64 protein-coding genes and 2 riboswitches (1 of these 66 only partly in view) are annotated in these 57671 nt (G+C 29.0%); of the genes, 10 read left to right on the top strand and 54 right to left on the bottom strand.

The features are described 5' to 3' along the window. Positions 1-1007 carry the 5' portion of an acetate kinase gene (locus T514_RS0103040; RefSeq protein WP_027623430.1) on the bottom strand. Its footprint begins 190 nt before the window's first position, so only the first 1007 of its 1197 coding nucleotides appear in the window; the start codon lies at positions 1005-1007; its stop codon lies off the left edge, out of view. Positions 1008-1055: 48 nt separating this feature from the next. Further along, positions 1056-2054 carry a phosphate acetyltransferase gene (gene pta / locus T514_RS0103035; protein WP_027623429.1) on the bottom strand — a complete coding sequence of 333 codons (999 nt, stop codon included), beginning with the start codon at positions 2052-2054 and terminating at the stop codon, positions 1056-1058. Positions 2055-2335: 281 nt separating this feature from the next. On the opposite strand from pta, the gene T514_RS0103030 reads away from it, so the two are divergent. Both T514_RS0103030 and ylbJ read left to right on the top strand, forming a co-directional pair. Next, positions 2336-3550, top strand: coding sequence for a nucleotidyltransferase (locus T514_RS0103030; protein ID WP_027623428.1), 1215 nt, complete (start codon positions 2336-2338; stop codon positions 3548-3550). 61 nt (positions 3551-3611) lie between these two features. After that, the gene (ylbJ, locus tag T514_RS0103025) at positions 3612-4766 is read left to right on the top strand and encodes a sporulation integral membrane protein YlbJ (RefSeq protein WP_027623427.1); all 1155 of its coding nucleotides are present in this window, start codon (positions 3612-3614) and stop codon (positions 4764-4766) included. 1 nt (position 4767) lies between these two features. Here the strand turns inward: ylbJ and T514_RS0103020 are convergent, their stop codons facing one another. The 6 genes from T514_RS0103020 to T514_RS0102995 all read right to left on the bottom strand — a co-directional run bounded on the left by T514_RS0103020 (position 4768) and on the right by T514_RS0102995 (position 10935). Then, a complete protein-coding gene (locus T514_RS0103020) occupies positions 4768-5295 on the bottom strand; it encodes a hypothetical protein (RefSeq protein ID WP_027623426.1) in 528 nt (175 codons plus the stop codon). A 12-nt stretch (positions 5296-5307) separates the two neighbouring features. Next, positions 5308-5790 carry a pantetheine-phosphate adenylyltransferase gene (gene coaD / locus T514_RS0103015; RefSeq protein WP_027623425.1) on the bottom strand — a complete coding sequence of 161 codons (483 nt, stop codon included), beginning with the start codon at positions 5788-5790 and terminating at the stop codon, positions 5308-5310. Position 5791: 1 nt separating this feature from the next. Continuing rightward, complete coding sequence (gene rsmD, locus T514_RS0103010) at positions 5792-6349, bottom strand: 16S rRNA (guanine(966)-N(2))-methyltransferase RsmD (protein WP_027623424.1); 558 nt, start codon at positions 6347-6349, stop codon at positions 5792-5794. Between the two features lie 469 nt (positions 6350-6818). Further along, a complete protein-coding gene (recG, locus tag T514_RS0103005; RefSeq protein WP_027623423.1) occupies positions 6819-8867 on the bottom strand; it encodes an ATP-dependent DNA helicase RecG in 2049 nt (682 codons plus the stop codon). 54 nt (positions 8868-8921) lie between these two features. Next, positions 8922-10571, bottom strand: a complete 1650-nt coding sequence (locus T514_RS0103000; RefSeq protein ID WP_027623422.1) for a DAK2 domain-containing protein — start codon at positions 10569-10571, stop codon at positions 8922-8924. A 13-nt stretch (positions 10572-10584) separates the two neighbouring features. Next, on the bottom strand, positions 10585-10935 hold the full coding sequence (locus T514_RS0102995) for an Asp23/Gls24 family envelope stress response protein (protein ID WP_027623421.1): 351 nt from the start codon (positions 10933-10935) through the stop codon (positions 10585-10587). A 209-nt stretch (positions 10936-11144) separates the two neighbouring features. Between T514_RS0102995 and rpmB the strand changes: the two genes are divergently transcribed. Beyond that, positions 11145-11336, top strand: a complete 192-nt coding sequence (gene rpmB / locus T514_RS0102990; protein ID WP_027623420.1) for a 50S ribosomal protein L28 — start codon at positions 11145-11147, stop codon at positions 11334-11336. A 184-nt stretch (positions 11337-11520) separates the two neighbouring features. On the opposite strand, the gene T514_RS26890 is transcribed toward rpmB, so the two are convergent. The 25 genes from T514_RS26890 to T514_RS0102855 all read right to left on the bottom strand — a co-directional run bounded on the left by T514_RS26890 (position 11521) and on the right by T514_RS0102855 (position 31207). Further along, complete coding sequence (locus tag T514_RS26890) at positions 11521-11682, bottom strand: hypothetical protein (protein WP_169735784.1); 162 nt, start codon at positions 11680-11682, stop codon at positions 11521-11523. A gap of 129 nt (positions 11683-11811) precedes the next feature. Then, the gene (locus T514_RS0102980) at positions 11812-12384 is read right to left on the bottom strand and encodes a hypothetical protein (RefSeq protein ID WP_027623419.1); all 573 of its coding nucleotides are present in this window, start codon (positions 12382-12384) and stop codon (positions 11812-11814) included. Positions 12385-12386: 2 nt separating this feature from the next. Next, positions 12387-13211 carry a hypothetical protein gene (locus T514_RS0102975; protein WP_027623418.1) on the bottom strand — a complete coding sequence of 275 codons (825 nt, stop codon included), beginning with the start codon at positions 13209-13211 and terminating at the stop codon, positions 12387-12389. Positions 13212-13433: 222 nt separating this feature from the next. Further along, positions 13434-14069 carry a thiamine diphosphokinase gene (locus tag T514_RS0102970; protein WP_027623417.1) on the bottom strand — a complete coding sequence of 212 codons (636 nt, stop codon included), beginning with the start codon at positions 14067-14069 and terminating at the stop codon, positions 13434-13436. Continuing rightward, positions 14066-14719 carry a ribulose-phosphate 3-epimerase gene (rpe, locus tag T514_RS0102965; RefSeq protein WP_027623416.1) on the bottom strand — a complete coding sequence of 218 codons (654 nt, stop codon included), beginning with the start codon at positions 14717-14719 and terminating at the stop codon, positions 14066-14068. Before rpe ends, T514_RS0102970 begins: the two co-directional genes overlap by 4 nt. After that, positions 14716-15582, bottom strand: coding sequence for a ribosome small subunit-dependent GTPase A (gene rsgA, locus T514_RS0102960; RefSeq protein WP_027623415.1), 867 nt, complete (start codon positions 15580-15582; stop codon positions 14716-14718). The genes rpe and rsgA overlap by 4 nt, the downstream gene beginning before the upstream one ends. Positions 15583-15614: 32 nt before the next feature. Next, entirely contained in the window at positions 15615-17468 is a 1854-nt protein-coding gene (gene pknB / locus T514_RS0102955) for a Stk1 family PASTA domain-containing Ser/Thr kinase (protein WP_027623414.1), read from the bottom strand. Continuing rightward, positions 17443-18189 carry a Stp1/IreP family PP2C-type Ser/Thr phosphatase gene (locus T514_RS0102950; protein ID WP_027623413.1) on the bottom strand — a complete coding sequence of 249 codons (747 nt, stop codon included), beginning with the start codon at positions 18187-18189 and terminating at the stop codon, positions 17443-17445. Before T514_RS0102950 ends, pknB begins: the two co-directional genes overlap by 26 nt. A 4-nt stretch (positions 18190-18193) precedes the next feature. Next, on the bottom strand, positions 18194-19240 hold the full coding sequence (gene rlmN / locus T514_RS0102945; protein WP_027623412.1) for a dual-specificity RNA methyltransferase RlmN: 1047 nt from the start codon (positions 19238-19240) through the stop codon (positions 18194-18196). Positions 19241-19248: 8 nt separating this feature from the next. Beyond that, on the bottom strand, positions 19249-20574 hold the full coding sequence (gene rsmB / locus T514_RS0102940; protein ID WP_027623411.1) for a 16S rRNA (cytosine(967)-C(5))-methyltransferase RsmB: 1326 nt from the start codon (positions 20572-20574) through the stop codon (positions 19249-19251). Between the two features lie 68 nt (positions 20575-20642). After that, positions 20643-21329 carry a zinc metallopeptidase gene (locus tag T514_RS0102930; protein WP_027623410.1) on the bottom strand — a complete coding sequence of 229 codons (687 nt, stop codon included), beginning with the start codon at positions 21327-21329 and terminating at the stop codon, positions 20643-20645. Positions 21330-21381: 52 nt separating this feature from the next. Further along, positions 21382-22314 (bottom strand): methionyl-tRNA formyltransferase, encoded by a 933-nt coding sequence (gene fmt, locus T514_RS0102925; RefSeq protein ID WP_027623409.1) that lies wholly within the window; start codon positions 22312-22314, stop codon positions 21382-21384. A gap of 5 nt (positions 22315-22319) precedes the next feature. Beyond that, on the bottom strand, positions 22320-22772 hold the full coding sequence (gene def, locus T514_RS0102920; protein WP_027623408.1) for a peptide deformylase: 453 nt from the start codon (positions 22770-22772) through the stop codon (positions 22320-22322). 23 nt (positions 22773-22795) lie between these two features. Continuing rightward, a complete protein-coding gene (priA, locus tag T514_RS0102915; RefSeq protein WP_027623407.1) occupies positions 22796-24997 on the bottom strand; it encodes a primosomal protein N' in 2202 nt (733 codons plus the stop codon). 89 nt (positions 24998-25086) lie between these two features. After that, entirely contained in the window at positions 25087-26286 is a 1200-nt protein-coding gene (gene coaBC, locus T514_RS0102910) for a bifunctional phosphopantothenoylcysteine decarboxylase/phosphopantothenate--cysteine ligase CoaBC (protein ID WP_027623406.1), read from the bottom strand. Positions 26287-26288: 2 nt separating this feature from the next. Next, positions 26289-26507 (bottom strand): DNA-directed RNA polymerase subunit omega, encoded by a 219-nt coding sequence (gene rpoZ / locus T514_RS0102905; protein ID WP_027623405.1) that lies wholly within the window; start codon positions 26505-26507, stop codon positions 26289-26291. Beyond that, positions 26488-27117 (bottom strand): guanylate kinase, encoded by a 630-nt coding sequence (gene gmk, locus T514_RS0102900; RefSeq protein WP_027623404.1) that lies wholly within the window; start codon positions 27115-27117, stop codon positions 26488-26490. Before gmk ends, rpoZ begins: the two co-directional genes overlap by 20 nt. After that, positions 27117-27389, bottom strand: coding sequence for an extracellular matrix/biofilm regulator RemA (remA, locus tag T514_RS0102895; protein WP_027623403.1), 273 nt, complete (start codon positions 27387-27389; stop codon positions 27117-27119). Before remA ends, gmk begins: the two co-directional genes overlap by 1 nt. A 15-nt stretch (positions 27390-27404) precedes the next feature. Beyond that, positions 27405-28283 (bottom strand): YicC/YloC family endoribonuclease, encoded by an 879-nt coding sequence (locus tag T514_RS0102890; protein ID WP_027623402.1) that lies wholly within the window; start codon positions 28281-28283, stop codon positions 27405-27407. 151 nt (positions 28284-28434) lie between these two features. Beyond that, positions 28435-29583, bottom strand: coding sequence for an aminotransferase class I/II-fold pyridoxal phosphate-dependent enzyme (locus T514_RS0102885; RefSeq protein WP_027623401.1), 1149 nt, complete (start codon positions 29581-29583; stop codon positions 28435-28437). A gap of 127 nt (positions 29584-29710) precedes the next feature. Continuing rightward, positions 29711-29974, bottom strand: coding sequence for a hypothetical protein (locus T514_RS0102880; RefSeq protein WP_242850549.1), 264 nt, complete (start codon positions 29972-29974; stop codon positions 29711-29713). 205 nt (positions 29975-30179) lie between these two features. Further along, complete coding sequence (locus T514_RS26435; protein WP_156939778.1) at positions 30180-30329, bottom strand: hypothetical protein; 150 nt, start codon at positions 30327-30329, stop codon at positions 30180-30182. A 31-nt stretch (positions 30330-30360) separates the two neighbouring features. Beyond that, positions 30361-30486, bottom strand: coding sequence for a hypothetical protein (locus tag T514_RS27500; protein ID WP_278246506.1), 126 nt, complete (start codon positions 30484-30486; stop codon positions 30361-30363). 70 nt (positions 30487-30556) lie between these two features. After that, positions 30557-30739: a hypothetical protein gene (locus T514_RS0102865; protein WP_027623399.1), complete on the bottom strand. Its 183-nt coding sequence runs from the start codon at positions 30737-30739 to the stop codon at positions 30557-30559. Positions 30740-31015: 276 nt separating this feature from the next. Next, entirely contained in the window at positions 31016-31207 is a 192-nt protein-coding gene (locus tag T514_RS0102855; RefSeq protein WP_207640905.1) for an asparagine synthase, read from the bottom strand. Positions 31208-31401: 194 nt separating this feature from the next. Between T514_RS0102855 and T514_RS23745 the strand changes: the two genes are divergently transcribed. Next, a complete protein-coding gene (locus tag T514_RS23745) occupies positions 31402-32004 on the top strand; it encodes a hypothetical protein (RefSeq protein WP_034867890.1) in 603 nt (200 codons plus the stop codon). A gap of 192 nt (positions 32005-32196) precedes the next feature. Here T514_RS23745 and T514_RS0102845 read toward each other — a convergent pair whose 3' ends face one another. From T514_RS0102845 to T514_RS0102755, 19 genes are all read right to left on the bottom strand, one after another. Further along, on the bottom strand, positions 32197-32388 hold the full coding sequence (locus T514_RS0102845) for a hypothetical protein (RefSeq protein ID WP_027623397.1): 192 nt from the start codon (positions 32386-32388) through the stop codon (positions 32197-32199). Positions 32389-32464: 76 nt separating this feature from the next. Then, positions 32465-32659: an alpha/beta-type small acid-soluble spore protein gene (locus T514_RS0102840; protein ID WP_027623396.1), complete on the bottom strand. Its 195-nt coding sequence runs from the start codon at positions 32657-32659 to the stop codon at positions 32465-32467. 212 nt (positions 32660-32871) lie between these two features. Beyond that, positions 32872-33054: a hypothetical protein gene (locus T514_RS0102835; RefSeq protein WP_027623395.1), complete on the bottom strand. Its 183-nt coding sequence runs from the start codon at positions 33052-33054 to the stop codon at positions 32872-32874. Positions 33055-33210: 156 nt separating this feature from the next. After that, entirely contained in the window at positions 33211-34683 is a 1473-nt protein-coding gene (locus T514_RS0102830) for a TrkH family potassium uptake protein (RefSeq protein WP_027623394.1), read from the bottom strand. After that, complete coding sequence (gene trkA / locus T514_RS0102825) at positions 34634-36040, bottom strand: Trk system potassium transporter TrkA (RefSeq protein WP_034867886.1); 1407 nt, start codon at positions 36038-36040, stop codon at positions 34634-34636. Before trkA ends, T514_RS0102830 begins: the two co-directional genes overlap by 50 nt. 206 nt (positions 36041-36246) lie before the next feature. Next, positions 36247-37485 carry a metal-dependent hydrolase family protein gene (locus tag T514_RS0102820; protein WP_027623392.1) on the bottom strand — a complete coding sequence of 413 codons (1239 nt, stop codon included), beginning with the start codon at positions 37483-37485 and terminating at the stop codon, positions 36247-36249. A 59-nt stretch (positions 37486-37544) separates the two neighbouring features. Beyond that, entirely contained in the window at positions 37545-38972 is a 1428-nt protein-coding gene (locus T514_RS23740; protein WP_034867884.1) for an APC family permease, read from the bottom strand. Between the two features lie 272 nt (positions 38973-39244). Continuing rightward, complete coding sequence (gene add, locus T514_RS0102810; RefSeq protein WP_027623391.1) at positions 39245-40237, bottom strand: adenosine deaminase; 993 nt, start codon at positions 40235-40237, stop codon at positions 39245-39247. A 180-nt stretch (positions 40238-40417) separates the two neighbouring features. Next, positions 40418-40517, bottom strand: a riboswitch (purine riboswitch). 44 nt (positions 40518-40561) lie between these two features. Further along, positions 40562-40978, bottom strand: a complete 417-nt coding sequence (locus tag T514_RS0102805; protein ID WP_027623390.1) for a YjdF family protein — start codon at positions 40976-40978, stop codon at positions 40562-40564. Positions 40979-41300: 322 nt separating this feature from the next. Continuing rightward, positions 41301-43319: a ferrous iron transport protein B gene (feoB, locus tag T514_RS0102800; RefSeq protein WP_027623389.1), complete on the bottom strand. Its 2019-nt coding sequence runs from the start codon at positions 43317-43319 to the stop codon at positions 41301-41303. 58 nt (positions 43320-43377) lie between these two features. After that, positions 43378-43602 (bottom strand): FeoA family protein, encoded by a 225-nt coding sequence (locus tag T514_RS0102795; RefSeq protein ID WP_034867881.1) that lies wholly within the window; start codon positions 43600-43602, stop codon positions 43378-43380. A gap of 18 nt (positions 43603-43620) precedes the next feature. Beyond that, a complete protein-coding gene (locus T514_RS0102790; RefSeq protein ID WP_027623387.1) occupies positions 43621-43842 on the bottom strand; it encodes a FeoA family protein in 222 nt (73 codons plus the stop codon). Positions 43843-43932: 90 nt separating this feature from the next. Beyond that, on the bottom strand, positions 43933-44190 hold the full coding sequence (locus tag T514_RS0102785; RefSeq protein ID WP_027623386.1) for a hypothetical protein: 258 nt from the start codon (positions 44188-44190) through the stop codon (positions 43933-43935). A gap of 282 nt (positions 44191-44472) precedes the next feature. Continuing rightward, a complete protein-coding gene (locus T514_RS0102780; protein WP_027623385.1) occupies positions 44473-44721 on the bottom strand; it encodes a hypothetical protein in 249 nt (82 codons plus the stop codon). Positions 44722-45024: 303 nt separating this feature from the next. Then, positions 45025-46242 carry a sensor histidine kinase gene (locus T514_RS23735; RefSeq protein WP_051541723.1) on the bottom strand — a complete coding sequence of 406 codons (1218 nt, stop codon included), beginning with the start codon at positions 46240-46242 and terminating at the stop codon, positions 45025-45027. A gap of 56 nt (positions 46243-46298) precedes the next feature. Continuing rightward, on the bottom strand, positions 46299-47192 hold the full coding sequence (locus T514_RS23730) for a glycosyltransferase (protein ID WP_084284247.1): 894 nt from the start codon (positions 47190-47192) through the stop codon (positions 46299-46301). 180 nt (positions 47193-47372) lie between these two features. Then, the gene (locus tag T514_RS0102765; protein WP_027623384.1) at positions 47373-48902 is read right to left on the bottom strand and encodes a zinc metalloprotease HtpX; all 1530 of its coding nucleotides are present in this window, start codon (positions 48900-48902) and stop codon (positions 47373-47375) included. Between the two features lie 80 nt (positions 48903-48982). Next, positions 48983-49519 (bottom strand): GNAT family N-acetyltransferase, encoded by a 537-nt coding sequence (locus T514_RS0102760; protein WP_027623383.1) that lies wholly within the window; start codon positions 49517-49519, stop codon positions 48983-48985. Between the two features lie 170 nt (positions 49520-49689). After that, entirely contained in the window at positions 49690-50880 is a 1191-nt protein-coding gene (locus tag T514_RS0102755) for an anti sigma factor C-terminal domain-containing protein (RefSeq protein ID WP_027623382.1), read from the bottom strand. A 227-nt stretch (positions 50881-51107) separates the two neighbouring features. Between T514_RS0102755 and T514_RS0102750 the strand changes: the two genes are divergently transcribed. Beyond that, positions 51108-51848, top strand: a complete 741-nt coding sequence (locus T514_RS0102750; RefSeq protein WP_027623381.1) for a class I SAM-dependent methyltransferase — start codon at positions 51108-51110, stop codon at positions 51846-51848. Positions 51849-51982: 134 nt separating this feature from the next. On the opposite strand, the gene T514_RS0102745 is transcribed toward T514_RS0102750, so the two are convergent. Further along, positions 51983-52567 carry an HAD family hydrolase gene (locus tag T514_RS0102745; protein ID WP_027623380.1) on the bottom strand — a complete coding sequence of 195 codons (585 nt, stop codon included), beginning with the start codon at positions 52565-52567 and terminating at the stop codon, positions 51983-51985. A gap of 201 nt (positions 52568-52768) precedes the next feature. Between T514_RS0102745 and T514_RS0102740 the strand changes: the two genes are divergently transcribed. Beyond that, on the top strand, positions 52769-54094 hold the full coding sequence (locus T514_RS0102740) for a glycosyl hydrolase family 18 protein (protein ID WP_027623379.1): 1326 nt from the start codon (positions 52769-52771) through the stop codon (positions 54092-54094). A 119-nt stretch (positions 54095-54213) separates the two neighbouring features. Here T514_RS0102740 and T514_RS0102735 read toward each other — a convergent pair whose 3' ends face one another. Continuing rightward, positions 54214-54612 carry a hypothetical protein gene (locus T514_RS0102735; protein ID WP_027623378.1) on the bottom strand — a complete coding sequence of 133 codons (399 nt, stop codon included), beginning with the start codon at positions 54610-54612 and terminating at the stop codon, positions 54214-54216. A gap of 309 nt (positions 54613-54921) precedes the next feature. After that, a riboswitch (TPP riboswitch) is annotated at positions 54922-55020 on the top strand. A 69-nt stretch (positions 55021-55089) separates the two neighbouring features. Here T514_RS0102735 and thiD point away from each other — a divergent pair. From thiD to T514_RS0102715, 4 genes are all read left to right on the top strand, one after another. Further along, positions 55090-55905, top strand: coding sequence for a bifunctional hydroxymethylpyrimidine kinase/phosphomethylpyrimidine kinase (thiD, locus tag T514_RS0102730; RefSeq protein ID WP_027623377.1), 816 nt, complete (start codon positions 55090-55092; stop codon positions 55903-55905). A 36-nt stretch (positions 55906-55941) separates the two neighbouring features. Then, complete coding sequence (locus T514_RS0102725) at positions 55942-56598, top strand: HAD family hydrolase (protein ID WP_479723125.1); 657 nt, start codon at positions 55942-55944, stop codon at positions 56596-56598. Between the two features lie 10 nt (positions 56599-56608). Next, positions 56609-57091 (top strand): NUDIX hydrolase, encoded by a 483-nt coding sequence (locus T514_RS0102720; protein WP_027623375.1) that lies wholly within the window; start codon positions 56609-56611, stop codon positions 57089-57091. A 201-nt stretch (positions 57092-57292) separates the two neighbouring features. Further along, the gene (locus tag T514_RS0102715) at positions 57293-57646 is read left to right on the top strand and encodes a YmaF family protein (RefSeq protein WP_051541721.1); all 354 of its coding nucleotides are present in this window, start codon (positions 57293-57295) and stop codon (positions 57644-57646) included. Positions 57647-57671 lie beyond the last annotated feature (25 nt).

Below are 57671 nucleotides of genomic sequence, written 5' to 3'. Positions count from 1 at the left end.
GGAGCATTTTCACCAAGACCTGCAGTAAACACAACACAGTCTACTCCACCCATAACTGCTGCATATGATCCAATAAATCTCTTTACTTTATAATGGAACACATCTAAAGCAAGTTGTGATCTATGTTTTCCTTCTTCTGCTGCCATTTCTATATCTCTAAAGTCACTACTTAATCCTGATATTCCATAAACACCTGACTTTTTATTTATAAGGTTATTTACTTCATCAATACTTAAATTTAATTCTTTCATTAAGAATGTGATTATAGCAGGGTCAATACTTCCTGATCTTGTACCCATAGCTATACCTTCAAGCGGAGTGAATCCCATACTTGTTTCTACAGATTTCCCTCCATCAACAGCACATATACTTGCTCCATTTCCAAGATGGCATGTTATTATTTTTAAATCTTTTATATCTTTTCCCATCATTTCTGCTGCTACTTGTGATACATATCTATGAGATGTACCGTGGAATCCATATTTTCTTATACCATGCTTTTTATATAGATCATATGGTATTGGGTAAATATATGCATATTCAGGAATAGTCTGATGGAATGCTGTATCAAATACTGCTACCATTGGTGTATTTGGCATTAATGACTTACATGCATTTATTCCAATTATATTTGGTGGGTTATGAAGTGGAGCTAATTTTATGCAATCTTCTAATGACTTCATAACTTCATCATCTATTAAAACAGATTTAGCATATTTTTCTCCGCCATGAACAACTCTATGTCCTACAGCTGATATTTCTGACATATCACTTATAACACCATGTTCTTTATCTACAAGAGCATCTAAAACTAATTTTATAGCATCTTTATGATCCTTCATAGGTTGTTCTATTATATATTTTTCTCCATTAACCTTTTGAGTTAATATAGATCCTTCAATTCCTATTCTTTCAACTAATCCTTTAGCTAGAGCATTTTCGTTTTTCATATCAATTAACTGATATTTTAATGATGAACTTCCACAATTTATTACTAGTATTTTCAATTTAAATTCTCCTTCCAAATTGTAAATATATTTTTAATTAATTTTCAACTAGATTGACTGAGCCTGAACTGCTGTAACAGCTACTACATTTACAATATCTTCAGCACTACATCCTCTTGATAAATCATTTATTGGTTTAGCAAAACCTTGAGTTATAGGTCCTATTGCTTCTGCATTAGCAAATCTTTGAACTAATTTATATCCAATATTTCCAGCTTGTAGGTCAGGGAATATTAAAACATTAGCTTTTCCAGCTACTGGGCTATTTGGAGCCTTTAAGTTAGCCACCTTTTCAACTATAGCTGCATCTAACTGTAATTCACCATCTATAGCTAACTCTGGTCTCATTTCCTTTGCTAATTTTGTTGCTGTAGTTACTTTATCTACTAATTCATGGCTTGCACTTCCCATAGTTGAGAAAGAAAGCATAGCAACTTTTGCATCCATATTACATAAATTTTTTGCTGTATCTGCTGTAGTTACAGCAATTGATGCTAACTGATCTGCATTCGGATTTGGATTTACTGCACAATCTGAGAATAATAATAATCCGTCTTCTCCATATTTTGATCCAGGAACTAACATAATAAAGAAACTTGAAACAACTGACACTCCTGGAGCATTCTTAACTATTTGAAGACCAGGTCTTAAAAGATCTCCTGTAGTATGTATAGCACCAGAAACCATTCCATCTGCATCATCCATTTTAACCATCATCGTTCCAAAATATAAAGGATCTAACATAATTTTAGCAGCTTTTTCTGGAGTCATTCCTTTTTTCTTTCTTAATTCATAAAGAGCATTAGCATATCCTGGAGTTTTATCTGAAGTTTCAGGATCAACTATTTCTGCTCCTTCTATATTTACACCTAGTTCTGAAGCCATTTTCTTAATTTTATCTTCATTTCCTACAAGAACTATATTTGCAAGTCCGTTTTTGATAATCATCTCGCAGGCTTTAATATTTCTTTCTTCTTCACCTTCAGCAAGAACAATCTTTTGTTTGTTCTCCTTTGCCTTTTTCCAAATTGTTTCCATTAATTTCATGTTGATTTCTCCCTTCGGTTATTTTTAGAATCACACACATATATAATATAAGTCTTTTTATATGACATTTTCAAGTCCATTATTAAATTTTTTTTCTAATTGTTGTAGCATTATATACATATTATTGACAAATATTTCGGAAAAAAGTATAGTATTTTTTAAAAAATATGTTAAATTATTATCAATGTTTGTTTAATACAAAAAATTGTATATAATATTCATAATAAAATCAAAAAAGATTATCCATTATATGCAAATAGGCAAATTAGGAGGTTTTACCATTGAATATATCAGGAATAGTAGTAGAATATAATCCCTTTCACAAAGGTCATTTATATCATTTAAATAAAACTAAAGAGGTTACAAGTTGTGATGCAGTAATAGCTGTAATGAGTGGAAATTTTGTACAAAGAGGTATTCCGTCCTTTATTGATAAGTGGACTAAAGCAAAAATGGCTCTATTAAATGGGGTAGATTTAGTATTAGAGCTACCACTGTTATACAGCTTATCTTCTGCCGAATTTTTCGGGTACGGAGCTATTACTCTACTTAACAACATAGGAGTAGTAAATAATATCTGTTTTGGAAGTGAATCAGGAGATATTAATGAAATAATGAATATTTCTAAAATTCTTTATGAAGAACCAGAAGAATTCAAAACTTCACTAAAATTACATCTAAACGAAGGCCTTACCTATCCTTTAGCTAGATCACAGGCATTGAAAGAATATTTAATAAATACGGACAATACCTGTTTGTCATTTAACAATTTTTTGGCATGTTCTAACAATATTTTAGCCATAGAATACTGCAAAAATTTATTAAAAATAAATAGTAAAATTATTCCCTTTACAATAAAAAGAGAAGGAAATAACTATAATTCAGTAGAATTTGGGGAAGAATTTTCCAGTGCTACCTCTATAAGAAACTATATAAAAAGGAACAATAACTATAATTCAATAAAAAAATATGTACCAAATAGCGTATTTCAAATAATAGAAGAGCTAAAAAGCTCTAATTATCCCTTTGTTTTTGAGGATAAATTATTACAATATATTAAATATAAGTATTTTATTGGAGAAAACACTTTAGAAAATCTTCCAGATATCTCTGAAGGATTGCACAATAGAATATATAAAGCCTTAGAAAAAAGCAATTCTTTTGAAGAAACTATAGAAAATATAAAGACAAAACGATATACCTATACAAGAATTAGTAGAATACTATGTCAATATTTCTTAGGATTTGATTCTCTAGATACTTATAATTTAAGAAAAACTCCATGTCCTTATGCTAGAATTTTAGGATTCAACAAAAAAGGAAGCCAAATATTAAAAGAAATGAAATGTAAATCTACTATCCCTATATATACTAAAATTCCTAAAGAAATTAATCCAACTCTTTCTCTTGATATAAGGGGAACTAAGTGCTACAATTTATTGAATAATTTTATAGATCCTTTAGCTGATTATAAAAATAGGCCTATTATATTATAGTAATAAAATACCTCTCTTCAAATATATATATATTAAAGTATGTTTATTTGAAGAGGTTATCTTGAAAACACTATTATACATTTTGATAATTGCTACTTTTATTTTATTATTAATACTACTTAAAGACAAATCTTTGATTATTACTATAGTTTGCTCCTTAATAATAATAAGCTTTGTATTGAATCCAATGGTATGTATAAAAGGCTGTATATCTGGAGCTTCCTTATTTTTTTATAAAGTTTTCCCATCTCTTTTCCCATTTTTAATTGTATGCAATATAATTTTATATTGTAATGGAGTATATATTTATTCTAAAGCTTTGGGAAAAATATTATGTTATCCTCTAGGATTGCCTCTAAATTGTTCCTTTGCTTTAGTTGTAAGTATTTTATGTGGATATCCTTTAGGTGCCAAATACAGCTGCGATCTATATGAAAAAGGAGTAATAGACTATGAAACCTGTAAAAGACTTTTAAATATTGCATCAAATCCAAGTCCTCTATTTATTATAGGTTCAGTAGGTACCTCAATGCTTGGTAATACAAAAATAGGATATATACTTCTTTTAGCTAGTTATATATCCTGCATAATCATGGGCTTTATTTTGCCTAGAGGAAATACAAAAATAAAATTTAATAATAAGAAAAGTACTTTAGTTACACAAAATATAAATTTAGGTAATATCTTAAAAGATTCTATTGAAAATGGAATAAAAACTGCCTTATCTGTTGGAGGTTTCATAGTATTATTTTCTGTATTAAATAACATAATAAAACATAGTTCTGCTTTTTATGCTATTTTAAATATATTAAAAATACCCAAGACCTTATCTGAAGGTTTTATCCTTGGGTTTATAGAAATGACTAATGGATGTAATATCATTTCTTCTTCCAATGTAAATTTTGAAGTAAAATTATTAACAATTGGATTTTTATTAGGTTTTAGTGGGCTTTGTATAATATGGCAATGTAATTCTTTTATGAGCAAGCACAATTTTTCATTGATTACATATGGAAAAAACAAAGTATTACAAGGACTGATATGTTCCATAGTCTCATATATATTGTACTTATTGCTATATAACAACTCCGTTATAGGAACTTTTGCCTCTAATATTTCAATAAATTATAACATTAATTTCATATTCATAATAGCTATATTTATTTTATTTATACTGCCAATTATAGTTTATAATCTAAAAAAACATATATTATAAATTATTTTTTCATATTTCTTAATTCTTTTATATTTTCTCTAATTATGTTTGAAGTAGAATTAACCTCAGAGTTTATGGACACTAAGAATTTTTCCATTTCACCTTTAACAACGTCTAACATTTTTTCACTATGTTCATTTACTTCTTTTTCAAGCTGAGACAAAACTTCATCCGCATAATCCCTAGCGCCTAATCTCATAACTTTAGCATCTCTTTGAGCTGAAGAAATTATCTCTTCGGCTCTATTTTTTGCTTCTTTAGTAATATCATGATTTTCAATTTGCCTTTTTAATAATTCTACATTTTCCTTTTTTAGTGTTTCAGCTTCTCTTATAGCTTCACTTAATATTCTTTCCTTTTCTTCAAAGACCCATTGCGCTTTTTTAAATTCAGCAGGTAAACAGTTTAATATTTTATCTATTACCTCTAAAACTTCTTTTTTATCCACCATAATCTTACCTGTTATTGGCACCTTAGAAGATGTGTCAATTATTTCTTGTAAATATTCTATTAATTTAATTACATCCATGTTTGTATCCCCCTATTTATTATGCATTCTATACATAACATCCTCTATAATCTCATCAGGTACAAGTCCATTTATGCTTCCTCCGAACATGGCTACTTGTTTCACTGAAGATGAACTTAAAAATGAATATTTTGCATCTGTCATCATAAATAAAGTCTCTATATTAGGATTTAACTTTTTATTCATTAAAGCCATTTGAAATTCATATTCAAAATCTGATACTGCCCTTAATCCTTTAATGATAACCTTTATATCTCTTTCTTTCATAAAATTTACTAAAAGTCCACTAAAACTTTCAACTCTAGCATTAGGAATATGCTTAATTACTCTTTCTATAAGCCTTTCCCTTTCTTCTATGGAAAATAATCCTTTTTTATCTGGGTTAACTAATATGCCTACAATAACCTGATCAAAAGTTTTTGATGCTCTTTCTATAATATCTAAGTGCCCATTTGTAATTGGATCAAAGCTTCCTGGATAAACTGCTATGTTCATTTTAGTCCTCCCTGTATCTATATAAGCAGATTGTAGTATTACCATACTTTCTATGATCTATTAAACCAATTCTTTGGCTACCTTCATAAATTTCTTCTGAAGAATCTATTTTTGTTACTATCAATCCTTCTTTGACTAAAAGATCGTTCTTATCAATCACATCCATAGCTGGTGGAATCATTTCTCTTACATAAGGAGGATCTATAAAAATAAGATCAAAAACTATTCCTTTTTTAATAAATAAATTTAATGCTTCATAAGAATCCACGTTTAAGCATTTGCATTTATCTTCAAACTTTAAATTTATAACGTTTTGTTGTAAATATTTAAATGTAGTTTCACCTTTATCTATAAGATAACATTCCTTTGCTCCTCTACTTACTGCCTCCAAACCTAAACTTCCTGTTCCTGCAAATAAATCTAGCGCTTTTGTTCCATAAACATGATTTTGTATTATATTAAAAATATTTTCTTTTACTCTATCTAGAGTTGGTCTTGTTCCCATTCCCTCTGGAGATAATAATTTTCTCCCTTTAGCAAGACCTGCAATAATTCTCATAATATTTCCTCCCTGCCTATTTTAACTATATTTATGTCTATAATATTTTAGCATATTTATTTATTTTATACAAAGATATTTTAATATTACATAACAAAAGTAAGGGAGGTTAACTAACCTCCCTTACTTTACTAGTTTTTTCATTCATAGAGTACTCTTTAGCTAATTATATTTCTACTTTTGCTACAATTTCCCCCTACAGTTCTATTTTCTTATAAGCCTTATGTTCTTAAGAATTTTATCCTTAAAAACTATACTGATATTTCATCAGTCAGTTTATAATCAAGTACTGTAGGGTTTCTTAGTCTTTTGGAACATCCAAATCATCGTTTCCTATAACAGCTTTTCCTCTATTCATGACGAACACCTCCGATTTAAATTTTTTAATCTTAACCATCGGTGTACTATTATATTGCCCATTATTTTAAAATAATACTCAGGTAATTTTTTCAATTTTTCTAAGTTAGCATTAGTTAAAGCAAATATACTTTGAGTTATTTTCTATTTTCCCTACTATATATTTTAAAATTTTCTTATCTTCTTCATTATTGCTCTTTAATATATTCTTAGCTTCCATATTTGATTGCTTTAATAAATCTATGTCATCTACAATATTGCATAATATAAAACCTTCTTCTCCATGCTGCCTAAATCCAAATATTTCTCCGCTACCTCGTATTTTTAAATCCTGCTCTGCTATATAAAAACCATCATTACTATTTACCATAGTTTCCATTCTTTTTTTAGTAATAGAGTTTTTTATATTTCCTATAAGTATGCAGTAAGACTTTTCTCCTCCTCTTCCAACTCTTCCTCTTAATTGGTGCAACTGAGCAAGGCCAAATCTTTCAGCATTTTCTATTATCATTAATGTAGCATTAGGTACATTAATACCAACTTCTATTACAGTTGTAGATATAAGAACTTTAATTTCATTATTTTTAAATTTATCCATAATTTCATTTTTTTCTTTAGAAGTCATTTTTCCATGCAATATTGAAATTTCCACATTTTTAAAATACTTCTTTTTTAGTTCCTCATAAAGAGCTTCTACAGAAGTTAAATCTAAATCTACATTTTCTTCTACCAATGGACAAACCACATAAACTTGCCTTCCCTTTTGTATTTCCTTTAATGCAAAGTTATATACCCTATCCTTTTCATTTTTATTTATATAATATGTATCAATTTTTTGTCTTCCAGGAGGTAGTTCATCAATAATAGATATATCTAAATCACCATATAAATATAGAGATAAAGTTCTAGGTATTGGAGTAGCTGTCATAACAAGCACATCTATATTTTGTCCCTTATTAAACAATTTGCTTCTTTGCATTACTCCAAATCTATGCTGTTCATCGGTTATTACTAAACCTAGTTTATGAAATTCCACATCATCCTCTATTAATGCATGAGTACCTATTATTATATCTATACTTCCTTCTTTCAACTCTGTTTTTATAATTTCTTTTTCCTTTTTTGTAGTACTGCCACATAATAATTTTATATTTAAATTAAAATCTTTCAGCACCTTAGTTACTTCATTATAATGCTGCCCTGCTAATATTTCTGTAGGAGCCATCAAAACTGCCTGGCATCCATTTTTCACCACATTGAACATGGCAATTATTCCAACTATAGTTTTTCCACTACCTACATCACCTTGTACCAGTCTATTCATACATATAGGTCTTTTTTCATCAATAAGTATTTCTTTTACTACCCTACTTTGAGCACTAGTTAACTGAAATGGAAGTTTTTCTTTTAGCTCCTTAAGTTCAGGAACTATTGCATATTCAATCCCCTTATTATTCATATCTCTATATTCTTTAAGTATCAATATCTTTAATGAATAAGTAAAAAGCTCCTGAAATTTTAGCCTTCGTTTAGCTTGAAAAAGCACATTATCATTTAAAGGCTTATGTATATTTCTTATAGCACTGTCTAAAGAACAAAATTTATATTTGCTTATTATCCAGCTAGGTAAATTTTCTTCTATATGTATATTATTTAATACTTCATTTACAAACTTTGCAATAGTATTATTTTTTATATTTCCTCTTAAAGTATATATGGCCATTATATCTTTTCTACTGTCTTTTAAATTTATTTCTGTATTCTTCAATATAGTTGGATTAACCAATATTCTTTCTCCATTAAAAATATCTGTTTTACCTTTAAGCGCATAATAATTATTTATTCTAAAATAATTTTTTATATAAGGTTGATTAAACCATTTACACTTAAAAATACTATCCTCATTTTCAAATACTACATTGGATAATATTTTTCCATTTTTAGTTCTTATGTCCCTTTTTATTTCTATTACCTTACCTTTTAATATAATTTGACCTTTTTCCGTTGCATCATTTATACTGTCACAAATTAGCACTTCCTTATAATCTCTGGGAAAGTATAATAAAAGATCCATTATATTAAAAACACCACATTTATTTAAAGCTTCTAAAGTCTTTGGTCCTACACCTTTTATACAGCTAATACTACTGTATACATCCATAGTATCACTCCAAAATTAAAATTATATTAAATAAAAAAAGCCATATGGCTTTTTTTATTCTACAGAGAAAATAAAATAATATAATGGTTGTTCTCCACTATAACACTGTATATCTAACTCTTCATATTTTTCTTCTAATTCTTTTACAAATTTATTTACTTCTTCTTCATTACAATCTTTTCCATAGAATATTGTGATAAGTTCACTATCTTCCGCAACCATACTTTCTATTAAATTATTACAAACTGTAAACATATCGCTTCCTATTTCTTCTATTTTTCCTTCTTTTAATCCAAGAATATTTCCTTCTTTTATAACCTTACCATCCATTTCAGTATCTCTTACTGCATATGTAACAGAACCAGTAGCAACATTTGCAATAGCTTCCGTCATGTTATTCACATTGTCTTCTACTTCAGCTTCAATATTAAAAGCTGTAATAGAAGTTATTCCTTGAGGAATAGTTTTTGTTGGAATTACATATACATTTTTGTCTGATAATTCTGCTGCTTGAGTAGCTGCCATTATTATGTTTTTGTTATTTGGTAGCACAAATATATTTTCTGCATTTAATTTTTTAACAGCATTTAATATATCTTCTGTGCTTGGATTCATTGTTTGACCACCTTCAATAACAAAATCCACTCCTAAATCCTTAAAAATATTTTTTATGCCTTCTCCCAAAGATACAGATACGAAAGCATATTTTTTAATTTCTATATTTTCCTCAATAGAGTCATTAGCACTTTCTTCCTGATTAACTGGATATTCATCTTCTAAAATATGTCTATGCTGCTCTCTCATATTATCAATTTTTATTTTTGAAAGTGAACCTAATTTAACAGCTTTTGATAGTATAAAGCCAGGATCATTAGTATGAATATGAACTTTAACTAAACCTTCTCCACCTACTACTATCATAGAATCTCCATGAGGTTCTAGTTCTTTTTTAAATTCTTCAATATTTACTTTATCGGACATTATAAAAAATTCGGTACAGTAACCAAATTTAATATCAGTATCTCCTAAAGTTTTTGCAGCAGAAATGTTTGAGGATTTTTCTTCCCCTTTGTTTACAGTTAAAGATTTAAGATCTTTTTCTAAAACTTCTAACATTCCTTTAAGAATAATAAGAAGTCCTGCTCCACCTGCATCTACTACTTTTGCTTGTTTTAAAACTGGTAGCATTTCAGGAGTTTTATTTAAAACTATCTCACTTTGTATACATACATCATGCATAAGTTCTGTAACATTTTTAGCATTACTTTTTATTGCAGCTTCACCCGCGCCTTTAATTACAGTCAAAATAGTTCCCTCAGTTGGTCTCATTACAGCCTTATACGCTGATTTAGCACCTTCCATTATGCTATTTGCAAATTCTTCTACATTAACTTCAACTTTATTTTCTAATCCTTTAGCAATACCTCTTAGTATCTGAGATAATATTACACCTGAATTTCCCCTCGCTCCCATTAAGGCTCCTTTTGCAAGGCTTTTAGAAATTTTATCAATAGTTTCTTTTTCCATACCCTGAATTTCTGTAACTGCAGATTTAAATGTCATAGACATATTAGTTCCAGTGTCTCCATCAGGAACCGGAAATACATTTAAGGAGTTCACATATTCCTTTTGCTCTTCTAATTTATTATTAGCATTTATCACCATGTTATAAAAACTCTGCCCGTCAATATTTATGTATTCCATTTAAGTTACCTCCTTAGACTCTAACACCCTGAACGTTTACTGTAATATTTGAGATCTTTAATCCTGTATAGTTTTCCACATTATATCTAACTTTTTGTATTATATTGCTTGCAATTACAGAAATTTTAGTTCCATATTCTACAATTATATATAATTCTATAGATAGCTTATTATCCTTAGCATGGATTTTAACACCCTTACTTAGGTTCTCTCCTCTTAATAATTCCCATAATCCATCTGTAGCATTCTTGGAGGCCATTCCAACTACTCCATAGCATTCCATAGTTGATACTCCTATAATGTTACCTAATATTTCTTCAGAATAATTAATATATCCATAATCATTTGAAATGTTACCTATCATATTAACCCCTCCTTATATGTGACCTTACACATATTTTATATTAAATATAAAATTTATTCAAGGAAATATATGATAAATCTTTTAATATTAATATTCAATGTTTAAATTTTATAATATGCTTGCAAAAATTATATATTGTGTGATAAAATAATATAGGTCTAAATTGAGAAGATTTTACTCTTTTCAATTTATAAAGGAGGTGTTTTCGAATGTCAAGAAAATGTGAAGTTTGTGGAAAAGGCGTTGTAGCTGGTGTACAGTACAGTCATTCACATCGTCAATCAAAAAGAACTTGGGCGCCAAACATAAAAAAAGTTAAAGCTATAGTTGAAGGAACACCTAAAACTATACATGTTTGTACAAGATGCCTACGTTCCGGTAAGGTACAGCGTGCTATATAAAATAGGAAATGCAATTGTATCCCAATTGCATTTTTTATTTCTTAGATAGTACATAAAAAAAGACGACTTTTGTCGTCTTTTTTTATGTTCTATTTTTTTCTAAATATAAATTTTATAAAGGAAGATAAAAATTTAGGCAATTTAACAGCCATAATCTTCATAAAGCATCACCTCTATGATTTAATTATTTATATTGTTGTATTAGATACCATCCTAAATATATAAGTCCAGCTCCAACAGCTATAACCCATCCCCATATAGGGATAATAAAAGTCAGTATTATGCCTATTCCTATAGCACCTACAACATATCCAGCTATTTTTTTAAATTTACTGCACTTTCCCACAATATTATCCCTTAAAAATTACTTATGATAGTATTATATGCAGCACTCTTAAAACTGTGACACCTACTATTTATTATTTGCCTAGTTTATCTCATAATTATGATCTACAATACTCCCTATATCCTAAACCTAAGCATCACTTGATTCCCCTAATTCTGATTTTGATCTTCTAAACAACATTGCAATAGATATCATTATAATTAATTTTATTATGCAGAAAACAACTATAACAAAATTAAAATCCTGAGAAATATTTAAAGAAAAAGGCATATAGAATAACATAAGTATCTCTATACCCAAATAAAACCTCCAACGAGTTTCAGTACTTTCTTTTAACTCATCAAATCCTCTTTCTATTGAAATATAATAAATTCCTTTACATATAATATAGATCAAATAAATGCTAATAATCATAACTATTGTTCCAATAAGCATTCCCAAAAAATTTGGACTTTGATATTCGCCTGATAAAAGATTATTTTTATCAGTATGAATTATATCATTTAAAGTAAGTATAGTTAAAATCATTGCTGGAATTTTACCTTTTTTATAAATCTCATGCTGCTTTTCCAGTATATTTAATGCTGAATAAATCAACATATACCCTATAAAGTTTGGCAAAATATTAATAGTTCCTAGGTTTATATCAAAAATTATAAATATCATGCCCCAAAATAATTTATTATATCCTAAAGCATACATTCTTACTTCCTCTCCTTATCATTGATTAAAGAATTAACATCAATCTCATCTAAGAATTGAGGACAATAGTTAACATAACGTGAATAGAATACTTTGCTTTCTTTAGAATCCCCAATAATAATATTCAGTGGAAATCTATATAAATAGTTTTTTCTTATATCATCCTTATTAAATTTGAATTTATATTTAATGTCTAATTTATCTCCTGTTTTCAATGTTATAGGAAATTTAATATTCTTTAATGATTCTTTATTTACCTGTAATATATCATTTGTGATCTCAGGGAATTTTGAGCAAATAGCTTTTATTTTTATATTCTTATCTATAATAAAGGAATCATACCCACTACTACTATCTGAATATGAACTCTTACGAGTAAATAAAACATCTTTTCCTTCATTATCACTACATAGATATATTTTGCCTATATCCACATTCATAACCCTACCACTAGAAAATTCTACTTTTACATTAGTAATAACCTTATTTTCATATTTCTCTAAAATTTTTGCTGAATCATCCTTATAAATATTTATACCTACACTCTTCATTTGGTAATATCGCTTGTTGGTATTATCACTATACTTATAAAACTCTATATGTTCCTCCCCAACTTCGGGAAATACAATATTATTTATATTTTCTTTAGAATTTATGTTTTCAATATAGTATAATTTAAAATCACTATTTTCTTTTGTAATATGGTAATAATGCTTAAGAAATATAGGCTCTTTTAATACATGTTTTTTATAGTAAAAGACATTTCCTACCCAAGTAATTATCAACAATACTATTCCTATAGCTGCATGTTTTTTATTTAAACTCATAACATACCCCTTCCCCCTATTATATACCTTAATTATAGCATTAAATCATGGATAAATATGTAATTTAATTTTATGCAAAAAAAATAATAAAGAATAAATATTATCAATACAAAATACTTTTACAAGATTGTTATTTATTCTTTATTATTTAAGCTTTTCTGCAGCTTAGTGAAAAAAAGCCTTCTTTATTCTTCAATTTTCATTATTAACTATTAACTTTCGTTAGTCTTTACTTTGTATTACTAATAAAAGTCCTTCTCTAAAGTCTATTGTAGCACTATCTTCCAGAATTTCATTAGATACTCCCAAAGATTCTCCTAATCTTAAGTTGTAATCTTTTAAAGGATATTTAGCTCCTGTTATAGTTATACCTTTTACACCTCCACCATAACCAATCAAGGAAAAGTATGTATATCCTTCTTTTTCTATGGTGATAGGCTCATCCACTAATCTTATTAAATTATTTTCATCTCTAATGTAACATTTTACTCCTAACTCCAAACATGTAAGTAATAATCCTATATTTCCCAACATATGATCTATTCTACTACCTGTACAACCTAAAAATCCGATTTCTTTTGCACCTAATTCCACAGCTTTTTCCAACGCACCGTAGGAATCAGTGAAATCTTTTTCGGCGGGAAACTTTTCTATTGTTACATTTTCATTTTCATAATACTTTAATATTTTCTCGTCTATAGAATCAAAATCTCCAAGCATTACATTTGGTTTTATCCTATATTCATATAATATATTAGCACCACTATCCGCAGAAATTAATATATTACACTTCCGTATCTCTTCCTTAATTAAGTCATAAGGTGGAGGATTTCCTCCTGAAAGTACTAGTGCCTTCATTTTATAGCCTCTTTTAAATTCATAATATTTTCTTTTATATCCCCATTTTTAAATACTGCAGATCCTGCTACTATAAACTCTGCCCCACTTTCCACCACTTCTTTTATATTATGTATATCTATTCCTCCATCTACTTCAATAATAAGGTTCTTATTATACTTCTCTTTTAGTTCATTAACTTCTTTTATTTTATTGAGAGCATAACTTATATATTTTTGTCCTCCAAAGCCTGGATTTACAGACATTATTAACACCATATCTAAGGAAGGTATTACATCCTTTAATACACTTACTGGAGTGCCTGGATTTAACGCTACAGCAGCTTTTACTCCAAAACTTTTAATATAATTTATAGTTCTATCTATATGTTTATCTGCTTCATAATGGATTGTAATTATATCTGCTCCTGCCTTTACAAAGTCCTCAATATATCTTCCTGGTTCCTCTATCATCAAATGTACATCAAAAGGTAACTTTGTAACTTTTCTTATACTTTTTATTACTGGAATTCCAAAGGATATATTAGGAACAAACATTCCATCCATTACATCTATGTGTATTACATCTGCATTACATACTTCTAATGCTTTAACCTCTTCTCCTAATTTTGAAAAATCTGCTGATAATATTGATGGTGCTATTTTTATCACTTGTTATTCCTCCCTTTTGTCTTTTCTTCTATAACTCTAATGTAAAAATCATATCTCTTTTTATGAATTTTTCCTTCCTCTACAGCTTCCTTTACAGCACACTTAGGCTCTTTATAATGAAGACATCCTGTAAATTTGCATCCATAAGCATACTGTAAAATCTCTGGGAAACACGATTGAACATCCTCTTTTTCTATAAAATCAGTATTTAAAGATGAAAATCCTGGAGTGTCAACTAAAAAGCCTTCTTCCACTTCTATAAGTTCACTATGCCTTGTAGTATGCTTTCCTCTTTTTAGCTTTTCGCTTATATTTCCTGTTTCCATGATATCTCTTCCTGCTAAATTATTCAAAATAGTAGACTTTCCTACTCCTGATGGCCCACAAAGTACTGTAACATTATCTTTTAACTTTTCCCTAATTTCATCAATGCCAATACCTTGTTTTGCATTTAGAAATATACATTCATAACCCGCACTTTTAATCATAGAAACTACTTCTTCCATTTGTGGATCTTCAAGTAAATCTGTTTTATTAAAACAAACTACTGCTTTTATATCATTATATTCGCAAAGCATTATAAACCTATTTAATAAATCTTCATTAATATCAGGATTTCTAAGAGCAAATACTACTAAAGCCTGTGTTATATTTGCTACTGAAGGTCTAATAAGCATATTATGCCTTTCATATATTTTATCTATTGTTCCTTTCCCATTATTTACTGTAATTTGTACCTTATCACCTACCATAGGGGTAAGTTCATTGTGCCTGAACTTACCCCTAGCTTTACATTCTATAACTTCATCTTCAACTTTAACATAATAAAATCCACCTATACCTTTTACAATAATACCTTGCATAATACCTCCTGGTTATAAACAACTAACTTATTTTATTGATTATTTTTTGTACCTGTGCTATTTTGTTGATTTTCATTATTATTTTTATTTTCATCATTTTTATTGCCGTTAGTGCTAGTATCTCCCTCTGTGTTTCCATCATTAGGTTTATTGCCATCTTCGTTTCCTTCATTAGGCTTTTCTTCTTTATATACATAATAAGTTACATTAACTGCTGTACCCTCTGTTACCTTGGTGTTACCTTCTATATTTTGTTCAAATATCTTTCCATCTAAGCTCTTATCTGAAGTTTCTACTGACTTTGATGTTCCTAATTTTAAATTTGAATTAGAGAGTAAAGTTCTAGCTTCCTCTAAAGTTTTACCATTTAAACTTGGTACTGTAGCATATGTTATTTTAGGTCCTTTACTTATTACTACATCTACAGAAGAATTGGCTTCTACTTTATTATCCTTATCCGGGCTTTGGCTTATTACACAATTCTTAGCTATATTATCATCATATGCCTCTGTAACATTTCCAAGTTTTAAATTGTATCTCTTTAAAATATCTTTAGCCACTTCTAAATCTATAGTTTTTAAATCTGGAACTATTTGTTTATCCACACCAGAACTAACTATTACTCTAACCTCGGAATTAGCTTTTACTTGAGTACCTGAATTTGGAAAACAACTTATTACAGTACCTTCTGCTCTATCGCTTTTTTCAGTGCTACCAACTACAAACTTTAAATTCTTCTCTTCTACTAATTTTTTTGCTTCCTCTTTACTTTTTCCAACTATATCAGGTATAGTTACCGTCTGAGCTGAAGCTTTTCCATTAGGTGATATTTTATTGTATATAATATACCCTGAAGCAAATCCTACAGCTATTACAAGTATTATTGCCGTAGCTATAGCTATCATTTTCTTCTTTTTATTATCTATAGATCCCTTTTCAAATTCCTCTTCTTCAAAATCATCTTCATCAATATATTCATCTTCATTATTATTCTTAGTTTTTACCTTTACAGCATCCATTATTTGTGTTCTATCATCATAATAGTTAGGAACTTTTACATCTACTTCTTCATTATTTTTTACCTTATCTAAATCTTCAAGTAGACTTTTGATATCTTGGTACCTTCTAATAGGTTCTTTTTCTATACACTTTAAAATTACACTATTAAAATTACTTGGAAGAGATAAATTTAATTGTATAGGTGGTACTACTGGTTCTTGTATATGTTTCAATGCTACAGATACAGGGCTATCTGCATCATATGGTACTCTCCCTGTAACCATCTCATACATAACTATACCCAAAGAATATATATCAGTTCTACAATCTACAAAACTACCCTTTGCCTGTTCTGGAGAAAAATAGTGTGCAGATCCGATCACTTTATCTGTATTTGTTATAGTCACTGAATTAGCAGCCTTAGCTATGCCAAAATCAGTAACCTTTACTATGCCTTCTTCTGTAACTAAAATGTTATGAGGCTTAATATCTCTATGTATAATATTATTTCTATGGGCACATTGCAGTGCTTTTGCTATTTGTATAGCTATATTTACTGATTCTTCAACTTCTAATCTATTTTTTAATCTAATAACCTCTTTTAAGGTTCTTCCTTTTACATATTCCATAACTATATAATTTATTTCATCTTGAGAACCTACATCGTATATATTAACTATATTATTATCTGAAAGACTAGCTGCTGCTGTTGCCTCTCTTTTAAATTTTTCAACAAATTGACTATCTCTAGAAAACTCTTCTTTTAACACTTTAACAGCCACATATCTGTTAAGGAGATGACATCTTGCCTTATATACTTCTGCCATGCCACCTTCTCCAATTTTCTCTAAGAGTTCATATCTATTTCCCAGTAAAGTACCTATCATCTTTACACTCTCCTTCAACTACAATAACTGATATATTATCTCTCCCACCTTTTTTCTTGCTTAATTCTACAAGAAGTCTACAGGATTCTTCATTGCTATTTTTCATTATTATATCATACATTTCTTTTGGAGTAACATCATTAGTTAACCCATCCGAACATAATATCACTTTTTCTATATCATTTAAGTTTAACGTAAAAGTGTCCACTTCTACAGTGGCATAAGTACCTAATGCTCTTGTTATAATATTTTTATTAGGATGGCAAAGAGCTTCCTCTTCTGTTATACTTCCATTATCCAACAACTGTTGTACTAAAGAATGATCCTTAGTTATCTTTTTTATTTTATCATCCTTACTAATAACATAACAGCTACTATCTCCAACATTAGCTATAACAACTTCTTTCTCCCTTATAAGGCAAGCAGTTAATGTAGTTCCCATTCCATCCATTTTATTATTCTTCTTACTTAATTCATATATTTTTTCATTAGCATACCTAATAGCATTTTCTAATTCTATTTCTAACTCTTTAAAATTAGTATTCTTTTTAAAATATTCTATAACACTATCCACTGCAAGTTTACTTGCTACTTCTCCAGCATTATGTCCACCCATTCCATCTGCTATGACATAAATACCTATATTATTATCAACATAGTAACCAACAGAGTCTTCATTAATTGGCCTGTAATTTCCTACATCTGATAATATACCCACCATAATATTACACCTCTTTAATTTTATTTTTATCTTCTAAATAGCTCCTTCTAAGTTGACCACATGCAGCTTCAATATCTGCTCCCATTTCTCTTCTAATAGTAGTTTCTATGCCATTTCTTAATAATATATTACTAAATTTTTTAACGTCCTCTGGTGAAGATTTTCTTAGAGCATTTTCTTTAATTTCATTTACTGGAATTAAATTAACATGGCAAAGCATTCCTTTTAATATTGAAGATAATTCTTCTGCATGTTCAATTCCATCGTTTACTCCTTTTACAAGAGCATATTCAAAGGTTATTCTTCTGTTGGTTTTTTCTATATAATATCTACAGGCTTTTAATAATTCCTCTATAGTATATTTATAAGCAATAGGCATTATATTTTTTCTCATTTCATCATTTGGTGCGTGTAGTGATATTGCTAATGTAATCTGAAAATTTTTATCTGCTAACTCTATTATTTTAGGTACAACTCCACAAGTTGATAAAGTAATATGTCTTTGTCCTATATTGAGACCATTAGGTGAATTAACAATTTCTAAAAACTTTAATATGTTTTCAAAATTATCTAAAGGCTCACCACTGCCCATCATAACAATATTTGATATTCTTTCTTTGGTCTCTCTTCCAGCTACTAAAATTTCTCCTAATATTTCTCCAGGGGTAAGATTTCTAACCATCCCCCCTAGGGTAGAAGCACAAAATTTGCATCCCATTCTGCATCCAACTTGAGTTGATACACATATAGAATTGCCATGTTTATATTTCATAACTACAGATTCTATTATATTACCATCTTTATACTTAAACAAAAACTTAAATGTGTCTCCATCCTTGGATTTACATTGCTTTACTACTTCTGGTAAACTAAAATAAAAATTATCCTTTAATTTTTGTTTTGTCACCAAAGGCAAATTTTTCATATCATCAAAATTATAAATTCCCTTATAAATCCAATCAAATACCTGTTTACTCCTAAAAACGCTTTCTCCATTTTCTTTCATCCAAAACTTAAGTTCTTCTAAAGTATAATCTAAAATATTTTTCATAAAAACACCTACCGAATTTTTCTTAGTTTTGCTATAAAAAATCCATCCATACTATCATTAGGTAGTACAGTTACTGTCCCTAGATCATTATAGATTAAATTATCTAAATTACCATAGAATACTGGCTCAACTTTAAACTCCGGAAATTTATCTATAAACCACTTTATATTTTCTTCATTTTCTTCTTTATTTAAAGTACATGTGGAATATAAAATTATCCCGCTATCATTTATGTATCTAGCAGCATTTATTAGTATTTTTCTTTGAACTTCTACTATAGACTTAAGATCCTTTATATTCTTTGTATATTTTATTTCTGGTTTCTTTCTTATTATTCCTAATCCTGAGCAAGGAACATCAATTAATACTCTATCTGCTTTTTTTTCAAATTTATTATTATATATTGTTGCATCCATGGTATCTAATAAAATATTTTTTATCCCTAATCTATCAGCATTTTCTTTTATTAAAGACAACTTATTTTCATGAATATCAAAAGCTAAAACTTTTCCTGTATTATTCATAATCTCACAAATATGAGTAGTTTTCCCTCCAGGTGCACTACACAAATCAAGTACCATCATATTTTCCTGTAAATCCATAGTAGGAGCTACAAGCATAGCACTTTCATCCTGAACTGTTATGAAACCTTCTTTAAAAATTGGATTTTTTTCTATATTTCTACCTCTAATTATTTTAATTGCTTCAGGACATATTAATCCTTCCTCAATATTATAATTATTTTCTAATAACTTTTCCCATACTTCTTCAAAATTTCCTTTTAAATTATTCACCCTAACAGTAACACTAGGGACTATATTTAAGCCTCTTAATATCTTTTCTGTTGTTTCTAATCCATATTGTTTAGAAAATAATTTTACCATCCATTTTGGGAAAGAATATTCAAATGAAATTTTATCAATTTCATTTCCTTTGCAATAATTTATATTTTCACTCCTTAGGTAATTTCTTAAAACACCGTTTATTAGTTTAGAAGCTCCTTTGGACTTGTTTTTTCCTAATTCAACACATTCATTTACTGCAGCAAAAGCTGGTATTTTATCTAAATATTTTATCTGATAAATTCCCATCCTTAATATATTCAATACATAATTATCTAATTTTTTTATTCCATTTTTTAAATGATAATCAAGAATTTTATCTATAGTATACTTATATTTAATTGTACCATAAACTATCTCTGTAACTAAAGCTTTATCTTTATCCTGAAGATTATATCCATTAAGTTTATTATTTATTACTATATTAGAGTAAGCATTTTTATTAAACACTTCTTCTAGGATATCTAAAGCTACTTCTCTACTGTTTTCCATATGCCACCTCAATTTTTATATCTATAGGAAAGTTGTATGCTAAATAAACATACAGCTCTCCTAGAACCTTAATCATCTCTTCTACTATTGCTTAAAATAACGAGTCTTAATAATTGTGCAATTGCAGTAATAGCTGCCGCTACATACGTCATGGCTGCAGCTTTTAATACATTTCTTGCACCATTTACTTCTTCTCCTAATAAAATTCCTCTATTCTCTAAAACAGCTAAAGCCCTATTAGAAGCATTAAACTCTACTGGTAATGTTATAAGCTGAAATATAACCACTCCTAAAAATAATATAATTCCTATATTTAATAGTTTAGATAATCCAAAAAAGAATCCTAAGAAAAATATTATCCAAGATGCATTGGATCCAAAATTAACTATTGGTACTATGGAATTTCTTATTATTAGTGGAGAATATCTTTCTTGATGTTGAAAAGCATGCCCCGTTTCATGAGCCGCTACTCCTATGGCTGCTATAGAAGATCCATAATAAACATCTGAAGAAAGTCTCATTACCCTATTTTGAGGATCATAGTGATCCGTTAATTTACCATTGACTATTTCCACAGGCACATCAAAAAGTCCATGGCTATCAAGAAGATTTCTTGCTACCTGTGCTCCTGTATAACCATTTATAGCATTTATTCTAGAGTATTTATTGAATGTACTTGTAATTTTCATCTGTGCCCATGCTGATATAATTAGGGCAGGAATTAAAACTATAATACTGCTATTCCAATAGAACATATAATCACTCCTACTCTTAACTTTTCAATAATCAAGCTATTTTCCAAACAGATTAGCTTGTGAAAATATCTCCCTTATCTATAGTATTACCTTTAATATAATCCTCTACATACATAGGTTTCTTGGAAGGAAATTGTATTTTTTTAATAAGTAAAACACCTGAAGCCGTAGCTACTTTAATTCCTTTTTTTGATACATTTATAATAGATCCTGGTTTTGAATTAGTATTTTCGTTTAAAACTTCTGCCTCGTATATTTTCATTACTTCGCCATTATAATTTGTAAAAGCTACAGGAAATGGGTTTAATCCTCTGATTAAATTATTTATTTGCTTGCTATCCTTATTCCAATCTATTCTTCCTGTCTCTTTACTTAACATAGATGCATAACATGATTTTTCATCTTCTTGTTTAGTTCTCTTAATTGTACCATCAACTATTCCTTTAATAGTATTTAAAAGAAGTTCTCCTCCCTGTTTCATGAGTATATCATGAAGTTCTCCTGCTGTCATACTATCTGTAACCTGCACTTCACTTTTAAGTAACATATCTCCAGTGTCTAATCCTTCATCCATAAACATTGTAGTATTTCCTGTTACCTTTTCACCATTTACTATAACCCAATTAATTGGTGCTGCTCCTCTATACTTTGGAAGAAGTGATGCATGAAGATTAATACATCCGTATTTAGGTATATCCAATATTTCTTTCGAAAGAATCTGTCCATAAGCCACTACTATAATGAAATCTGGGTTCATACTTTTTAGTTCTTCTATATTCTCTCTGCTCTTCTTTAAATTTTCAGGCTGAAAAACCTTTATATTATGTTTTACTGCCACTTCCTTCACTTCTGACATAGCTAATTTTTTTCCTCTTCCCTTCGGTCTATCTGGTTGAGTAAAAACAGCTTCTACACCAAATTCATCAATAAGTGCTTCCAAAGATGGAACAGCAAATTCTGGTGTTCCCATGAATACAATTTTCATATATATTATTCTTCCTCCTTTGATATAATTTTGTCCACAAATAATATTCCATTTAAGTGATCTATTTCGTGACAAAGTGCTCTAGCAAGTAATTCTTCTCCTTCTACAATTATTTCTTTTCCTTCTCTATTTAAAGCTTTAACCTTAACTCTATATGGTCTTTCTACTTCTCCTTGTTCACCTGGAATACTCAAACATCCTTCCTCATCAATATAAGAGCCTTCTGTCTCCAATATTTCAGGATTTATTAAAAATAATGGACCTTCTCCAATGTCTATAACTACAACTCTCTTAAGAATTCCTACCTGAGGTGCAGCAAGACCTACTCCATTATTTTCATACATAGTTTCTAACATATCATCTAATAAAGTATTTATTCTACCATCTATTTTTTCAACAGTTCTGCTTTTCTTTCTTAATAAATCATCACCATATTTTCTTATATTTCTTAACGCCATTATATTTATACCTCCAATATATTTTATATTAAACTTAAAGGATTAACATCCATACTTACCCTAATATGATTATATACCTCTTTTAAGGTTTCATAAATTCTATCTCTTATATACTTTTTTAATTCTAATTCCATATCCCCTTTTATTATTATTTGCCACCTATAATTATTTTTAATTTTTGATATTTCACAAGGACATGGTCCTAATATCTCTATTTTATCATTATTTTTCAAAATGTCTTTTAAAATTATACCAACATTTTGTATATTTTTTATTAATAAGTCCTCATTTTCACTGCTCATATTTATAAGCATAATTTGTGAGAATGGTGGATAATTCATTATATTTCTTAAATTTATCTCTTCATTATAAAATCCTAGATAATTGTTATCTGAAGCAGAAATAATGCTATAACTTTCAGGATTATAGGTTTGAACTACTACAGTACCTTCTTTTTTACCTCTTCCAGCTCTTCCTGAAACTTGGGTTATAAGTTGAAAAGTTCTCTCTGACGCCCTAAAGTCTGGTAAATTTAATGATAAATCTGCAGCTATTACTCCAACCAAAGTAACATTATGAAAATCTAATCCTTTAGCAATCATCTGAGTTCCTATTAAAATATCAGCTTTACCTTCTTTAAATGTATTATATATATATTCATAAGAATTCTTCTTTCTTGTAGTATCAAAATCCATTCTCAAAGTTTTAGCCTGAGGAAAATATTTTTTTATTTCTTCCTGAACTCTTTCAGTACCCACTCCAAAATACTTTACATAATTACTTCCGCATTTAGGACATAATTTTGGAACCTTTTGCCTACTACCACAATAGTGACAAATTAAAGAATCTCCTAAATTATGATAAGTCAATGATATATCACAATTGTTGCATTTAAAAACATATCCGCATTTTCTACAAGATACAAAAGTAGAAAAACCTCTTCTATTTAAAAATAAAATTATCTGTTCTTTTTTATTCAATCTATTTTCAATTTCTTCAAATAACTTTTTACTAAAAATAGATCTATTGTTATTTGCAAGTTCCTCTCTCATATCTACTATTTGTATCCGAGGCATATTTGCTCCATCAGCTCTATTATTTAAAGTTATAAGTTCAAATTCACTATTATTGCATCTGTAATAGGTTTCAATAGATGGAGTGGCTGATCCTAGAACTAACTTACAATTATGTAACTCAGTTTTAATTTCACCAATTTCTCTAGCATTATATTTAGGATCACTATCAGATTTATAACTTCCTTCATGTTCTTCATCAATAACTATAAGTCCTAAATTTTCAAACGGAAGAAATATTGCAGATCTAGCTCCTATAGCTACTTTAACCTTTCCTTCTTTTACTCTTAACCATTCATCAAGTCTTTCTCCATCAGAGAGTTTACTATGAAATACAGTTATATCCTTTCCAAATCGCCCTTTAAACCTCTCTACCATTTGAGGTGTTAAAGATATTTCAGGTACAAGTATAATAGATTCCTTTCCTTGATCCATCATTTTTTGAACTAAATTCATGTATATCTCTGTTTTACCACTACCGGTAACTCCATGAATTAAGAATTTCTTTTCATGACAATTAAGTATTTTATTCACAGCATTTTTCTGTTCTTCATTTAATTCTTTCTTTTCGTAAGATAAATATTCTCTATCATTATATCTATTAACAATAGATTCTTGCTGAATTAAAAATTTATGTTTAAGCATAGTATTTATGGAAGATAAAGAAACTTGAAAATTCTTACTTAAATGAGTCTTAGTAAACTTACCATTATTGGCTTTAACTATATTATATATACTTTGATAAGGTTCCTTATCAAACTTATCATCTAATAGTTTCCCTGTAAATATTAAAACTTCTTTTTTATTTTTCATACCTTTAAATAAAGCTGAAGGTATAATAGTTTTTATACATTCCATATAAGTACAAAGGTACTTCTCCTTCATTTGATCTATAAGTATTAAGTTTTCCTGAGTTAATAAAGGAAACTCATTAAATATACTATAAATTTTTTTCATTCTCTTTATATTTTCTACATTCTCATAAAGTTCTATAACAAAGCCATCTATCTTTTTGTTGCCTAATCCAAATGGTACTAATACTCTACTTCCTACTTTTATTTTTTCTATAAGATTTTCAGGTATCTCGTATGTAAAAAGTCTATCTAGCTGTATAGAGTTGCTATTTATTATAACCCCTGCGTATTTATACACTTAATCACCCTTCAATTTGCTATTATACTAAATAAAAGAGGCGTATTTGCAGATTTAATGCGAATACATGCCCCTTTTAAGTACTCTAATTATTCATACTTTGTCTTTTCATTAATTAGATTAAATATTTCTTCAGCTACTTGTCTTTTAGACATTTTATCCATAGGGATTTTTCTTCCATCCCTACAAAGTATAGTTACCTTATTTTCTTCAGAAGCAAAGCCAATGCCTTCTCCTGTTATATCATTAGCCACTATATAATCTAAATTCTTTTTTTCAAGCTTAAGCTGAGCATTTTCTATTAAGTCATTACTTTCTGCCGCAAAACCAACTAATACTTGATTATTTTTTAATTCTCCTAGCTTCTTTAAAATATCCGAATCCTTTACTAACTCTAAATTCAGATCATCAGAAGCCTTCTTTATTTTTCTATCAGAATACTCCTTTGGTTTATAATCTGCTACAGCAGCAGCTTTTATTACAATTTGTTGTTCTGGGAAATGTTTTAAAACTTCACTTAACATTTCTTCATTAGTCTTTACATGTATAACTTTCATTCCAAAAGGTTCTTCTATGCTTGTAGGTCCTGATATTAAGGTAACTTCTGCTCCCCTGTCTCTAGCTTCTTCTGCTATAGCATACCCCATTTTACCTGAAGATTTATTTGTTATGTATCTTACAGGATCTATATAAGCCATAGTAGGTCCCGCTGTTACTAATACCTTTTGTCCTAATAAATCTTTTATAGGATAAAGCATACTTTCAGCTATTTCAGCAATTAATTTTGTATCAGCTAATTTTCCCTTTCCAGTATCTCCACAAGCCAATCTTCCTGCTTCTGGTTCTATAAATACATATCCATATTCTTTTAGCTTATTTATGTTGTTTTGAACAATAGGATTAGTATACATGTTTGTATTCATAGCTGGAGCAAAAACCACTGGAGCTTTAGTTGCCATAACAGTTGTGGAAAGCATATCATCAGCAATTCCATTAGCTATTTTACCTATAATGTTAGCAGTAGCAGGCAAAATAAGCATTAAATCAGCTTTTTTAGCCAGAGATATATGCTGTATCTCCCAATGTTTAGGTTCATCAAACATATCAGTAATTACCATGTTTTGACTAAGACTTTGGAAGCTTAATGGATTTACAAATTCACAAGCAGATTTGGTCATTATAACATGTACATCTATATCTTTTTTCCTTAATCTACTTATTACATCTAATGCCTTATAAACAGCTATTCCTCCAGTTACACCAATTACAACAGTTTTTTTGCATTCCATAGTTATTTTATACCTTTCTTAAGTGATTCATATGTAATAACATTTGAATGTACTTCGTTTATAGCCATTGTTAAAGGCTTTGTTGAATTAGTTTCTACTAATGGTTTTTCACCATCAATAAGCTGTCTAGCCCTTTTAGATGTTACTACTACTAAAGAATATCTATTGTCTACTTTTTCTAATAAATCCACTATAGATGGATTAATCATAGAGTTGTTCATGTATCAACCCCTCCTTCGAATCAAATATAGTATTTTTTATTCTATCAACCCTGCATCTTTCAGCTGCAATAATGCATTCAATTTTTTTAACAGCTTCTTCTACTGTATCATTAACTACAGCATAATTATATTTTGATACAAAATTAATCTCTTTATAAGCAGATTTGAATCTTGTCATTAAAGATTCTTCTGTTTCTGTACCTCTATTAGTAATTCTTTTTTTAAGTTCTTCCATTGATGGTGGAAGGATAAATATAAATACTCCATCGGGATAATTTTCTTTAACCTTTAATGCTCCTTGTATGTCTATTTCTAATATAACATCTTCTCCTTTGTCTAGTTTCTCTAACACATTTGACTTAGGAGTTCCATAATAATTTCCATAAACCTCAGCATATTCTAAAAAATCTTCCTTATGAATTCTTTCTAAGAAGTTCTCTTTAGTTATAAAATAATAGTTTTCCCCATCCAATTCACCTTTTCTAGGCGCTCTTGTGGTGGCAGATACAGAAATCCAGAACTTATTTTGCTCTAGTAATGCTTTGCATACTGTTCCTTTTCCTGTACCTGATGGTCCAGAAATCACAATAAGCAATCCTTTTTTAATCATTATTCTTCATCCTCTTCTATATCATCCTCTTCTTTAGAAGATAATCTGTGCGCTACAGTCTCTGGCTGTACAGCTGACAATATTACATGATCACTATCTGTAATAATAACAGCTCTTGTTCTTCTACCATAGGTAGCATCGATAAGCATTCCCCTATCTCTTGCTTCTTGGATAATTCTTTTTATTGGAGCCGATTCAGGACTTACTATAGCCACTAGTCTATTAGCTGAAACAATGTTACCAAAACCAATGTTAATTAACTTAATACCCATTGAATTCCTCCCACTCTATTCTACATTTTGTATTTGTTCTCTAATTTTTTCTATCTCATTTTTTATATTTAAAGCCAAATTTGTAATCTCCAAATCATTAGCTTTAGAAGCAATAGTATTAACTTCTCTATTCATTTCCTGAACAATAAAATCTAATTTTCTACCAACAGGTTCACTTAAATTTAAAGTTTCATTCATTTGTATTAAATGACTATTAAGTCTTACTAATTCCTCATCAATACAAGCCTTATCAGCAAATACAGCAATTTCCATAGCAATTCTATTTTCATCTATCTGATTATCATCTAAAAGTTCCTTAATTCTTGCATTCATTTTTTCCTTATAATTTATAGGAACTAAATAAGCTCTTTCTTCTATCTTATCTACTATACATTTAATTTTATTACACTTATCAATAATATTTTCTTGAAGCTTTAATCCTTCTCTTTCCCTCATATTAAATAATAACTCTATAGACTCTCTTAAAGGAATGGAAAGACTATTCCATAATTCTTCGCCATCTTCTTCTTGCTGTTGAAGAGATATAACCTCAGGGAATCTAGCTATAAGAGATACTGATATATCATCTATAACATTATACTTTTCCTTTATCCCTTTTAAACAACTCAAATAACTTTCTGCTAAAGATTCATTTAAAGTAGTTCTCACATCTTTTTTATCATAGGTGTTTAAGGTAATAAATACATCCACCTTACCCCTAGCTATTTTTTCTTGTATAGTAGCTCTGATCTTATCTTCAAATGAAATTAAACTTTTAGGCATTCTAATGTTTATATCACAATACCTATGATTTACTGTTTTAATTTCTACAATAAAACTTCTACTACTATCTTCGAAGGTTGCCCTACCAAAGCCAGTCATACTTTTTATCATATTTATTCATCCTTCCATTTCCACTTGCTTAACATATACTCATTATACATTTATATTTATAATAAATTCAAGCATATTTTGCAATATCACAAAATATGCTCTAATTACTCCATAAATTTGATTATATCACAATGAATTATATCACAAAATTTTAATATGTGGCTAATTTATTTAAACCTTTTTCTATTATCTTCTCATCTTTTGTCAAAGATATTCTAAAATACCCATAGGAAAGATTACTAAATATATATCCAGGAGTAACTATTAATCCAGACCTTTTCAATAAATCCTCACAGAATTCATCTGTTGTATAATTTTTAGGCACCTTACACCATAAATAAAAAGTTCCTTTATTCTTAAAAAAACTTATATTATGTTTTGTTAAAATTTCTTCTGCCAAAGCAATTCTTCTATCATATATTTCTCTTACAGAATTTATATAATTTCTATCTAATTTTAATGCTTGTGCTGCCGCATGCTGTATAGGAATAAATTGCCCAGAATCTACATTAGTTTTTATCTTTAATATTCCCTTAATAACCTGACTATTTCCTACTATATATCCAATTCTAAATCCAGTCATATTATATATCTTTGAAAAGGTACCAAATTCCACACATAATTTTTTATAATCAAATTGTAATAAACTTAAGGGTTTTTCACCAGATCTTAAAATTTCATTATAAGCTCCATCATTACATAATAATATATTGTTTTTATAGCAAAAATTTATTATCTCTTTATAAAATTTTTCATTTGCCACAGCCCCAGTAGGATTATTAGGATAATTTATTACAAACAATTTAGATTTTGTAATTATTTCATTAGGAATTAAATTAATGTCTGGTAGGTACCCATCCTTTTCTTTAAGAGATAATTTGTATGGAATTGCTCCCCACAATCTACTAGCAGCTTCATAAACAGGGTATGACGGTTTAGGAATTATAACATAATCCTCTAAATCGCATACTGCTGGTATAAGATTACTTATTCCCTCCTTTGAACCTATAAGGACTAGCACTTCATCCATATTTAAATTAACACCAAAGGTTTCTTTGTAGTATTCTATTATGCCTTTTTTTAATCTCATTATTCCATCATATGGTGGATAATTATTAAAACCTGCCTCTTTAAAACTTTTTACTAGTTCCTCAAGTATACTATTATTTACTGGCAAATCAGGGTCACCTACCCCAAAATCTATAATTTCTTCCCCTTTTTTTATTAGTTCATCTTTTATATTTTTAATCTTACCAAGTTCATATTCTGGAATATTGTTTAGTCTATTATTTATTTTCACTTTTAATCCTCCTAAATCTTTTTTATTATTTTATTCAAGTTTTATATATAGTGTTACAGTTTACATTTTTATATATTTACATAATATTTTTTATGTAATCTTTATCACAAATAAAAAATCTCAGGTTTTATCCTGAGATTTTCTTAATCATTTCTATATATTCTTTGTCATCACTAATTCTTATTAAGCTTTCTAAAAAGTATTTACTATGATTTTTAGGTAAAAGCTTGTTATTTATAAGTTTTATCATGATCATGCAAGTATTATATTTATGAACATGAGTATGCCCATTTTTAAATTTTTTATTTGTATTATGAATAATAAACTCATCCCCTACTTTATATATTTTGAAATTTAGGCCTTGGTATATTTGTATACTCAAACCTATCACTCCTAAATACATAATTGAGTATCCATCACTTTATTAATATTTTATATATTATATAATATGCATAAAACTTTATTTTGTATATAAATGACTGTACCACCTAATCCACTAATATGCTATATATGCTGTAATCTAAAAAATCCCTTCACTAAATTTTCTATTAGAATTTTTTCATATTGGCAATAAAAAATTTATCCTTAATAATTAATTATCTATTTTCATTTTTAATCTTCAAAACATCTCTATGATTTAATTGGGTTTCTTGAAGTACATTAGAAAGATCTTTTTCATTATCCATCATTCGTTTGCCCTTCTTAAATGCCTGAGCATGTGGAAGTTTTTCATTTCTCTTTGCCATACTACATCACTCCTTTATTACAGTATAAAAATTATTTTCTTTCTTTTTTATGTTTTTTATGTTTTTTATCTACTTCGTGATTAATCTCTCCATTGTCCACTCTCTCTATTCCTATAGCACTAGTTTGTTTATTGGTAAGTTTTTGTTTTACTGACATAATAAAAAAACACCCCTTTCTAGGATTATTTTCTCCATAGAAAGAGGTATTATTCTATAATTTCATTATATCAATCAATATACTTTATTCCTTTAACTTGAGGCTTTATTATGTGCCAAGCATATCCATCCCTAGAATAGGTAAATATGTTTCTACTAATTTTATCTTCATACCACTCCTCAAACCTTTTAAGATCTCTTGAATTTAAAGTATGAATTTGAACTCCCCACACAGTAGTTACTTCTAATCTCATATAAACTCCCCCATTCTTTAAACTTTAATAATCCGTATATGTAAATATACTATTTTCTTTCTAATTTTATTACTAAATGCTAATAGTTTAATTAAAAACAAAATAAAACAGAGCCCTGTATAAAGGCTCTGTTTTATCACTTATCTCTGTTCTTACTATTTTTATCCTGAACATTGCTTACTTCAGTTCTTTTTGTACTACTATTAACTTTACTTTTATTGTTTCCAGTTTTATTCCCCTTTGACATAACAATATCCTCCATTAAATCAATTAAAATTATCTATCCTGTATTAAGTCTATAGCTCCTAATACAATATGTGCTAAGCCAAAACCTATAATTGCGGTCTCTACCATAGGAACCATGTCTTTTCTCTTCATTGCTCTTCCATCCCTTGCTCTTGCAACAAGTGCACCTGCTGTTACTATGGTACCTAATGTTGTAGGTATAACGCCTTCCTTAATCTTCATACTTATTCCTCCCTATATCATATTTATACTTTATATAATTTCCATAACTAAATTATTTAATCTTAATTTTTTATATCATCAAGTTACATTAGAAAACCATTGTAAAATATAGTAAATTTTTTCAAAATTGTAGTAACCTTTTTTTTAGTTGTTAATATAATAGTAGTATAGTTAAGTTTTATGGAGGTATATTAATGTACTTTAGAACTGTAGACTCTGATGAAATTATCAATGATAATGTTACTGAAAATCTAGATGATGCCGCACGTGGCAAACATAAACACCATCATGACCATGATCACGATCATTGTCATGAGGAAAGACCTTGGGAAATGCCTTACATGTGCTGCTGCCCAATGATGCCCTATTATCCAATGATGCCTATGCAAACTGCGCCCTCGCAAATGATGCCATACCAAGCGCCGTCTCAGGTATCTCCGGCTGAAATGATGGCTCCACAGATGATGCCATCATGCCCAATTTGCCAGATGCCTTCTCAAGTATCTCCAGCTGAAATGATGCCTTGCCAGATGCCGTCTCAGGTATCTCCAGCTGAATATAAACTTGATAAAAAATGTAAGGATCCATGCTATAAATATAGAAATGATAGTGATGATAATGATAACTTTGACGATCTTGATGATATGACATTTGATCGTTCTCCTTATTATAGTCATGGTCATGATTATCATGATTATTATGGTCACCATAATAGACCATACTATCCATACTATCCATATTACCCATACTATCCATATTATCACCATTACTATGGTAGACCATGGTGGTGGAGATAATATAAATAAGTTTTAGATTATTTACATTTACCTAATTAAAGAATGCTAATAGCATATGTTTATTAGCATTCTTCTCTTTTCTAAACAAATATTTGAAAACATTAGTCTACACTTTTTTATCTAAAGATTATATAATTAATTTAGTTTTTATACTTTATTTAAATTGAAAAAACAAAAGATAGAGGTATACTATTAGTCTCTATCTTTTGTTTTTCTTTCAAAGGGCTTTATCATACTTTTAAGCTTACTTTCTAATTTTTCTGACATATTATTTTCATCTTTATTAGAAATTTCTTTAGCAAATTCATTTTTAACTTTATTTAAACTTTTTCTGTAATTAGATGTATTTAAATTATAGAAATGGTTTTTTCCCATAATCCCCATACAGGTTTCCTCCTACTATTTTATTTGAATAATTCAAAATAAATAAGCCCAGTTACCTGAGCTTATTTATTAATTTTTATAAATTTCTTTCGTAGGATTCAACCATTTTCTTAACCATGTTTCCACCTACTGATCCAGCTTCTCTTGAAGTAAGATTTCCATTATATCCATCTGTTAAGTTAACTCCTACTTCTCTTGCTGATTCCATTTTAAATTTATTTAACCCTTCTTTAGCTTCTGGAACTAATACTCTATTACTTCTGTTTGCCATAGTGAATTCCTCCTATCAAATTTTTTAATTTATTTTGTTTTGTATTATAAGTTTTACCTATAACTGAAATTATATGTTGTGGAATTGGAGGAAGGCTTGGAAACTATTTTTAAAAGTACCATATATACTTTTAATTTGACAGTTAATGTAATATAATTAACAATTAAAATCTAAAAAACAGCATCTAATCTAAATGATTAGATGCCATTATATCACATTTCTACTATTTTATTTATTATAGATTCTTCTACAAGTTCACTTTTACTAAATCCTTTTTTAAAACATCTTATTTGCTTATATTTAATTTTATTCATTTGGAAATCTAAAACATCAATTCTGTCTCCACTATACACAACTGGCTCCTTTTGTCCTTTTAAATAAATATATAATTCCATATTTAAAACACTACTCCTTGTTGTTTTATAAACTTTTTTTAATGTCCCCAAAATTTTAAAATTTTATACCATCCAATGCTAAAATTTTAACTATCATAAAATAATTAATTTATTAAAATATTTTTTTCTTTAATATTTCTTTATATATGCTTGTTATTAGGCAACATTTAGTTTTTCTTTCTTACGACCATTACTCCAATTAACAGGTGAACATAATGCAATTATTGTAAACAATTCAAGTCTACCCAATAACATAAATGCAGAAAATAGCACCTTGCTATATCCACTATATTCACTAAAAGTTCGTGTAGGACCTACAAATCCAAAACCTGGTCCAACATTCCCCAAAGTTGCAGCTACAGAACTTGCTGCACTTTCAATGTCAACCCCTTCTAACGAAACAACTATTGTTCCTAAAACAAATATCATAATATAAAGCACAAAAAAGCTAGTTATACTTGCAACGGTATCATTGGGTACCACTTTTCCTCCATTTTTTATTGGTATAATTGCTCTAGGATGAAATATCTTAGATATTTCTCTTTTAATTAATTTTATAAATACCAGTATTCTTATATTTTTAATTCCTCCAGCTGTTGATCCTGCACATCCACCAATAAACATAAGCATAAACAAAATTCCTTTACTAAAAGTTGGCCATTTATCAAAGTTTGTTGTAGCATAACCTGTAGTAGTAATAATGGAGCTTACTTGGAAAAATGCATCTCTAAAAGATAACCCTATATTGTAATATATTTTTGAATTTATATTTAATGCAATAAATATTACAGCCAAAGAAACTATCCCCAAATACAATCTTAACTCTTCATCTTTTAAAACTTCTTTCCATTTTCCTTTAAATATAGCATAATATAATGAAAAATTAACACCAGACAACACCATAAATACTGCAATTACAATATGAATGTAAGTATTATCATAAGCACCTATGCTTGCATTTCTAGTAGAAAATCCTCCAGTACCTACTGTTCCAAAAGTATGTACAGAAGCTTCAAATAAAGACATACCACCAATTATTAGTAGGACTATTTGTAAAATAGTCATGGCAAAATAAGTAGTATATAAAATTTTTGCAGTATCTTTAATTCTAGGTACAATTTTATCTGTTATTGGTCCAGGACTTTCAGCTTTAAATATTTGAAATCCACCTACTCCAATAGTAGTTGAAAAAGCAACAGTAAATACAAGTATTCCCATACCACCAATCCAATGGGTAAATGACCTCCAAAATAAAATTCCTTTAGGCATAGCCTCTACATTATTTACTATAGTTGCTCCAGTAGTCGTTAATCCAGACACTGTTTCAAAAAATGCATCACTCCAGTTTGGTATACTTCCTGAAAGTACAAAAGGTAAAGCTCCAAATAAAGATGCTAAAAGCCATCCAAAAGTTACAATTGCTAGTCCTTCCTTTACTTTAATTACTTTTTTACTATAAGATTTTTTAGTCATAATAAAACCTATAATACCAGTTATAAAAATACTTATTACTAAAGGAATCTTATCTAATTGATTATAATATAAAGCCACCAGTAAAGAAGGCACCATAAGTAATGATTCAATTTCCAATATATTTCCTAACATCTTGATTACTATTCCATAATTCACTTAAGACGCCTCCTTTTTTATGTCTAAAAAACATTTTTAGTGCTGGCACATCAGATGTTAAAGAAAAAATAATCACCCTATCATTAGGGTAAATTATAGATTCACCATTAGGAATAATTACTTCTTCCTCACGTACAATTGCTCCAATAATTACTCCTTTAGGAAGTCCTAATTCACATATTGGTTTCCCTACAATAGGTAAATCCTTATCAACAATAATCTCCGTTACCTCTCCTTCTTCTCCTAAAAGTAGCGAAACTGATACAACTTTACCACCTCTTATATACTTTAATATATTGCTTACAGTAATATTTACAGGATTTAATGCCGCATCTATGCCTAGTTTGTCTATTATATGCACATAACTTGGTCTGCTTATTTTAGCTATTATCTTCTCCACACCCGATTGTTTAGCCATTAACGCCATTAATAAATTCTGCTCATCATATCCAGTAACTCCTATAAATGCATCCATAGATTCTAAATCTTCCTCTTTTAAAAGATTTATATCTGTTCCATCTCCATGAATAACTAAAGCATTATGTAGTTTTTCAGATAAATACTGGCATCGTTTTTTATCTTGTTCTACAATAGTCACATTGATATTAGATACAATCAATACTTGAGCTAAGTAATATCCTATTTTCCCTCCACCAAGAATCATGACATTTTTTATATTTTTTTTATTTATACAAATTTTGAATTTTTCCTTTAATCTACTGATATTGTCACTTTTACCTATAACATGAATTATATCATTCTCCATTAATTTAGTTGATCCATACGGAATAATTATGTTTCTATTTCTATATATAGCTGTAATTAATAACCCTTGAAGATCTTCAATATCTTCAATTTTCTTTCCAATGAATTCCTTTACATTATTTAAATTAAAATCTACCATAGATACTTTACCACTAGCGAAATTTCCAGAGTGAAAACTATAGTTTTTTAACAAATATTTTTCCATTGCATTAGCTGTAGCTAATTCAGGGTTAATAATATAATCAATTCCCATTTCATTCTTTATAAAATCCAATTGTTCAATGTATTCGGGGTTTCTAATTCTTGCTATAGTTTTTTTACATCCTATTTTTTTAGTTAAAGAACAAATAATAGTATTAGTTTCATCACTATGTGTAGCAGCCACCAGCAAATCATAATTTTCTATATTAAGCTCCTTAAGAGCCCCTATATCAATTCCATTTGCATTAATAGTGAGTACATCTAAATGATCATTTATCCTCTCTAAAACTTTTTGATTGGTATCCACTAATGTTACATAAATGTCTTCATTAATCATAGCTTCTGCCAGCTTGTACCCCAATTTTCCGGCACCAACTATCATTACCTTCATGTTAATCATCTCCTGCCATAGTAAATAAATTGCTATATTTTGTTATATATCTTTCTTATTGTATCATAATTTAAAAATTATTGTATAATTATTTTATTTTTTCTATAGTTTTCATTTATAGAATAATTATATGGAAATTTTATTTTATAAAAAATATAACTATCAGACTATTTTAGCCTGATAGTTATTATCTTCTTTTCTATTAATTATTTTCTTTTAACAAAATTGCCTTCCTTCATAATAACTTCCATTTTATCAGTAGCAATATTGTGAATATCTTTTAGTGGATTACCATTAATAACAAGAATATCTGCAAATTTACCTTTTTCAAGAGTACCTGTAATATCGTCTATTCTAAGCATTTCAGCACCATTTTTAGTAGCAGCTAAAATTGTTTCCATTTCTGTTAAACCTGATTTATTAAGTGCATACATCTCAGTAATAGCATATTTACCGTATGGGGTTAAGCTACTACAGAAAGAATCTGAGCCGACTGTAATTCTAATACCTTTTTTATTTGCATTTTGCAAATTACTAACTATACGATTAAGCTCTTTTTCTGCAGTTGTATTGCCAGGATACTGATCATGAATTGCTCTATATGGTGGTTCGTATACTGTAAACCATTCATAAAAAAATTGAAGAGTTGGACAAAATGTAATGTCCTTTTCTTTCATTATTTCTAAACATTCTTCATTTAATTCTTGCCCATGAATTATGGCAGATACTCCTGCTTTGCAGGAATCTAATGCCCCTCCGTACCCTTCCGCATGTGACCAAACAGGCAGTCCTACCATATTGCACTCATCAACAACTGCTTGTATTTCTTCTAAACAATAATGAGAATCAGCCTTAGCATCATGTCTCCATATTCCTCCTCCTGTGGACCATATTTTAATAGCATCTGGATTTTCACGAAGTCTTCTCCTTACTGCTTTACGTAAATCCCAAGGACCATCTACACGTTCAGCCCAAGGGTGAGATGCATTATTATAATCTAATGGAAGCCTATGAGAATCTCCATGTCCTGCTGTTCTACAAAAACCAAGACCAGATGTGACTACACGTGGTCCTGGAATAACTCCCTCTTCAATCATGTCTCGAATATATATACCTGAACGTGAAATTTCACCTACAGAAGTTAACCCATGTTCCAATGCTTCACGAGCTTGTGCCACAGCAACAATTGTCTTTTGTATAACAGGTTCAAGTACCCAATCAGAATCATTATCAGTTCTATTTCCACTAAAATGAAGATGACTATCAATTAAGCCAGGCATAATTGTTTTTTCTGTAATATTAATTTTTTCATACTCTTCACCTACATCTATCATTGTACCAACGTATTCAATTTTTTTGTCATTAACAAGTAATAGCGAATTTTCTACTGGTTCTTTACCAGTACCGTCAATTAATAAACCACCTATAAAAGCAATTTTTCCCATGATATTTCCCCCTAACATTAAAATTATTCTAATTTAAATATTGTAAAATATTTTATTAGCTAATTTAAGGTACTACTTTTATTTTCTATCTTTTCTACCTTCTTGTTTCTAAATAACATAAATGTAAGACCTATTAAAAACCAAATAATTACCACAATCCATTCAACATTATTTAAAGATGCAGGACTACCTGGAACCACCAATAATGCTATAATTATAAATGATGTAATACAAGCTAATGATATTCCGATTTTTCCTCCTGGAACCTTATAAGGTCTTGGAATATCGGGTTCTGTCCTCCTCATTCTTAAACAAGCAGCACTAACCATAAAGCAAGCAAATATAAATGCTAATGAACTAACATTGGTTAATGGTACTAACATATTTTTGCCTAAAAATGGACCTATTATAGTGAGAACTGCCATTAAAGTATTAGCAGCTTTTGGAGTACCATTCTTTTTATCTAACTGCCCAAACTTTTCAGGTAACTGTCCTTTACGACCCATAGCTAGTAAAATCCTAGTGGTAGCCCCAAAAAAAGAATTCATAGGTCCTAATGGTCCCATAATAGCAATAAACATCATTACTTTTGAAAACACCCTAAGACCAATTACTGATAAAATAGTTAAAGCAGGTATATTATAGGTAACAAATTGTTCCCAAGGAACTATTGTACCAAATGAATATATACAAATCACATAAAATATACCAGATGCAAGTAATGCCATACTGATAACTTTACCAAACTTATTCCAATCCAATCCTTCTGCTGCTTCTTCAGCTTGTTGTGGTATAGTATCAAATCCTGCATAAAAAAATGGTGTCATAACTAGAACTGGAAGAATTCCCATCCATATGCTTTTACCTGAAGCTGCTCCTTTATATAGAGGCTGCATATTGCTAGGCCCTCCTCTAAATAAAGAAACCCCCATAGCAATTACCATACCTGCAAGCAATAATTTCGTTAGAAATCCTTGAAGCCTTGCAGCTGCAGAAGCACCTTTAAAATTTAATTGGATAACATAAAATGCAAATACAATTGCTATAAGTAAAGTAGGAAGATATACTGTAGCTCCCATAATTTCATATAATGGGAAGACCTTAAGCGCAGGAATAAACTCTCCAGCTAAAGATGAAATAGCAATAGCTTCCCAGGGACAAAGAATTCCATTACCTAAAGCAAGAAACCATCCAGTAAAATATGATGCCTTGTTTCCAAAAGTACGTGAAACATATTCCACTATACCACCAGAAACAGGAATAGCAGCTGTCAACTCACCAAAAACTGCCCCTATAGGAAGTAAAAATATTGAACCTATGATAAATGCAATTAACGCAGCTAAAGGTCCTCCTCCTATAATCATCCAGTCTCCAACCAATAAAACCCATCCTGTACCAATAATAGCTCCAAACCCTATGGTAAAAAAATTCCATAGAGAAAGAGTTTTTTTCATTCCAGTTTGTTTAGTTGGTGTACCATTTGACATTTCTAATATTCCCCCTCTCCCGTATAAATGCTACTAAAACATTAATATATTTTAGTCCTGTTGTAATTAGTATTGTACTACTTAGTGCAATACTTTTCAACCATATTTTTCCATAATATATTTAAATAAATCTTATCTACATAACATAGTTAATAAAATATCTCCAATTATTACATACAACAAATAAAAAAGTGAATTCTTAAGAATCCACTTTTTTATACATAATTTAATCTCTAACTTAGTAAATAAATGAAGAATTTTTAGTTTATAAATTATATCATATTTCTTAATTCAATCTTTGTTTTCAAATCAGCAAAAGAAGCTTCAATGCTATTGTAATAAAATTCTTTATAATCTTCGTAGGTTATATTAAATTCCTTTAGAAGATTATCATATTCATTAGTTAAATTTGTATTAGATACGGTTCTGTTATCTGTATTTACCGTAACTTTAATTCCGTTCTTATAAAAATCATAAAGCGGATGGTTTTTATAAGAATCTACAGCCTTTGTTTGGATATTACTAGTAGGGCACATTTCAAGAATAACTTTTTCTTTCTTTACAATACTATATGCTTCTGGACAATCCTTTATAAACACTCCATGCCCTATCCTTTCCGCTCCAAGCTTTTTAACTGCATGAAGCACATTTTCTCCTATCCCAGTTTCTCCAGCATGAATTGTTACCCTATATCCACATTCTTTGGCTAGATTAATTGGTTCTATAAACTTTTCACAAAATCCAGCTTCTTCATTAGCACATAAATCTATAGCTACTACCCCTTTATTAAGAAACTTTTTACCTGCTTCTATTATTTGAAATACAGTATCTACTGGCATGTTCCTTAAACAAGAAAGAATTAAATTACCCTTTATATTAAAGTTATTTTCTGCGTCTTTTATTCCATCTAGTACACTTTGTATTACTTCTTCAAGAGTTAATCCATTCTTTGTATGAAGCAATGGGCCAAATCTTATTTCTATATATTTTACATTTTCTTTAGCTGCATCCTCTAAAAGTTCATAGGCAATTCTTCTAAGGCTTTTTTTAGATTGCATAACCATTATAGGAAGTTCAAATCTTTGCAAATACTCAACAAGAGAATTACATTCCATGGGCGCAATCATCATATTTTCTACAGATTCAATATTGTAACAAGGAATACTTATTTCCTCTTCTTTTGCTATATCTATAATTGTTCTTGGTCTAACACTTCCATCTAAGTGACAATGCAATTCAAGTTTTGGCAACATTTTAAAATTCATAATTTATCCTCCTTCTTATAAATGTTTAAATAAATAGAGTTCTTAGTTTCGGGTAAAGCTTATAAATCATTATTAAGAACCCTAGCCGATTTTTACTCACACTTTGAAGAAAGTGTGAGTATTAGAACAGATAATGATAAAATAAAAAAATTCCTGATTACGAAGAAAATTCACCACATCACATATGTGTGCTTTCTTCGTAATCAGGAATTATTGGCTCCTGGTAGAGACCCTCAAACCATATTATTGAGGTTATACGAAAGTTTCTTTTAATATTTTATTATCCATTTTATCATAAAAAAAATATTAATTAAACCATAGCTTTTAATGTCCTTTATGCTTTAATTTTCTTTTCTCCATTTTTAAAAGAAATCTTCTCTCCTTCTCCTCTTCCTTTTTTTCTCGTTTTGCTTTTTTAATTTTAGTCTTATTCTCTTCATGTTGTAACTTAATAGCAATCTGAGCCTTTGTTCCTATTTCCCTATTTTCAATTTGCTTTCTTATTTCTCTTTGCATTCTTTTAGGATTTATTTTCTTCTCCTTAATTTCCTCATCAGGAATTGATATTGTAAATTTTATATTATAGAAATTTTTTAATATAAAATTATACACTTCATAATCCTTAGGTTCAGAACCAAACACAAATCTTGAGGCTTCATACTTTCCTTTATAAGTTCTTTCAAATACACCAACCCAAAAAACTCCATCAAAAAATAGGGTTAACTTAATACTAGTTCTCATCTTATTTTCCTCCTGTTTATTAACTTAAGCATAGAGAAGGGACAACCCCAGGAGGGCAGGTTACTGCTATCTATTAACATAGATAGGTCCGGACTACCAACCGAATCTGTGTTTTTATCTCTATAAAGCCAGTATTATCAATCATTCAACGCACATCTGTTAAAATAAACAGTATTAGTGCATACGATTTTTACTGTTACATACATTATACTACAAGCTGGCTTTAATAATAAAGTTAATCTTTTCTTTAAGTAAATGAAGATTATAGGTGCCAATATAATTGACACCTATAATCTTGATTCCTGTTAATATTAAATATAATTTAATTGTATCCTAAAGCCCTTCCAATCTGGAATATTAATACTGCTGCTATATAACCAATTGCAAAAGTATATGCTGCTGCAAATACAGTCCACTTAGTTGAATTAGTTTCTTTCTTTATAGCTCCAAGTGCGGCACCGCATGGTGTATATAATAAAGACATTACCATAAACGCAATAGCTGTAAGTGGTGTGAATGCTCCTTGAATAGCCGCAGTAAGTGCTGCTCCTTCTTCAACTCCAGCATAAACCATACCCATAGTGGCAACAACAGCTTCTTTAGCTGCTATACCAGTAACCAATCCAACTGCTGCTTGCCATGTTCCAAAACCTGCTGGCTTAAATATTGGTGCAATAACTGAACCTATTCTTCCTAGTATTGATTGATCACTATATTGTTCTACACCCAATGGGAATACAGATAATACCCACAAAATAGATACAACTGCAAATATAATTGTTCCTGCTCTCTTTAAAAATGCTCCTGCTTTTTCCCACATAAGCATCATAACACCTTTAAAAGAAGGCACTCTATATGGTGGAAGCTCCATTACAAAATATGAAGTTTCTCCTTTAAACAATGTCTTACTAAATATTTTTCCACATATCAAAGCAACTATAATTCCAATTACATAAAGAGAAAAAAGTATAATTCCGCCTTTGCTAGGGAAGAATGCTGAAATGAATACAAGATAAATTGGCATTCTTGCACCACAAGATATAAATGGATTAATAAGAATTGCTATCATTCTATCTTTTCTACTTTCAAGAGTTCTTGTAGCCATTATACCTGGAACATTACATCCACTTCCTACTATCATAGAAACAAAAGTTTTTCCATGAAGTCCTAAAGCTCTCATAAACCTATCCATTACATAAGCTGCTCTTGCCATGTAACCACTATCTTCTAATATACCTATAAAAATATACATAACCATTATTATAGGTAAAAATACAACAACTGCGCCAACTCCAGCGATTATACCATCACAAATAAATCCTGTTAACATCTCTGAAGCACCTGAATTAGTTAGTAGCTCTCCAACTTTTTCGCCAAATATGCCCATTCCTTCTTCAGCTGTATCAGCAAAAAATTGTCCTATAACAAAAGTAGCCTGATAAAGCAAATACATTACAAGTGCAAATATAGGTAGTCCAAGCCACTTATTTGTAACTACTTTATCAATTTTATCAGATGTTGTTTCCACATAATTTGTTCTCTTTTCTACATTTTTTGATACAACTTCTCCTATAAATTCATATCTTTTATCCACAATACTAATTTCAGGTTCAAATCCTGTAGCATCTGCCACATTATTTATACTATCTCTTAATCTTTTTAGTATTGTTGATGATTTTTCTTTATTTTTTACTATATCCAGGATATACTCATCATTTTCTAATAGTTTAATGGCTGTCCATCTTGCTGGATATTCTAAATCAGATGCACACTCTTCTATAGAAGCCTTTAAATTTTCTATTTCACTTTCTAGTTCTTTCCCATAGGATACTTGCTTCTTCCCTGCATTTTTATTTCTAATTACTTCTGTAGCAGATTGAAGAAGTTCTTTTATGCCCTTTTTCTTTGTAGCCACTGTATACACTACTGGAACACCTAATTCTTTTGCCAATCCATCAATAGTAATTTTAATATTTTGCGCCTCAGCTTCATCCATCATATTTAAAGCTACGACTACATTATTACTCATTTCTAATAATTGAGTAGTCAAATATAAGTTTCTTTCTATATTTGTAGAATCAACCACATTTATAACTACATCTGGTTTATCCTTTATGATATAGTCTCTTGCCACAACTTCATCCTCTGAATAAGCTCCTAAACTATATGTTCCTGGTAAATCTACTACTGTATATTCTTTACCTTCAAACTGTAATTTTCCTTCCTTCTTTTCTACAGTAACTCCTGGCCAATTTCCTACATGTTGTCTTGAACCTGTTAACTGATTAAAAAGACTTGTTTTACCGCAATTTGGATTACCAACTAACGCAATAGTACTCATTTTATCCCTCCATCTTAGTCGATATTGATATTCATTATCAATATAATTTTAAAAAAATTTACTCCTGTATAATTACTTTCTGTGCCATCCCTCTTCCAAGTGCAATTCTACTTTCCCCTATGCCTATAATCAAAGGTCCTACATCATTTTTAACAATTTCTAATGTTGCCCCAGTATTAAACCCCATTTCCATAAGCTTTTTACATATCAAATCTCCACCATCAATTTTGTTAACCCTACACTTTTTCCCTCTTGACATAAATAGTAAAGGCATTGTATTCATAATTTCACCCCTAAACATTTACTTTACCATAATATCCATTGCTTCATTTTTTCTTAAAGTTAATTTATATCCTCTTACCAAAATCTCTATAGGGTCTCCTAAAGGAGCTTTTCCCATAATACTTATATCAACTCCTGGAATTATACCCATGTCCATAAGTCTTCTTTTAAATCTACTTTCTTTACGTATTTCTTCAACCTTAACTTTTGTTCCAACAACAATTTCATCTAGTTTTTTCATTATTCATTTACCTCCATTAAATTATATAACAACCAAAGATATCGATAATCATTATCAATTAACTATTAAAATATTACCATAATTTTATTTTTATGTCAATAACTTCTTACCCTTTTCAGTTAATGACCATATCTTTATATTATTTAATTTATTAGATGAACATGATGCACAACCTGTACATTTTTCACAACAACATTCATTTTCATCCTCTATTTTTAAATATTTTCGTAATTGTAATTCTCGTTTTAAACTTTTAATTACTTCTTCACTGGTATTTAATTTTTTTGCTAAACTTCTATCTGAATAATCTTCTCCCTTAGCTATTTCACAAAGTAATGATATTAACATATTATTTCCTCCTAATATTATTATAAATATTTATTCTATAACTAGTATTACCCGTTATGGAAAAACTAACTAAATATAGAATAACATAATTGATAACGATTTTCAATATCAAATATCATTTTATTATATTTATTTTCAAAGCTAATGATTTTTTATTACATAATAGCGTCATAACAATAGGAAGCCAGTGCAATTAGTTATGGAATAGATGTATAATAAAAAACTTGTATCTTAATAAACAAAAAAGATACAAGCTTTGTTTTTATATATTATAAAAATTATTTAACAGCATCTTCTGTGATGATGATGTTTATGTCTTCTACAACAACAGCAACACTGGTTATTTGCTCCCCAAAAATTATTATATCCACCAGATCCAAATAATAATAATGCTATTATTATTATAAATATTAGACCTCCATTTCTTCCAAAGGTACCTGATTTCATCATATTTCCTAGAAATTCTTTTGTTCCTTCATCATTAAGAATACCACTACTTGACACAGCACTAAATAATTCATTCATGTCCATACTGTACACCACCTTTCTACATAAATGTTCACATATGATTATATATGTAGTATAGTAATCGAATGTATAGTACATAGTATGGTTATTATAAAACTTTGTGCAAAAAATCAGCCCTAATATTATTTAAATTTTATTATATAGTTAAAGCTTAAATATCCTTAACCCTATCTATTTCGAACCAAAAGTTTACTCCATCTTCAACATTTTCTATCCCATAATTTTTCTAAAGATTCTTTTGGTATATGCTTTCCTGTATTAAAAACATTTACTCTTATCTTATCTTTTTTATAAACTTTACTTATTTTAATCCACATGATTTATGGCATTATTTACATAGTTTATAAGTACTTGTTCAATCCTCTCTCTATCTCCGTACACAATGCATCTTTCTTCTATTTCGTATTGCATATTAATGTTTTTTTCCATAAAAATAGATTTGTATTTATTGAGTACGTCCTCTATTAAAGATATTAGATTAAATTCACTTTTTTCAATTTGAAAATATCCCGATTCAATTTGGGAAAGATTCAATAAATCTTTTACTAGTTTATTCATTTTATTTGTTTCGTCCATAATAACACCACAATAAAATTTTCTATCTTCTTCATTTTCAGCAACATTACTAATAAGACCTTCTGAATAACCTTGTATTAAGGCCAATGGAGTTCTTAGTTCATGTGAAACACTGGATATAAATTCTTTTCTCATTTCGTCTATTTTTCTTTCCTTCTCAATATCCTTTTCCAGCTGTTGATTCTTTATATTTAACTCTGTAATTGCCTTACACAATTCATCAGATAGATAGTTAACACTTTGACCAAGTTGACCTATTTCATCTTTTCCACTTATATTACACTTTTTGGAAAAATCAAATTTAGCCATATTTGGGGCAATACTATTTAACTCCAATATAGGTTGAGTAAATTTTCTAGAAAACATATAAGCTCCTGCACTTTCCAAAATTATAATTATAATTCCTGTAATAACAACAAACTTGTTTGCTATATCTACACTTTCTCTTATTGAAACTAGCGGAACCCTTATAGTGAGTATATCTTCATTATTTAGTTTTGTCACAAAAGCAAAAAAATCTATTTTTAATTTAATATCTTTTCGAGTTTCAAAAATATATTCCCTCTGAGGATATTTATCAACAACATTAATATCAAGTGGTGCATTTAAGGGCGGCTTAGGTCTTTCCTTTGGCTCAACATTATTTATAATATCTCTTTCCTCTAACATTCTACGCGAAGAATTATATATTAATTGTCCTTTTTTATTAATTATATCAATATTACTTCCTGTTATATTGGCTGTTCTATCTAATTCATCTTGTATATATAATATATTACCTTTATACATGCTTGCTAGATTCTTTACATTTTGAATAAGTATACTTTTCTTTTTGTTTATATAATATTGTTCAAAATATACACTATTTACAATCCATAAAAGAGCGCTAAAAAATATTAATAAAAAGGTTATAAATATAAAAAGCTTTGATCTTATTGACTTATTCATTCTTCCGCCTCAAATCTATATTCATACCCTCTTACAGTATGAACATAGTTACTTTTTCAATCTAATTTTATTCTTAGTCTATTTATATGGGTATCTACTGTTCTTAAATCTTTATAATAGTCGTATCCCCATACCTTATCAAGTATTTGTTCTCTACTTAGTGCTCTACCATAGTTTTCAGTAAGGTAAATTAATAACTCATACTCTTTTGGACTTAAATCAATTGTATATCCTTTAATAGCTACATTTCCAGAAACTACAAGAGGCTTATAAGAAAAAGAAGTTATACCATCTAGTGCTAGCTTCATCATTTTCTTTAAAGGATATTTAGTATCTCCTGCAAATCTTTCTTGTCTTACAAACTCTACGCAAGTCTGTTTATATCCAACCCAGCTAACTAGTCCTCTTACATATCTATTCTTTTCAGGAAATGATATCATAGCATCACATACTTTTCTATCTATAAGCCTAAAATCCCCTGTATCTACAGGAATATCAGTAGTAGTTAAACTCTTTAATATTTTATAAAGCATTTTTGCTGTGAACTTTTTAAAGAAGGTCTCTCCTTGTCTTTTTATTCTTTTTCCATATACAACTTCATACCCTTCCTTCCACTTTTTAATCATCTTAAGCATAACTTCAGGTGGATCTTGTAGATCTGCATCTATTACTATTACTGCCTCCCCTAATGCTAAATCCATTCCTGCTGTTATGGCAGCTTGATGTCCAAAATTTCTTGAGAAATTAATAAGCTTTATCTTTTCATCATTTTTGCATATGCTTTCTACTTTATATATAGTTCTATTTTTACTTCCATCATTTATAAACACAATCTCATAATTTTCCTTAGTAGAATCCATAACCTGTTTTAATCTTTTATAACTTTCATCAATAACAAATTCTTCATTAAATAAAGGTACCACCACAGAATAAACTATAGCTTCTCTCATTTCTCTCACCTCAATTATTTTAAATTTAGAATTACTCTTTAATGTTTAACTTATATCTGTATTTTAAATTTAAATTGTCACAGTTATGTTACAGTATAATCACAACTTAACTACAATTAAAATAAACAGCCCCATGCAGATAACATAACTGCATAGGGCTGTTTTTATAAATTATTCAGATTAAAAAAATTTAATACACAAACCTATAACTATAAGAGAATATGCAAGTATTTTCATTAATAAATAGTTATAACATTGAATCTTTTCTTCATCATGTATTATATACTTACATACAAAGTAAGGTCTTGTGCTTCTTTTGTACCATCCTATAACCTCTACTTCTTTTTCCTTGAATTTATCTACCTCAAATACTCCAAATATCCATTCAAAGATTTTTAATGGCTGTCTATAATCCACTAGCATTATACCTGTTCCATCATCAATTATTAAGTCTTCGCTAAAAAATAGTCCTGGTATACCCTTTCCTATTACTTTACCCTTTAATATTGCAGGAATACCCTTTACTGGAGAAGCTTCCTCCATAGCTAAAAGTTCCTTTATGCTTCTTTCTTCATATCTTCTTCCATAGGAATAGTAATATTTTAATAACATACTAGCTCCTATTAATATTAATAATGAATTTTCATTTATAAATTTTATTAAATTTATATCTTTGTCCATAGAAATATATAAAAAACTACATAAAGCCAGAGCATATGGAAGTATACTCACCATTGCTTCCCATAAGAATTTTATTAATCTTTTTGTAAAAGACTCATTATCCTCTATTTCAATATGATCCAATGCTAATATTCTTTTTCCTGTTAGTGGGTGGGTACTATTTATTTCATACCACTTTGCCCATGGATTTTTCAAATCCCATTTCATTAGATTAAAATTCAACTTGCTTTCCTCTTCTAATTTATAGGTTGACAACATCCAAGAGTCATTTTGAAGATTATTTGTGAAAGCCATGCAAGAAGTTCTAGGTGTTTCGTCTTTTTTTCTACTAGCGGTACCATAAGCTATCTTTATTAAAGCATTTTTTAAATGCTCCCCAGTTCCCATTATCTCTTTAGAAAAATTATCAGAATAATATTCTCTCATTCTTGAAAAACCTAAAACTAAAAATCCACTTACCAGATATGCTGCATAAGCACCTAATCCAATAATATATTTTTTATCTGTTTTCTTATTTTTAGTCCCTATATATATCTGATACAATATCATAGGAATTAATGAAACTACCATCATAGCAATAAAGTCATAGTGCTTTATATGACCTAGCTCATGGGCAATTACAGCCTTTTGTTCTTCTTCATTTAATATATCTAAAAGACCTGTTGTAACCACTAATCTTGCGTTTCTTGGAATATGTCCATAAGTAAACGCATTAGGGTTACCATCTTTAATTATTCCTATTTTAGGAAATGGTATATTGTATTCATCACAGGAATTCTTAATAAAATTTAATACATTTTCACTTATATACTCATGTTGTTTTTTAAACTTTGCTTCATAAACCATGTCTATAATCATAGGTCCAAATAAAAATTGAATCAATACTATTAAAACAGAAATACCAACACCATACCAGATGCTTAAGTTATATTTCCATACTATAGTTGTAGCCACTGCAAATAGTAGTCCAAAGGAAAGAAACAAAAGCATTATTGATTTTCTTAAAACTACCTTATAATATTCTTTCACTTCACCAACTCCTCTCACATACCATTATAGCCAATATTTCCAAATAAGTTAATATATAGATAACAATAACTGTATACCTTTCAACTTTTCTTCTTCCATTCCCCAAACAAAATAGACATAATATATTCATCATTATATTTTCCATCTCTAAAAAGTTCTTGTCTTAAAACTCCTTCAACCTTAAAACCACATTTTTCATAACATTTTTTTGCTCTTTCATTAAAGGAAAAAACACTTAGCTTTACCTTATTCATATTCATTTGTTGAAATATAAAATTAACTAAAGTGTTTATCGCATCTGCTCCATATCCTTTTCCCCAATAGTTTTTATCTCCTATAAATATACCTATAATTGCTATCCTGTTAAGCCAATTAATCTGATTTATTCCACACCCACCTATATACTTTCCACTTTCCAAATCTTCTATAGCAAAATTATAGCTATCCTTTAAATTTACAAGACTTTCAAACCACTTCTCTTCTTCTTCTAATATCATAGGGTAAGGTATTTTATTCACCAGTAATCTTTTCATCTCATTATCATTCATATATTCACAAGCTAAAGGTACATCCTCTCTTTTGTAAGCTCTTAGTTTAATTCTCTCTCCGTAATACATAGACTAGCCCCCCTCTTATTTATTTTTTTATCCTATATTCTATAATTATATGAAACCAAATCCAACACCCTAAAACAAAATAAATATTCTAATACTATTTAACTAAACATTACTTAATTTATACAATACAAAATCTTTATAAAAATAAGTATATAAATTTTAAAATTCATTTATCCCCATGGATTATTTATATATTTCGAAGGTAACACATTATTTATGCTTATGGATTTTATTTTTTCATTGTTTATAAACTGTAATAATTCTCTCCCTTCACCATAAACTAAAACTCCATAGGTATTTATTCCATTCTTTTGTACATAATCCAAAGCATTTGTATAATATCCTACTACTATGTCACTGTTATGATCTAATGCTTTAACAGCCTTTTTCCTATCATTCATATATTTTAATAATGAAGTGAAATGCTTAGTGTATGCTTCCTTCATATTATTATAATCTTTCTTCTTATTATCTGCATCCGTCCAATCCATCATTTCTAAATATGGATATTTTTTTCTGTCAGCTTTATCAGCACTATCTGATCCATTGTTTAAATTAGGGTTAAATCCAAATAAACGATTAACAGTTTTTCCTTCACTTTCAGTACGCACTCCTACCCATTTGAAACTTAATTTATTATATTTTTTTCTTAATTCATCAAACTCTTTTATAGTTAAATCCTTTTGAAAAATTACAGATGCAGAAATGTAAGAAACAGGATTAAGTTCATTAATATGATGTTTAACTTCTTGGTTTCCATATTTAACAATTTCATCCTCAATAGCATTTGGTTCCTTAATACTATAAAATCCAGAGGAATACCATGGAGAACAGTATTCAAAACTTTCCATTCTACTATTTCTCTTTATTTTAATATTAATATACTTTGTTTCACGATTAAATGAATTTCTTCGTTCAATAAATATATTATATACCCCAAAGCCTAAACTCTCTGAACCTACCCCATCTACTTCATAACCTGGAAAATTTAATTCTGTAAAAACTTTTGCATCAAAATATAAGTCCTCATTATATTTACCTATTGTTTTTTCACCAGGATTATAATAAAAATTATTTAAAATAGGAGAAACTATATAAAAGATAGTAAATAAAATTGAAAATACAACAGAAACAGTGTAAACTATTACTTTGCGTAATTTTTTGTTTACTTTGTTTTTAATAAAATTTGTTTCATTTTTTAAATTGTCCTCTAAAATATTATTTTCAAAGTCTATATCATAACTTTTAGACAAATATTCCTTTACGGCTTCATGTTTATTTATTTCTTCTTCTATTAATTTAATTTCTTCTGGAGATGCATTTCCATCTTTATATTTATCCAATAGATCTTTAAAATTCATACTTTATGCCTCCTTTAAAACTTCCTTATAATATTTTTTATAAAGAATTTCAAATTCATCATTTTTCACATTATATTCACCCCTTTCACTTAATAAACCATATTATTTCATTTATGTTACACCTAATTATAAACCAAATTTGTATTTTTTGTAATTAATGTTATAATTAGCATACACACAATCTATAGGATAGAAATTATTCATTAAAGTAAGGGGATGAGGAATGAATGAGTCAAAACATTTATGATAATGAAACATTTTTTCAAGAATATAAAGAGTTGAGAAAGAATGTATATAATTACAACATTCTTGTGGAACAGCCAGCTATAAGAAAATTACTCCCTGATTTAAGCGGAAAAATAGTTCTTGATTTGGGTTGTGGATATGGCAACAATTGTATTGATTTTATTTCAAAGGGTGCATCTAAAGTTGTTGGAATAGACATCTCTTCTAAGATGCTGGAAATTGCAAAAAAAGAAAATATTCATGAAAATATAAAATATATCCAAATGGACATGAGTAAAATCAATATATTATCACAGAAATTTGATTTGATTTTTAGCTCTTTAGCTTTCCATTATGTAGAAGATTATAAAAAGTTAATTTGTGATATAAGGCTTTTATTAAAAGATAACGGTACATTGTTGTATTCTCAGGAACACCCTAATACAACAGCCCCTAAAAAAGGATGTGTTTGGACAAAAGACCAATTCGGAAATAAACTATATTCTAACTTATCTGATTATATGTATAGTGGGAAACGTAAAATAACATGGCTTAATGAGAAAATAGAAAAATATCATAGACCTATGTCGGAAATTATCAATACATTAATCAAAGAAAATTTTATTATAAAAGAATTAGTAGAACCAATACCTGATGAAAATGCTTTGAAAAAAAGACCTGACTTTATAGATGAGTTTCACAGAACCACCTGTGTAATAATAAAAGCTCAACTATCTCACTGATTATATAAAATTCAATAAATAGTTCTAGGGCTTTTTAGAGTTCTTCACGAATTTAGAATTTTATAAATTCACTACAACAATACAGCACTCCTGATCACAGAAAACAGGAGTGCTATGTTAACAAAATCAACATATTAGCATATTTTTTCTATATCTATATCATCCTTAAAATGTATTGTTTGAAATCCAAGTTTCTTTGCTGCTGCAATATTTGTTTCTGTATCATCAATAAAAACTGATTCCTTTGGATCAATTTTGTATCTTTCTATTAACTTATTATAAATATCTTTTTCAGGTTTTAATAATTTTTCTTTAAAGGATACAACTCCTCCATCAAAAAATTTAAAAAATTCATTTTTATTAGTAACGTCTTCAAAAGCAAGCATATGAAAATTTGATAAGTAATAAATTTTATATCCTTTATCCTTCAATTTTTTCAGATTCTCTATCATGCCTTCAATAGGTGTGAGCATTTCATACCAATTATTCATAGCTAATCTTATGAGCTTATCATTTCCATTACTCCTACTACATATATTATTTATAGCTTCTTCCTCTGTAATTACCCCTTTATCAAGCATCCCCCACTCTTTACTTAGGAATATTTCTTTAAAGATTTCCTGTACCTTTTCTTCATTATTTACCTTTTTACGTAAATATTCTATAGGATTAAAGCTTATTAATACATTTCCTAAATCAAAAATAACATTTTTAATCATATTATCCCCTCATTTATTTTATAATTCTTCTACATAAAAATAGCCTGTCTAGTTTTTATTATATCATATTAAAAACCATGTGAATAATTGGTAATTTCTTATTGGAATAAAACAGAATATATTACCACTAATTACCTCTCCATTTTTTATAATATTTATTCGATATAGAAAGTATTCTACATAAAAAAGGAGTGATCTATAATGAAATTCCAAAAAAAGATTTTTGTTACACTTATTCTAATCCTTTCATTTCTTTTACACAGTAGCTTTATTTCTGCTAAGCCTAATAAAACAGGATCTCCTCCTACTCCTCCAACCTCATTAACTTATTCTAATGTAACAGCAAATGAGGTTACTTTAAATTGGCAATCAGTATCAGGAGCAACCGGCTACAAAATATACAGAGCAACCTCAAATGATACAAACTATACTTTAATAGCTACAATTAGTAGCAACACTTATAAAAACACAGCATTATCATCTAACACAAAGTATTGGTATTTCGTTAGAGCATATAACTCTTATGGTACATCATTAGATTCCCCCCATATAAATATTACAACCTCCCAATTACCTCTAGCTTCTAAAAAAATGGTACTTGGATACACAACTTATTATTACTCTGGGGATATTTCCTCTTATAATTCAATGACAACTAATACTTCAACTTTAGATGAAATTGCTACAAATACTTATACAACAGATGCATATGGAAATATCTCTGGACTTATTCCAACTAGTCAAATAACTTATGCAAATAATAATGGCATTAAATCACTTGCTATGATAGCCAATAACTTTGATGGAAACATAGCAAAAACACTACTAGAGAGTTCATCAAATAGACAAGCGTTAATAAATAATATCTTAAACGCTTTAAAAACTAATGGCTATAAAGGTGTTAATGTGGATCTTGAAGGTGTATATTATTACGATAGAAGTTACTTAACAACTTTTATGAGTGAACTTTACAGCATTCTTCATGCCCAAAACTTCTATGTAACAATGGCTGTTCCTGCTAAAACTAGTGATAGTCCTACAGCTTCTTGGAGTGGAGCCTATGATTATGCTGCACTATCAAGTTATTCAGATCAAATTGTATTAATGACCTATGATGAACATTACCCTGGCGGAACTCCTGGTGCTATAGCTTCAGTTGGTTGGGTAGAAAATGTTATAAAATATGCACTTACAGTTATACCAAAGGAAAAAATTCTTTTAGGAACTGCAGCCTATGGGTATGATTGGTCTTCAAATGGAACAAAAGCTTATAGTATTTCAGGCATTTACAATCTAGCTTCAACTTATGGTTCTACTGTGAAATGGGATTCTGTATCTCAATCCCCTTATTTCACTTATATAGATGCTTCAGGAATAAGTCATTCTGTATGGTTTGAAAATTCCCAAAGTTTAAACTATAAATTAAACTTAGTAAATTCATATAGTTTGTCTGGCATAGCTATGTGGAGACTTGGACTTGAAAATAATGATTATTGGACAAGCATTAAAACAAAATTCAATAGATAACTTAATTCTAAATAATAAAGACAAATAATGAAAATTATTTGTCTTTATTATTTAAAGTAAATATTTTTACACATTCTTTAACGTCACTGAGCTTATTATAATCAAGTTATTTATAATATTTAATCACTTATCTTCTCGTATTCAACAACATATCTGCTGTTGGGAAGATATTTCAATATATACTTTTCTCCTTCTTTAGGACTAAAACTCCAAGGATTTCTTCTAAATTCCTTTCCACCTAATATAAAAGGATTTGATCCTCCTGCTACATAAACTTTTTCAACTTTTCCTTGGATAACTTTTGTTTTTCCTTTAATAGCATACTTCAAGTCTTTAGTAGGCTCAATCAAATGATATTTTATATAGTAAATTAATAATGGTATTAAAATTATAACTAGTATCCAGTAACCTTTATGTATTTTTTTATTTTTCAAGTTTACTATTGTATTAATAACTTTTATTAATGCTAAAATACAAATTAAAACCTGAATTATTAATATACCATAATAATAATTCATAAATTCCTCCTAAGTTATATCTTTATATAAGTTATTTTATTTTTCACTTGGTTTAATTAAATATTCCATATAAATTCTCCTTCCACAAATAAAAGCTTAATTATACTTTATTATATTGGGTGTTTTCACTAAAAATATGAAAGTAATATATTTTATGCTATAATATCCACGGTACTCCCTACTATTTTACTACCATTTTATTTACATATCAATGAAATAGAACATTGTAGCATAATTCATATTTCTATGCTATAATAAATTTAAATATTTATCATTACCCATACGATCATGTTTAAAAATTGAAAACTTTTTTGTTTGCAGGGGAACTTATTTAGTTGAGAAAGATTAACATCTGACCCTTTGAACCTGTTAGCTAATACTAACGTAGGGAGCCAAATCACCTATGTTAGTCTGCGTGATTTTTGAGTGCTTCTTAAAAGAAGCACTCTTTTTTATTTTGAAAGGAGCTGTTGTAAAATGAAAAAAGTTTTAAGTATCGCAGGCTCAGATTGTAGTGGCGGAGCAGGAATACAAGCAGATTTAAAAACATTTTCTGCTCATGGTGTTTTTGGAATGAGTATAATCGTTTCAGTTGTAGCAGAAAATACCAGCCGTGTAATAGATATACAGGATATTACACCAGATATCATCCAAAAACAAATAGACGCGGTATTTGAAGATATTGAAGTAGACGCAATAAAAGTGGGTATGCTATCTACCCCAACTTGTATGGAAGCTGTGGTAAGGAAGTTATACCAGTACAAACCACACAATATTGTAATTGATCCTGTAATGTATGCAAAAAATGGGTGTCTACTAATGGACCCTAATTCGGTGAATACCTTAATAAAAATTGTTATCCCTTGTGCCGATGTGCTTACTCCTAATATTCCTGAAGCTGAAAAAATAGCAGATATAAAAATTAATTGTATTGATGACATGAAAATAGCCGCAAAACTAATTTATGAAATGGGCTGTAAAAATGTTATTGTAAAAGGTGGCCATGCTATAGAAAATTCAGTGGATATTCTTTATGATGGAAAGCAGTTTTATACCTTTGAAACTCATCGTATAAATACTAAAAATACACACGGCACAGGATGTACCTTTTCTTCTGCTATTGCTTCAAACCTTGCACTAGGTCTTTCTATACCTAAAGCAGTAGAAGAAGCAAAAAAATATGTAACAACAGCCATTGAACATTCTCTCCCTATTGGTAAGGGAAACGGTCCTACTCATCATTTTTATGACCTATATAACAATGGATTACACAAAGGAAATACTAAAAATTAGCCTTGATAAAATTTTTGTTGGAAGGAGAATATAATTTTGGATAATTTTAAAGCAGCAATTTTTGATTTAGATGGAACATTACTTAACTCAATGGATGTATGGGAAAAGATAGATATAAATTTTCTCACTAAAAGAGGATTGTCCGTTCCTAATGGCTATATAAATGAAATTTGTGCCCGTAGTTTTCAAGAAGCAGCTGAATATACAATTGACCTATTTGGACTAAATGAAAAGGTTGAGGATATAATTGCTGAGTGGAACGACATGGCTATACATGAATACAGCTATAATGTTCAACTAAAACTATACGCAAAAGAATATTTACTTAAATTAAAGTCTTTAGATGTAAAACTGGCAATTGCCACAGGCCTACCAAGTGTTCTTTATACCCCTGCCCTACAAAGTAACGGTATCCTCCAATTGTTTGATACAATATGTTCTACAGATGAGGTTAAACGTGGGAAAGAATATCCAGATGTTTTTCTATTAGCAGCCGAAAGACTAAGTGTACCTCCAAAAGATTGCATCGTTTTTGAAGATGTAGCTCCCGCTGTAGAAAGCTCCAAAAAAGCAGGTATGAAAGTTTACGGAGTATATGATAAATATTGTGAAATATATAGGACAGATATTATAAATATTGCTGATGGCTATTTATATGATTTTTGTAATGCTCCTATTCCACAAAATAAGTGAGGTGAAAATAATGGGAGAATTTTGGGATTTATATAATAAAAATAGAGAAAAAACAAATTTGAAACATCAAAGAGGAGATCCTATTTCTCTGGGACTTTATCATGTTGTAGTAAGTATATGGATAAAAAGCGATGATGGGAACTATCTTATGTCACAAAGACATCCAAATAAAACCTATCCAGAATGTTGGGAATGTACTGGCGGCTCTGTTTTATCAGGAGAAACAAGTTTACAAGGAGCACTTCGTGAAGTTAAAGAAGAATTGGGTATTACCCTTGAAGAAAGCTCAGGGCAACTAATCCATAGTAAACGTCGAGAAGCAACCCAAGATTTTTACGATGTGTGGCTGTTCCATTCAAATGCCACATTATCTGATTTGGTATTGCAAAAAGAAGAAGTTATCAATGCAAAATGGATGTCAAAACATGAAATAAAAAATCTTTTTAATAATGGTGAATTACATCCTTTGTTGAATTATTTTCCATGGAATTAATATCTTCTCTAATTATTTTCCAAAGTATTCCAAATAAATCCCCCTATAACCTATAATATATTGCTATAAAATAAACAAAGCTAATATATTGTAAATTAGTTTTATTATTACTTAACACAAATATTAGTAACATTCTAATATACTTTTCATACTATATCAGTAGACAAGCTATGCTTGTTAACTTAATAGGGGGAATTTGCTATGATTGCAAACAATACTAGAAACTGTAACAATACTGAAGATAGTCAATCCCATGTACACGAATATTTAGGTAGTACAATGATTGCTCAAAAAAATCAAGATCCTCACAATCATCGCTTTGCTGGAGTAACTAGCGAAGCTATACCATGTGGTGATAGTCATGTTCATCAACTTCTAGGCAATTCAGATTTTTATGAAGATCATCATCATGAAGTTGGAGCTACAACTGGACCAGCTATCCCTGTTGGTAATGGTAGACATGTACACTTTGTCTGTGGAACTACCACTTTTGATGATGGCCACGTACACCAATTCATCTTTGCTACACTAATTGAAGATCCTATTGGTGGCTAATTATATTATATGAAGCCGTTAATTA

Source organism: Clostridium lundense DSM 17049 (assembly GCF_000619945.1).
In the GTDB taxonomy this organism is placed as follows: domain Bacteria; phylum Bacillota; class Clostridia; order Clostridiales; family Clostridiaceae; genus Clostridium_AO; species Clostridium_AO lundense.
The sequence above is the reverse complement of the archived record's forward strand: the minus strand, read 5'-3'. Positions and strand labels throughout refer to the sequence as shown.

Coding starts and splice junctions, on each gene's coding strand:
- pta (WP_027623429.1), bottom strand. CDS start 2,054: ATGAAATTAATGGAAACAATTTGGAAAAAGGCAAAGGAGAACAAACAA.
- T514_RS0103020 (WP_027623426.1), bottom strand. CDS start 5,295: ATGGATGTAATTAAATTAATAGAATATTTACAAGAAATAATTGACACA.
- coaD (WP_027623425.1), bottom strand. CDS start 5,790: ATGAACATAGCAGTTTATCCAGGAAGCTTTGATCCAATTACAAATGGG.
- rsmD (WP_027623424.1), bottom strand. CDS start 6,349: ATGAGAATTATTGCAGGTCTTGCTAAAGGGAGAAAATTATTATCTCCA.
- recG (WP_027623423.1), bottom strand. CDS start 8,867: ATGGATGTATACAGTAGTATTAGCTGTATAAAAGGTGTAGGACCAAAG.
- T514_RS0103000 (WP_027623422.1), bottom strand. CDS start 10,571: ATGGAATACATAAATATTGACGGGCAGAGTTTTTATAACATGGTGATA.
- T514_RS0102995 (WP_027623421.1), bottom strand. CDS start 10,935: ATGATAGGTAACATTTCAAATGATTATGGATATATTAATTATTCTGAA.
- rpmB (WP_027623420.1), top strand. CDS start 11,145: ATGTCAAGAAAATGTGAAGTTTGTGGAAAAGGCGTTGTAGCTGGTGTA.
- T514_RS0102980 (WP_027623419.1), bottom strand. CDS start 12,384: ATGTATGCTTTAGGATATAATAAATTATTTTGGGGCATGATATTTATA.
- T514_RS0102975 (WP_027623418.1), bottom strand. CDS start 13,211: ATGAGTTTAAATAAAAAACATGCAGCTATAGGAATAGTATTGTTGATA.
- T514_RS0102970 (WP_027623417.1), bottom strand. CDS start 14,069: ATGAAGGCACTAGTACTTTCAGGAGGAAATCCTCCACCTTATGACTTA.
- rsgA (WP_027623415.1), bottom strand. CDS start 15,582: ATGCAAGGTATTATTGTAAAAGGTATAGGTGGATTTTATTATGTTAAA.
- pknB (WP_027623414.1), bottom strand. CDS start 17,468: ATGATAGGTACTTTACTGGGAAATAGATATGAACTCTTAGAGAAAATT.
- T514_RS0102950 (WP_027623413.1), bottom strand. CDS start 18,189: ATGGTGGGTATATTATCAGATGTAGGAAATTACAGGCCAATTAATGAA.
- rlmN (WP_027623412.1), bottom strand. CDS start 19,240: ATGAAAAATATTTTAGATTATACTTTAGAAGAACTTAAGTTTTGGATG.
- rsmB (WP_027623411.1), bottom strand. CDS start 20,574: ATGGAAAACAGTAGAGAAGTAGCTTTAGATATCCTAGAAGAAGTGTTT.
- T514_RS0102930 (WP_027623410.1), bottom strand. CDS start 21,329: ATGTTCTATTGGAATAGCAGTATTATAGTTTTAATTCCTGCCCTAATT.
- fmt (WP_027623409.1), bottom strand. CDS start 22,314: ATGAAAATTGTATTCATGGGAACACCAGAATTTGCTGTTCCATCTTTG.
- def (WP_027623408.1), bottom strand. CDS start 22,772: ATGGCGTTAAGAAATATAAGAAAATATGGTGATGATTTATTAAGAAAG.
- coaBC (WP_027623406.1), bottom strand. CDS start 26,286: ATGGAATGCAAAAAAACTGTTGTAATTGGTGTAACTGGAGGAATAGCT.
- rpoZ (WP_027623405.1), bottom strand. CDS start 26,507: ATGAACAACTCTATGATTAATCCATCTATAGTGGATTTATTAGAAAAA.
- gmk (WP_027623404.1), bottom strand. CDS start 27,117: ATGATTAAAAAAGGATTGCTTATTGTGATTTCTGGACCATCAGGTACA.
- remA (WP_027623403.1), bottom strand. CDS start 27,389: ATGGGTATTAAGTTAATTAACATTGGTTTTGGTAACATTGTTTCAGCT.
- T514_RS0102890 (WP_027623402.1), bottom strand. CDS start 28,283: ATGATAAAAAGTATGACTGGCTTTGGTAGGGCAACCTTCGAAGATAGT.
- T514_RS26435 (WP_156939778.1), bottom strand. CDS start 30,329: ATGGCAAAGAGAAATGAAAAACTTCCACATGCTCAGGCATTTAAGAAG.
- T514_RS27500 (WP_278246506.1), bottom strand. CDS start 30,486: ATGTCAGTAAAACAAAAACTTACCAATAAACAAACTAGTGCTATAGGA.
- T514_RS0102865 (WP_027623399.1), bottom strand. CDS start 30,739: ATGAGATTAGAAGTAACTACTGTGTGGGGAGTTCAAATTCATACTTTA.
- T514_RS0102855 (WP_207640905.1), bottom strand. CDS start 31,207: ATGAAGATTAAGGAAGGCGTTATACCTACAACATTAGGTACCATAGTA.
- T514_RS23745 (WP_034867890.1), top strand. CDS start 31,402: ATGTACTTTAGAACTGTAGACTCTGATGAAATTATCAATGATAATGTT.
- T514_RS0102845 (WP_027623397.1), bottom strand. CDS start 32,388: ATGGGGATTATGGGAAAAAACCATTTCTATAATTTAAATACATCTAAT.
- T514_RS0102840 (WP_027623396.1), bottom strand. CDS start 32,659: ATGGCAAACAGAAGTAATAGAGTATTAGTTCCAGAAGCTAAAGAAGGG.
- T514_RS0102835 (WP_027623395.1), bottom strand. CDS start 33,054: ATGGAATTATATATTTATTTAAAAGGACAAAAGGAGCCAGTTGTGTAT.
- trkA (WP_034867886.1), bottom strand. CDS start 36,040: ATGAAGGTAATGATAGTTGGTGCCGGAAAATTGGGGTACAAGCTGGCA.
- T514_RS0102820 (WP_027623392.1), bottom strand. CDS start 37,485: ATGGGAAAAATTGCTTTTATAGGTGGTTTATTAATTGACGGTACTGGT.
- T514_RS23740 (WP_034867884.1), bottom strand. CDS start 38,972: ATGTCAAATGGTACACCAACTAAACAAACTGGAATGAAAAAAACTCTT.
- add (WP_027623391.1), bottom strand. CDS start 40,237: ATGAATTTTAAAATGTTGCCAAAACTTGAATTGCATTGTCACTTAGAT.
- T514_RS0102805 (WP_027623390.1), bottom strand. CDS start 40,978: ATGAGAACTAGTATTAAGTTAACCCTATTTTTTGATGGAGTTTTTTGG.
- feoB (WP_027623389.1), bottom strand. CDS start 43,319: ATGAGTACTATTGCGTTAGTTGGTAATCCAAATTGCGGTAAAACAAGT.
- T514_RS0102795 (WP_034867881.1), bottom strand. CDS start 43,602: ATGAATACAATGCCTTTACTATTTATGTCAAGAGGGAAAAAGTGTAGG.
- T514_RS0102790 (WP_027623387.1), bottom strand. CDS start 43,842: ATGAAAAAACTAGATGAAATTGTTGTTGGAACAAAAGTTAAGGTTGAA.
- T514_RS0102785 (WP_027623386.1), bottom strand. CDS start 44,190: ATGTTAATATCATTACTTTGTGAAATAGCTAAGGGAGAAGATTATTCA.
- T514_RS0102780 (WP_027623385.1), bottom strand. CDS start 44,721: ATGGACATGAATGAATTATTTAGTGCTGTGTCAAGTAGTGGTATTCTT.
- T514_RS23735 (WP_051541723.1), bottom strand. CDS start 46,242: ATGAATAAGTCAATAAGATCAAAGCTTTTTATATTTATAACCTTTTTA.
- T514_RS23730 (WP_084284247.1), bottom strand. CDS start 47,192: ATGAGAGAAGCTATAGTTTATTCTGTGGTGGTACCTTTATTTAATGAA.
- T514_RS0102760 (WP_027623383.1), bottom strand. CDS start 49,519: ATGTATTACGGAGAGAGAATTAAACTAAGAGCTTACAAAAGAGAGGAT.
- T514_RS0102755 (WP_027623382.1), bottom strand. CDS start 50,880: ATGAATTTTAAAGATCTATTGGATAAATATAAAGATGGAAATGCATCT.
- T514_RS0102750 (WP_027623381.1), top strand. CDS start 51,108: ATGAGTCAAAACATTTATGATAATGAAACATTTTTTCAAGAATATAAA.
- T514_RS0102745 (WP_027623380.1), bottom strand. CDS start 52,567: ATGATTAAAAATGTTATTTTTGATTTAGGAAATGTATTAATAAGCTTT.
- T514_RS0102740 (WP_027623379.1), top strand. CDS start 52,769: ATGAAATTCCAAAAAAAGATTTTTGTTACACTTATTCTAATCCTTTCA.
- T514_RS0102735 (WP_027623378.1), bottom strand. CDS start 54,612: ATGAATTATTATTATGGTATATTAATAATTCAGGTTTTAATTTGTATT.
- thiD (WP_027623377.1), top strand. CDS start 55,090: ATGAAAAAAGTTTTAAGTATCGCAGGCTCAGATTGTAGTGGCGGAGCA.
- T514_RS0102720 (WP_027623375.1), top strand. CDS start 56,609: ATGGGAGAATTTTGGGATTTATATAATAAAAATAGAGAAAAAACAAAT.
- T514_RS0102715 (WP_051541721.1), top strand. CDS start 57,293: ATGATTGCAAACAATACTAGAAACTGTAACAATACTGAAGATAGTCAA.